Annotated in this window: 55 protein-coding genes (2 of these 55 running past the window's edge); 13 read left to right on the forward strand and 42 right to left on the reverse strand. The window is 33.0% G+C overall.

Going from position 1 to position 57,671, the window contains the following annotated elements:
- The 16 genes from IDG63_RS00575 to IDG63_RS00645 all read right to left on the reverse strand — a co-directional run.
- Positions 1–3,163, reverse strand: partial view of a nitrate reductase subunit alpha gene (locus IDG63_RS00575; protein ID WP_000514399.1) — the 5' portion only. Its footprint begins 527 nt before the window's first position; 3,163 of the gene's 3,690 nt are visible here — the first part of the coding sequence; its start codon is at positions 3,161–3,163; the stop codon falls past the left edge of the window.
- Between the two features lie 308 nt (positions 3,164–3,471).
- Positions 3,472–4,449, reverse strand: a complete 978-nt coding sequence (gene cobA, locus IDG63_RS00580; protein WP_000109875.1) for a uroporphyrinogen-III C-methyltransferase — start codon at positions 4,447–4,449, stop codon at positions 3,472–3,474.
- Positions 4,440–4,754, reverse strand: a complete 315-nt coding sequence (gene nirD / locus IDG63_RS00585; RefSeq protein WP_000448222.1) for a nitrite reductase small subunit NirD — start codon at positions 4,752–4,754, stop codon at positions 4,440–4,442. The genes cobA and nirD overlap by 10 nt, the downstream gene beginning before the upstream one ends.
- A 3-nt stretch (positions 4,755–4,757) precedes the next feature.
- The gene (gene nirB, locus IDG63_RS00590) at positions 4,758–7,163 is read right to left on the reverse strand and encodes a nitrite reductase large subunit NirB (RefSeq protein ID WP_001118725.1); all 2,406 of its coding nucleotides are present in this window, start codon (positions 7,161–7,163) and stop codon (positions 4,758–4,760) included.
- 65 nt (positions 7,164–7,228) lie between these two features.
- A complete protein-coding gene (locus IDG63_RS00595) occupies positions 7,229–7,960 on the reverse strand; it encodes a sirohydrochlorin chelatase (protein WP_001014065.1) in 732 nt (243 codons plus the stop codon).
- A 229-nt stretch (positions 7,961–8,189) separates the two neighbouring features.
- On the reverse strand, positions 8,190–8,726 hold the full coding sequence (locus tag IDG63_RS00600; RefSeq protein WP_000169317.1) for a GNAT family N-acetyltransferase: 537 nt from the start codon (positions 8,724–8,726) through the stop codon (positions 8,190–8,192).
- Between the two features lie 233 nt (positions 8,727–8,959).
- Entirely contained in the window at positions 8,960–9,784 is an 825-nt protein-coding gene (locus tag IDG63_RS00605) for a formate/nitrite transporter family protein (RefSeq protein WP_000572040.1), read from the reverse strand.
- Between the two features lie 216 nt (positions 9,785–10,000).
- Positions 10,001–10,183 (reverse strand): hypothetical protein, encoded by a 183-nt coding sequence (locus IDG63_RS00610; RefSeq protein ID WP_000079142.1) that lies wholly within the window; start codon positions 10,181–10,183, stop codon positions 10,001–10,003.
- An 86-nt stretch (positions 10,184–10,269) separates the two neighbouring features.
- Complete coding sequence (locus tag IDG63_RS00615) at positions 10,270–10,737, reverse strand: SRPBCC family protein (RefSeq protein ID WP_000153344.1); 468 nt, start codon at positions 10,735–10,737, stop codon at positions 10,270–10,272.
- 185 nt (positions 10,738–10,922) lie between these two features.
- Positions 10,923–12,473 carry a zinc ABC transporter substrate-binding lipoprotein AdcA gene (gene adcA / locus IDG63_RS00620; protein WP_000727763.1) on the reverse strand — a complete coding sequence of 517 codons (1,551 nt, stop codon included), beginning with the start codon at positions 12,471–12,473 and terminating at the stop codon, positions 10,923–10,925.
- A gap of 187 nt (positions 12,474–12,660) precedes the next feature.
- Complete coding sequence (locus IDG63_RS14640) at positions 12,661–12,732, reverse strand: hypothetical protein (protein WP_223200558.1); 72 nt, start codon at positions 12,730–12,732, stop codon at positions 12,661–12,663.
- A gap of 34 nt (positions 12,733–12,766) precedes the next feature.
- On the reverse strand, positions 12,767–13,033 hold the full coding sequence (locus IDG63_RS00625; protein WP_000113262.1) for a Txe/YoeB family addiction module toxin: 267 nt from the start codon (positions 13,031–13,033) through the stop codon (positions 12,767–12,769).
- Positions 13,033–13,284: a type II toxin-antitoxin system Phd/YefM family antitoxin gene (locus IDG63_RS00630; protein ID WP_000584499.1), complete on the reverse strand. Its 252-nt coding sequence runs from the start codon at positions 13,282–13,284 to the stop codon at positions 13,033–13,035. The genes IDG63_RS00625 and IDG63_RS00630 overlap by 1 nt, the downstream gene beginning before the upstream one ends.
- Positions 13,285–13,448: 164 nt before the next feature.
- Positions 13,449–13,529, reverse strand: a complete 81-nt coding sequence (locus IDG63_RS00635) for a hypothetical protein (RefSeq protein WP_223197974.1) — start codon at positions 13,527–13,529, stop codon at positions 13,449–13,451.
- A 27-nt stretch (positions 13,530–13,556) separates the two neighbouring features.
- Complete coding sequence (locus IDG63_RS00640) at positions 13,557–14,156, reverse strand: DsbA family protein (RefSeq protein ID WP_086095919.1); 600 nt, start codon at positions 14,154–14,156, stop codon at positions 13,557–13,559.
- Positions 14,157–14,174: 18 nt separating this feature from the next.
- The gene (locus tag IDG63_RS00645) at positions 14,175–14,537 is read right to left on the reverse strand and encodes a DUF4467 domain-containing protein (protein WP_000819843.1); all 363 of its coding nucleotides are present in this window, start codon (positions 14,535–14,537) and stop codon (positions 14,175–14,177) included.
- 254 nt (positions 14,538–14,791) lie between these two features.
- Between IDG63_RS00645 and fmhA the strand changes: the two genes are divergently transcribed.
- A complete protein-coding gene (gene fmhA / locus IDG63_RS00650; RefSeq protein WP_001012222.1) occupies positions 14,792–16,042 on the forward strand; it encodes a FemA/FemB family glycyltransferase FmhA in 1,251 nt (416 codons plus the stop codon).
- Positions 16,043–16,138: 96 nt separating this feature from the next.
- On the opposite strand, the gene IDG63_RS00655 is transcribed toward fmhA, so the two are convergent.
- The 4 genes from IDG63_RS00655 to mdeA all read right to left on the reverse strand — a co-directional run bounded on the left by IDG63_RS00655 (position 16,139) and on the right by mdeA (position 19,906).
- Entirely contained in the window at positions 16,139–16,870 is a 732-nt protein-coding gene (locus IDG63_RS00655; RefSeq protein ID WP_000615461.1) for an amino acid ABC transporter ATP-binding protein, read from the reverse strand.
- Complete coding sequence (locus IDG63_RS00660) at positions 16,867–17,586, reverse strand: amino acid ABC transporter permease (protein ID WP_000479576.1); 720 nt, start codon at positions 17,584–17,586, stop codon at positions 16,867–16,869. The genes IDG63_RS00655 and IDG63_RS00660 overlap by 4 nt, the downstream gene beginning before the upstream one ends.
- Positions 17,567–18,346 (reverse strand): transporter substrate-binding domain-containing protein, encoded by a 780-nt coding sequence (locus tag IDG63_RS00665; RefSeq protein ID WP_000825929.1) that lies wholly within the window; start codon positions 18,344–18,346, stop codon positions 17,567–17,569. The genes IDG63_RS00660 and IDG63_RS00665 overlap by 20 nt, the downstream gene beginning before the upstream one ends.
- A gap of 120 nt (positions 18,347–18,466) precedes the next feature.
- Complete coding sequence (gene mdeA, locus IDG63_RS00670) at positions 18,467–19,906, reverse strand: multidrug efflux MFS transporter MdeA (RefSeq protein WP_000038960.1); 1,440 nt, start codon at positions 19,904–19,906, stop codon at positions 18,467–18,469.
- 173 nt (positions 19,907–20,079) lie between these two features.
- On the opposite strand from mdeA, the gene IDG63_RS00675 reads away from it, so the two are divergent.
- On the forward strand, positions 20,080–20,184 hold the full coding sequence (locus IDG63_RS00675) for a putative metal homeostasis protein (RefSeq protein ID WP_000762708.1): 105 nt from the start codon (positions 20,080–20,082) through the stop codon (positions 20,182–20,184).
- 153 nt (positions 20,185–20,337) lie between these two features.
- Here IDG63_RS00675 and IDG63_RS00680 read toward each other — a convergent pair whose 3' ends face one another.
- The 3 genes from IDG63_RS00680 to IDG63_RS00690 form a co-directional block, all read right to left on the reverse strand.
- Positions 20,338–21,024, reverse strand: coding sequence for a 2,3-diphosphoglycerate-dependent phosphoglycerate mutase (locus IDG63_RS00680; protein WP_001125208.1), 687 nt, complete (start codon positions 21,022–21,024; stop codon positions 20,338–20,340).
- A 326-nt stretch (positions 21,025–21,350) separates the two neighbouring features.
- Positions 21,351–22,217 (reverse strand): cation diffusion facilitator family transporter, encoded by an 867-nt coding sequence (locus IDG63_RS00685; protein WP_000019127.1) that lies wholly within the window; start codon positions 22,215–22,217, stop codon positions 21,351–21,353.
- Positions 22,218–22,632: 415 nt separating this feature from the next.
- Positions 22,633–22,752, reverse strand: a complete 120-nt coding sequence (locus IDG63_RS00690; RefSeq protein WP_001789199.1) for a hypothetical protein — start codon at positions 22,750–22,752, stop codon at positions 22,633–22,635.
- Between the two features lie 94 nt (positions 22,753–22,846).
- Here IDG63_RS00690 and sbi point away from each other — a divergent pair, with 94 nt between their 5' ends.
- The 4 genes from sbi (at position 22,847) to hlgB (ending at position 28,118) form a co-directional block, all read left to right on the forward strand.
- Positions 22,847–24,160, forward strand: coding sequence for an immunoglobulin-binding protein Sbi (gene sbi, locus IDG63_RS00695; RefSeq protein WP_000792570.1), 1,314 nt, complete (start codon positions 22,847–22,849; stop codon positions 24,158–24,160).
- A gap of 535 nt (positions 24,161–24,695) precedes the next feature.
- Complete coding sequence (gene hlgA / locus IDG63_RS00700) at positions 24,696–25,625, forward strand: bi-component gamma-hemolysin HlgAB subunit A (RefSeq protein ID WP_000594519.1); 930 nt, start codon at positions 24,696–24,698, stop codon at positions 25,623–25,625.
- A gap of 566 nt (positions 25,626–26,191) precedes the next feature.
- Entirely contained in the window at positions 26,192–27,139 is a 948-nt protein-coding gene (gene hlgC, locus IDG63_RS00705; RefSeq protein ID WP_000916704.1) for a bi-component gamma-hemolysin HlgCB subunit C, read from the forward strand.
- A gap of 1 nt (position 27,140) precedes the next feature.
- Complete coding sequence (hlgB, locus tag IDG63_RS00710; RefSeq protein ID WP_000783428.1) at positions 27,141–28,118, forward strand: bi-component gamma-hemolysin HlgAB/HlgCB subunit B; 978 nt, start codon at positions 27,141–27,143, stop codon at positions 28,116–28,118.
- Positions 28,119–28,169: 51 nt separating this feature from the next.
- On the opposite strand, the gene IDG63_RS00715 is transcribed toward hlgB, so the two are convergent.
- From IDG63_RS00715 to gtxA, 11 genes are all read right to left on the reverse strand, one after another.
- Entirely contained in the window at positions 28,170–28,637 is a 468-nt protein-coding gene (locus IDG63_RS00715; RefSeq protein ID WP_000200945.1) for a QueT transporter family protein, read from the reverse strand.
- Between the two features lie 10 nt (positions 28,638–28,647).
- Positions 28,648–29,340, reverse strand: coding sequence for a 6-carboxyhexanoate--CoA ligase (locus IDG63_RS00720; RefSeq protein ID WP_000286876.1), 693 nt, complete (start codon positions 29,338–29,340; stop codon positions 28,648–28,650).
- Between the two features lie 10 nt (positions 29,341–29,350).
- Positions 29,351–30,466 (reverse strand): aminotransferase class I/II-fold pyridoxal phosphate-dependent enzyme, encoded by a 1,116-nt coding sequence (locus tag IDG63_RS00725; RefSeq protein ID WP_000971546.1) that lies wholly within the window; start codon positions 30,464–30,466, stop codon positions 29,351–29,353.
- Positions 30,444–31,451, reverse strand: a complete 1,008-nt coding sequence (gene bioB / locus IDG63_RS00730; RefSeq protein WP_001046645.1) for a biotin synthase BioB — start codon at positions 31,449–31,451, stop codon at positions 30,444–30,446. The genes IDG63_RS00725 and bioB overlap by 23 nt, the downstream gene beginning before the upstream one ends.
- Before the next feature lies 1 nt (position 31,452).
- Positions 31,453–32,811 carry an adenosylmethionine--8-amino-7-oxononanoate transaminase gene (bioA, locus tag IDG63_RS00735; protein WP_001110070.1) on the reverse strand — a complete coding sequence of 453 codons (1,359 nt, stop codon included), beginning with the start codon at positions 32,809–32,811 and terminating at the stop codon, positions 31,453–31,455.
- Positions 32,789–33,475: a dethiobiotin synthase gene (gene bioD / locus IDG63_RS00740; protein ID WP_001217918.1), complete on the reverse strand. Its 687-nt coding sequence runs from the start codon at positions 33,473–33,475 to the stop codon at positions 32,789–32,791. The genes bioA and bioD overlap by 23 nt, the downstream gene beginning before the upstream one ends.
- 54 nt (positions 33,476–33,529) lie before the next feature.
- Positions 33,530–33,697: a hypothetical protein gene (locus tag IDG63_RS00745; protein ID WP_001792506.1), complete on the reverse strand. Its 168-nt coding sequence runs from the start codon at positions 33,695–33,697 to the stop codon at positions 33,530–33,532.
- Between the two features lie 230 nt (positions 33,698–33,927).
- A complete protein-coding gene (locus tag IDG63_RS00750) occupies positions 33,928–35,661 on the reverse strand; it encodes an ABC transporter ATP-binding protein (protein ID WP_000486496.1) in 1,734 nt (577 codons plus the stop codon).
- Positions 35,662–35,685: 24 nt separating this feature from the next.
- On the reverse strand, positions 35,686–37,449 hold the full coding sequence (locus IDG63_RS00755) for an ABC transporter ATP-binding protein (RefSeq protein ID WP_001064836.1): 1,764 nt from the start codon (positions 37,447–37,449) through the stop codon (positions 35,686–35,688).
- 703 nt (positions 37,450–38,152) lie between these two features.
- The gene (locus tag IDG63_RS00760) at positions 38,153–38,260 is read right to left on the reverse strand and encodes a type I toxin-antitoxin system Fst family toxin (RefSeq protein ID WP_000482647.1); all 108 of its coding nucleotides are present in this window, start codon (positions 38,258–38,260) and stop codon (positions 38,153–38,155) included.
- A 133-nt stretch (positions 38,261–38,393) separates the two neighbouring features.
- Positions 38,394–38,780 carry a flippase GtxA gene (gtxA, locus tag IDG63_RS00765; RefSeq protein WP_000779360.1) on the reverse strand — a complete coding sequence of 129 codons (387 nt, stop codon included), beginning with the start codon at positions 38,778–38,780 and terminating at the stop codon, positions 38,394–38,396.
- 257 nt (positions 38,781–39,037) lie between these two features.
- On the opposite strand from gtxA, the gene IDG63_RS00770 reads away from it, so the two are divergent.
- The 3 genes from IDG63_RS00770 (at position 39,038) to IDG63_RS00780 (ending at position 42,292) form a co-directional block, all read left to right on the forward strand.
- Complete coding sequence (locus tag IDG63_RS00770; RefSeq protein ID WP_001176863.1) at positions 39,038–40,180, forward strand: glycerate kinase; 1,143 nt, start codon at positions 39,038–39,040, stop codon at positions 40,178–40,180.
- 59 nt (positions 40,181–40,239) lie between these two features.
- Complete coding sequence (locus tag IDG63_RS00775) at positions 40,240–40,899, forward strand: hypothetical protein (protein WP_000831295.1); 660 nt, start codon at positions 40,240–40,242, stop codon at positions 40,897–40,899.
- A gap of 181 nt (positions 40,900–41,080) precedes the next feature.
- Positions 41,081–42,292, forward strand: coding sequence for a putative multidrug effflux MFS transporter TcaB (locus IDG63_RS00780; protein WP_001192075.1), 1,212 nt, complete (start codon positions 41,081–41,083; stop codon positions 42,290–42,292).
- A 122-nt stretch (positions 42,293–42,414) separates the two neighbouring features.
- Here IDG63_RS00780 and IDG63_RS00785 read toward each other — a convergent pair whose 3' ends face one another.
- Positions 42,415–42,888 (reverse strand): GyrI-like domain-containing protein, encoded by a 474-nt coding sequence (locus tag IDG63_RS00785; protein ID WP_000456492.1) that lies wholly within the window; start codon positions 42,886–42,888, stop codon positions 42,415–42,417.
- A gap of 112 nt (positions 42,889–43,000) precedes the next feature.
- Here IDG63_RS00785 and IDG63_RS00790 point away from each other — a divergent pair, with 112 nt between their 5' ends.
- Positions 43,001–43,657 carry a C39 family peptidase gene (locus IDG63_RS00790; protein ID WP_001080281.1) on the forward strand — a complete coding sequence of 219 codons (657 nt, stop codon included), beginning with the start codon at positions 43,001–43,003 and terminating at the stop codon, positions 43,655–43,657.
- Positions 43,658–43,719: 62 nt separating this feature from the next.
- Here IDG63_RS00790 and IDG63_RS00795 read toward each other — a convergent pair whose 3' ends face one another.
- Positions 43,720–44,526: a metallophosphoesterase gene (locus tag IDG63_RS00795; RefSeq protein ID WP_000690193.1), complete on the reverse strand. Its 807-nt coding sequence runs from the start codon at positions 44,524–44,526 to the stop codon at positions 43,720–43,722.
- Between the two features lie 285 nt (positions 44,527–44,811).
- On the opposite strand from IDG63_RS00795, the gene IDG63_RS00800 reads away from it, so the two are divergent.
- Complete coding sequence (locus IDG63_RS00800) at positions 44,812–46,221, forward strand: amino acid permease (protein ID WP_086095918.1); 1,410 nt, start codon at positions 44,812–44,814, stop codon at positions 46,219–46,221.
- A 137-nt stretch (positions 46,222–46,358) separates the two neighbouring features.
- Positions 46,359–48,437, forward strand: a complete 2,079-nt coding sequence (locus IDG63_RS00805; RefSeq protein WP_001185692.1) for a cation:proton antiporter — start codon at positions 46,359–46,361, stop codon at positions 48,435–48,437.
- A 138-nt stretch (positions 48,438–48,575) separates the two neighbouring features.
- On the opposite strand, the gene IDG63_RS00810 is transcribed toward IDG63_RS00805, so the two are convergent.
- Positions 48,576–50,405, reverse strand: a complete 1,830-nt coding sequence (locus IDG63_RS00810) for an APC family permease (protein ID WP_000483051.1) — start codon at positions 50,403–50,405, stop codon at positions 48,576–48,578.
- Positions 50,406–50,636: 231 nt separating this feature from the next.
- Here IDG63_RS00810 and IDG63_RS00815 point away from each other — a divergent pair, with 231 nt between their 5' ends.
- On the forward strand, positions 50,637–52,133 hold the full coding sequence (locus tag IDG63_RS00815) for a serine hydrolase FLP (RefSeq protein ID WP_000208571.1): 1,497 nt from the start codon (positions 50,637–50,639) through the stop codon (positions 52,131–52,133).
- A gap of 90 nt (positions 52,134–52,223) precedes the next feature.
- On the opposite strand, the gene IDG63_RS00820 is transcribed toward IDG63_RS00815, so the two are convergent.
- The 5 genes from IDG63_RS00820 to IDG63_RS00840 form a co-directional block, all read right to left on the reverse strand.
- Positions 52,224–53,075, reverse strand: a complete 852-nt coding sequence (locus tag IDG63_RS00820) for an NAD-dependent epimerase/dehydratase family protein (RefSeq protein WP_000034516.1) — start codon at positions 53,073–53,075, stop codon at positions 52,224–52,226.
- A 321-nt stretch (positions 53,076–53,396) separates the two neighbouring features.
- Positions 53,397–54,332: a 2-dehydropantoate 2-reductase gene (locus IDG63_RS00825; RefSeq protein ID WP_100160455.1), complete on the reverse strand. Its 936-nt coding sequence runs from the start codon at positions 54,330–54,332 to the stop codon at positions 53,397–53,399.
- A gap of 225 nt (positions 54,333–54,557) precedes the next feature.
- Positions 54,558–55,958, reverse strand: a complete 1,401-nt coding sequence (locus IDG63_RS00830; RefSeq protein WP_086095917.1) for an MFS transporter — start codon at positions 55,956–55,958, stop codon at positions 54,558–54,560.
- A gap of 293 nt (positions 55,959–56,251) precedes the next feature.
- On the reverse strand, positions 56,252–56,947 hold the full coding sequence (locus tag IDG63_RS00835) for an ABC transporter permease (protein ID WP_000398941.1): 696 nt from the start codon (positions 56,945–56,947) through the stop codon (positions 56,252–56,254).
- Positions 56,947–57,671: the 3' portion of an osmoprotectant ABC transporter substrate-binding protein gene (locus IDG63_RS00840; RefSeq protein ID WP_000721550.1), read on the reverse strand. 217 nt of this gene lie beyond the right edge of the window; the window shows 725 of its 942 coding nt (coding positions 218–942); its start codon lies beyond the right edge, outside the window; the stop codon is at positions 56,947–56,949. The genes IDG63_RS00835 and IDG63_RS00840 overlap by 1 nt, the downstream gene beginning before the upstream one ends.

Here is a 57,671-nt window from a genome sequence, read left to right on the forward strand (position 1 = left end):
ATACTGGTAAGCTCTCCCCAAATTGTTGGAAAACTTCGTGATCCACATAATAACTTTGACGTCCTGTTAATGTTCTAAAAGGTACTAGACGTTCTATATTCGTTGTAAATGGTGAATATCGTCGACCTTGTTTATTTGAACCTGGGAATACTGCTGTCGGTATTACTTCTCGTGGTTGTGAAGTTATATTTAAAAACGAAATTTTCTCAGCAGCACGTTCGCTAGAAATATCTTTTAATGGCATTCCAGTTTGTTCTTCGAGATCTTCATATGATTTTTGTGATAATTTACCATTCGTAGCAGATGAAATACTTAGTATTGCATCAGCTACATTACGTGCTGTATCAATACGTGGACGATTCGCTCTCACAGAATCATCATTTGTATCACTCCACGTACCTAACATACTTTTTAATTCTTCATATTGTTCACTGACACCGAAACTTACACCATGTGCTCCAACTTTCCCTTTTTCAAGTACAGGACCAAGCGTGACATATTTGTCGTAAATTTTAGTGTAGTCGCGTTCTACAATTGCAAAGTTAGGCATTGTACGTCCAGGTACCGCTTCAATTTCACCCTTCGACCAATCTTTCACTACGCCGTATGGTGTTGAAATTTCTTGCTTTGTATCATGACTAAGCGGAGTTGTCACAACATCTTTAAACGTTCCATGTAAATAGTCTTTTGCCATTTCTGAAAATGCTTTTGCCAACGTTTTATAAATATCCCAGTCTGAACGCGATTCCCATAATGGATCAATAGCTGGATTAAAAGGATGTACATATGGATGCATATCTGTAGATGATAAATCATGCTTCTCATACCAAGTCGCTGCTGGCAATACAATGTCAGAATATAAAGGTGTTGCTGTCATTCTGAAATCTAAAGAAACGACTAAATCTAATTTCCCTGTTGTTTCCTCACGCCACGTAATTTCTTCTGGCTTTTCATCTTCATTTGGTGTAGCTAATAAACCTGATTTTGTGCCAAGTAAATGCTTCATAAAGTATTCTTGACCTTTTGCAGAACTTGAGATTAGATTTGAGCGCCATATAAACAGTGATTTCGGATGATTCTTTTTCAAATCCGGATCTTCTATCGCAAATTGCGTTTGTTTTGACTTAACTTCATCTATCGCGCGTTTTAAAATTGCCTCATTCGACTCAATGCCTTCATCTTTAGCTTCTTCTGCAAACAACAAACTATTTTTATTAAATTGTGGATAAGATGGTAACCAACCAAGTCTAGCTGCTAAAACATTATAATCAGCTGGATGTTGATGCTTTAACTCCTCTGTTTTAGCTAATGGAGATTTTAAACGATCTACATTTGACTCTTCATATTTCCATTGGTCTGTTGCAAAATAGAACCAACTTGTTCCGTTTTGCAAACGTGGTGGTCCTTGCCAGTCTTTCGCAAATGCGACAGTACTCCATCCTTCAATCGGACGACATTTTTCTTGTCCCACATAGTGAGCCCAACCGCCACCATTCACACCTTGACAGCCACATAACATAACTAAGTTTAAGATTGAACGATAAATCGTATCTGAGTTAAACCAATGGTTAATACCCGCACCCATGATAATCATTGAACGCCCTTCAGTGTCGATAGCGTTTTGCGCAAATTCTTTCGCTACTTGAATGACAACACTTTGTTTTACGCCTGAAATGGCTTCTTGCCAAGCAGGTGTATATTTTGATTCTGCATCGTCGTATCCTTTTGATTCTAATTTATGATCAAAACGACGCACGCCATATTGACTTGCCATTAAGTCAAAAATTGTAGCAATACGGACTTTGTCACCATTTGCTAAAGTGACTTGTCGAGTTGGAATTGGACGATTGAATATCCCATCTCCATCACTATCAAAGTATGGGAATTGAATTGTTTCTAATTCGTATCCACCATCTGTCATTGATAGTGTAGGGTTAATTTTAGAACCATCTTCTGTTTCTAGTTTTAAGTTCCACTTCTTACCATCTTCCCAACGTTGACCCATTGTGCCATTAGGTACTACTAAACTATCGCTGATTGCATCATGAATAACTGGCTTCCATTCGCCTTGCTCTGTTGTTTGACCTAAGTCACTCGCTCTTAAAAATCGACCCGCTTTATATCCATTTTCATCTTCATCCAGCATGATAAGAAACGGCATATCTGTATATTGTTTAGCGTAATTTATAAAGCGTTCATTAGGTTGATTAACATAATGTTCTTGTAAAATAACATGCGTCATTCCTTGTGCAATTGCAGCATCTGAACCAGGATTCGGTGCTAGCCAGTTATCTGCAAATTTCACATTTTCTGCGTAATCTGGTGCTACTGAAATGACTTTTGTACCTTTATAGCGGACTTCAGTCATAAAATGTGCATCCGGAGTACGTGTTAAAGGTACATTAGAGCCCCACATAATAATGTATGATGCGTTATACCAGTCACTTGATTCAGGCACATCTGTTTGCTCTCCCCAAATTTGTGGAGAGGCAGGTGGTAAATCTGCATACCAGTCATAAAAACTAAGCATTTCACCACCAAGCAAATTGATGAATCGAGCACCTGCTGCATAACTAATCATTGACATCGCTGGAATAGGTGTAAATCCTGCGATTCGATCTGGACCATATTTTTTTATTGTATACAGTAATTGTGCTGCGATTATCTCTGTAACGTCTTTCCAATTTGAACGCACGTGCCCTCCCATACCTCGGGCTTGCTTATATTGTTTGGCTTTGTCTTCATTTTCAACAATAGACGCCCATGCAGCAACGCGATTACCATTGTTTTCTTCTAATGCTTCAGTCCATAAATCCCAGAGTTTTCCACGAATATATGGATATTTGATTCGAAGCGGACTGTATTCATACCAAGAGAATGACGCACCTCGTGGACATCCTCTCGGTTCATATTCAGGCATATCCGGACCACAACTTGGATAGTCAGTTTGTTGATTTTCCCAGGTAATCACACCATTTTTCACAAATACTTTCCAAGAACATGAGCCTGTACAGTTAACACCATGTGTTGTTCTTACTTCTTTATCGTGGCTCCAACGTTCTCTGTACATTTTTTCCCATTCTCTACTTTTACTTTCTAGGATCGACCAATTCCCATTAAATTTTTCTGTTGGCTTAAAGAAATTCAATCCAAATTTTCCCATATTTATATCCTCCTACGTATAAAAATACGATGTGTAGATGTCGTGTTTTTAAATACTTTAAAATGCCCAAGACTATTGCTTTAATTAGATTGTACATTTTTTCACAAACATAAAATATTAGGGAATCACCTAATTACTTAAGGAATTTCCCTATCAATAACGGGATTTCATTGAAATAATACACAATCATGTATGGTCGTGCTTATTGCCAATCTAAATCGTTCAAATTTGGCACAACGACAAATAAGGCTTCAACACGAATATATTCTCTCGGTTGAAACCTTACTTATTCATTTATTTTTTATAAATTAGTGACATAACACTGTATTAGCATCTGCATGATCGGTTGAAATATATGTTACATTTTCTTGCTGCTTAATAAATACATCATAGTAATCATATTGCGACGAATGATATGTGCCATTCGATGTATCATTTGGGTTTAGCAAACAGCCATAACCTTCGTCATATAAATGTTCACAGAGCATAAGGGCGTCATGTTTAGAACCACTTACTACATAAAATTGCTTCATAGGATCATATGATTTAGGAGTGTTTTCAGTATAACCAACAACTTCCCCAATAATACATATACCTGGTTTCGCCTCAATTGAATAGTGTTGCAATTTTGAAATAATATTACTTAAACGCCCCTTAACAACAAACTCGTTAAAACACGATGCTTGAAAGACAATCGCTATCGGGTAATCAATATCTGTGTATTGTTGTATCTGTGTGATAATTTTCCCTAAACGTTTTACCCCCATATAAATTGCTAACGTGCCACCATTCACTAAGGAATTGACATCCACTTCATTTTCTTCTGAATCTTTAAAGTGACCTGTAGAAAATGTCACACTTTTAGCAACTGTACGCATTGTCAAACCTGTCTGCATAGTAGCAACTGCTGCGCTCGCTGATGTCACCCCTGGTACAATTTCAAACGCAATATGATGTTCATTTAGTGTGTCGACTTCTTCTTGCACTCGTCCAAATATTGCTGGGTCGCCACCTTTAAGCCTCACAACCTTGTTATATCGACGTGCTGCTTCCACGATACATTCATTTATTTTTTCTTGCTGAATGTGTTTTGCATACGGCTTTTTACCAACATCGATAATTTCAGTAGTCAAATTCGCATATTGTAAAATTAACGGATTCACTAATCGATCATATAGTATAACATCCGCTTCACGTATTAAACGCTCAGCCTTTTTAGTCAAATAATTCGGATTACCTGGTCCCGCACCTATCAAGTAAACCTTGCCATATTTATCTACAGACATATATATACGTTCCCGTCTGTAACTTCTACCTCATAAACATCTACACAACCTTCATCAGGTTCTTGAACAATACCTGTATTTAAATCAATTTTTTGATCGTGGAGCGGGCAAAATACATATTCCCCACTCACTGTCCCTTCAGACAATGGTCCTTGTTTGTGTGGACAGATATTGTGAATCGCATGAATTTTGCCACTTTCTGTTAAAAACAACCCTACCTCTTTGCCTTTGACAATAACCTTTTTTCCAATTAGGGGTGTTAATTCATCTATAGTTGTCACTTTAATTTTTTCTTTTGTTTCCATGTATTACACCTTCTCCACTTCAAAAATTTTACGTGCTTGCGCATTGCTAGTTATTGCTTCCCAAGGTTCAGCTTCGACTGCTTTTTTAGCATCCATAATGCGTTCAAATAGTTCATTTTGTCTTTCTGGGTCAAGTAAGACTTCTTTTACATTTTCAAATCCAAGTCTTCTTAACCATGGCGCTGTTCTTTCAGCATATATACCTGTTTCGCGATAATATTGCATCAAAGCACCACATAATTTGATTACTTCATCTTCTGTTTCTACAGTTGTTAAAAATTCAGCTTTTTCAACTTCTGTACCACCATTACCACCGATATAGATTTGGAATCCATTTTCAACTGAGATAATACCAAAATCTTTAACACCTGATTCAACACAACTTCTTGGGCAGCCTGATACACCCATTTTGAATTTATGAGGTGTATCGATGTATTCAAATGTTTTTTCTAAACGAATGCCAAGTCGTGTCGTGTATTGCGTACCAAATCGACAAAACTCTTTACCAACACAGCTTTTAACTGAGCGAGTTTTCTTACCATAAGCTGATGCTGAACGCATACCTAGGTCTTCCCATATATTTGGTAATTCTTCTTTTTTAACTCCATACAAACCAACACGTTGCGAACCTGTCACTTTAACTAGTGGCACATGATATTTCTTAGCCACTTCTCCTAGACGAATCAGTTGGTCTGCATCTGTAACACCCCCACGCATTTGAGGTATAACAGAAAATGTACCATCATTTTGAATATTCGCATGGTAACGTTCGTTAGCAAATCTTGATTCTCTTTCATCTTCATGATCATGTGGATAAACCATATTCAAATAATAGTTAATCGCAGGTCGACATTTTGGACATCCACCTTTGTTTTTAAAGTTTAAAACATGTCGAACTTCTTTAGATGTTTTTAAACCTTTCGCTCTTATTTGCGTTACAATTTGATCGCGTGTCAAATCAGTGCAACCACATATACCAGCAGGTTTTGCGGCAACAAAGTCATCTCCTAAAGTGTGCTGCAATATTTGAGCAATTTGCGGTTTACATTTACCACATGAATTCCCCGCTTTTGTTTTAGCCGTTACTTCTTCAACTGTTGTAAAGCCATTTTCCGTAATCGCATTTACTATAGTACCTTTATCAACACCATTACAACCACAAATTGTTTCATCATCAGCCATATCAGCAATTGATAGCGATGCCTCTTCTCCACCTTTAGTAAGCAATGATACAAGTGTGTAATCTTCAGTGGATTCACCTTTTTTCATCATGTTATAAAAGCGTGAACCATCATCGATATCACCATATAGTACTGCACCAACTACATTACCGTCTTTTAAAAAGATTTTTTTATAGTTATTATCAACACTATTAAATATTTCAATACCTTTAATTTCTGCATTTTCTACAATTTGACCAGCACTATACAAGTCACACCCAGAAACTTTTAATGACGTAAATGTTGTTGATCCCTTGTATCCGTTCGTTTCTTTATTTGTTAAATGATCAGCTAATACTTTACCTTGTTCATATAGTGGTGCAACGAGTCCATAAACTTTGCCGTTATGTTCTGCACATTCACCAACTGCATATACATTGCTATCACTTGTTTGCATCACATCATTGACAACAATACCTCGATTAACATCTAGACCTGATTCTTTGGCTACTTCTGTGTATGGTCGAATACCTACTGCCATAACAACTAAGTCTGCCGGAATCTCGCGTCCATCAGCCAATTTAACACCTTCAACATCATCTTCTCCTAAGATTTCAGTTGTGTTGGCTTGCATTTCAAACTTCATACCTTGCTTTTCTAGATCTGCTTTAAGCATATTTCCAGCTTTACGGTCTAGCTGCATTTCCATCAACCATTCAGCTAAATGTAACACCGTTACTTCCATACCTTGATCTAATAAACCACGTGCACACTCTAAACCTAGTAATCCTCCACCAATTACAATTGCTTTCTTTTTAGTCTTAGCAATGTTCATCATTTGTTCAGTATCATCAATCGTTCTCCAACCAATTACACTCGGTAATGTCGAACCTGGAACTGGAATGACGAATGCTTTAGAACCTGTCGCAAAAATCAATTTATCGTATGATACTTCAATACCATTTGCAGTAGTAACTGATTGATTTGCTCTATCTACTTCAATTACAGGATCATTTGTAATTAACTCGATACCATGTTCCTCATACCACTCATATGGATTCATAATTGTTTCTTCAACTGTCATTTTATTTTGTAAAATATTTGAAAGCATGATGCGATTATAGTTTGGATAAGGTTCTTTACCTATTACCGTAATATCATATAAATCGTTGGCGCGCTCTAATATTTCTTCGATTGTTCGAATGCCCGCCATACCGTTACCAATCATTACTAGTTTTTGCTTTGCCATAAAATATGCCCCTTTACTCCATAATATTTATTTCAAAAAAAGGTATTAATTTTTCGTTAGTGCTTTTATATTTTCATCGGAATCATTAAGCTTTCTAATCTATCGTTAATGATTTGCTTTAAAATTGGGTCGAAGTTAATTGAAGGTGTGATGTGTATATCTGTATTAATAACCATGTCATTCATTTGCTGCTTCACTTTGTTAACAAGCCTTCCGTCGTATAAAAATAATGGTACGACAATCAATTTTTGATACCGTTTCGAGATGCTTTCTAAATCATGTGTAAAACTAATCTCTCCATATAGCGTTCTCGCATATGTCGGCTTGCTAATTTGCAAATTTTGAGTGCATATTTGTAACTCTTCGTGTGCCTTAGTAAACTTTCCATTAATATTGCCGTGTGCAACAACCATAACTCCAACTTGTTGTTCTTCACCTGCTAATGCGTCACAAATACGTTGTTCAATTAATCGTCTCATTAAAGGATGTGTGCCAAGTGGCTCGCTTACTTCTACCTTTATGTCTGGATACCGTCGTTTCATTTCATGAACGATATTCGGTATATCCTTGAGATAATGCATTGCACTAAAGATTAGCAATGGTACAATTTTAAAATGGTCAACCCCACTTTGAATCAACGTCGTCATTACCGTCTCTAAATCCTGATGCTCACTTTCTAAAAACGCAATATCATAGTGATGTATATCATCTTTTACTAATTCAGAAATAAATGCTTCTAACGCTTGATTCTGTCGTCCGTGCCTCATGCCATGTGCAACAATGATATTCCCATTCACATTTACCAACCCTTTCACACGTATTGTATACCAAATCATTTTGTTTTTGTGAAAAGAATCACATTATAATGTAAAATCAGGGAATTCCCTGATGCCTGTAGTCATGCATATTCCTTATACATTTTCCCTTTTTGTTAAATCAAAAAAAGTGACCGATATATGAATCCCTACTCAACATTTATTTGAGCAAGCATCAATATATCGGTCGCTTGTAGTGTATATTATTATCTTAAAATGGTGGTTGGCCTAATATTGTTTCGTCAAAGCGCTCGGGTATCAATACTTTGCGCATGATCACACCTAAATCGCCATCATCATTTTCATGTTCGCTGTATATTTCATAACCTCTTTTTTCATAAATTTTAAGTAACCACGGATGCAATCTTGCAGATGTACCTAAAGTAACTGCCGCTGACTTTAACGTATCTCGCAAAAATGCTTCTTCAACATAAGTAAGTAATTGGCTACCATAGCCTTTCCCTTCATACTCAGGATTTGTCGCAAACCACCAGACAAAAGGATAGCCCGAAATACTTTTCACACTTCCCCAAGGATATCTAACCGTAATCGTAGATATAATTTCATCATCAATTGTCATGACAAATGTAGTATTTTTATCTATATTTTCTTTAACAGCATCTAAATTAGCATTAACTGAAGGCCAATCAATACCTAGTTCTCTTAGAGGCGTAAATGCTTCATGCATGAGTTGTTGCAATTTTTCTGCATCTTGTTCACTTGCGAGTCGAATCATCGTTTTTGTCATATTAATCCCCACTCTTTTTTAAATGATTTAACCATATTTTATTTTTAAAATAAATATCCATCAAAGTGTATCAATAAATTTATCACATGTCAGAAAGTATGCTTCATCTGAATACACCAATACTCTCATGAAACTTATTAAAAATTACTCTCTCAACGTAAAAAAACCATTCAAATTCATGAATGGTTTGGAAGAATGATTCATTGTTACGCTATTTAATCACTACATCTTAATTATTGTTGCTCTAAACGATTACGCTTACCATTTAAGAAAGCATAAACGAGACCTACAAAAATACCGCCACCGACAAAGTTACCTAAGAAAGCAAAAACGATATTTTTTAAAACGTGTAACCATGAAACTGCATCAAGGTTAAAGAATACCATACCTGCATATAGACCTGCATTGAACACAACGTGCTCATATCCCATGTATACAAAGACCACGACACCACAAGCTATGAAGAATGCCTTTGTTAAGCCGCCTTTGAATTGCATAGAGATGAAAATACCAATATTAATAAAGAAGTTACAGAAAATACCTTTTGTAAAAATATTCAACCATGTTGAATCAACAGTCTTTTTCTGAACTAAAGCTGTTAAAGCTTGTGTCATTTCAGGTGTCATGACATGCGCAAATTTCATTAAGAAAAATAACACAAACCCACCTAAAATATTTCCTAAGAAACAATATAATAAAATCCAAGTCATCTTCTTAACAGAAACGACTTTATAATACCAGCCTACTGTAAAGTACATGAAGTTACTTGTTAATAATTCAGAGTTAGTTAATACAACTAAAATCAAACCTAAACTAAACGCAATGGCTCCCATTAAATTGATAAGTCCATCTACGTGAGTACTCGCAAACTGCGTCTTTATTCCGAACATAAATACAGTAACGATTGAGAGTAAAAATCCGGCCATCATTGCTTTAAGCATATATCGGCCAGGTGTTTGCTGTACCATTACTTGCTTCATTTGTACTGAAGATGATATTGAATCAACAATTGCGCCTGTTGAATATGTATCTTCAACTGTTTTCTTATTTTCTATCACAGTACTTCCCCCATTTACTTTGATCAAATAAAATTTACTTTCTAATTATATTAGTAAATCAATGTAATTGATAGTTTAAATTTCAGAAAAATCTTTTTATTCTCTCAAAAATGTAGTTTTCTTTCATAAAAACAGCGAGATAAATCGCGTGATTGGCTAATATCTTTATGATTTAAGATATTACGACGCTCATTTTATCTCGCTTTATGTAAAGTATTACTTATTCTTTTTTAAATTTGAAAAGTAATGTAAACCATATGCAAATACACTGTAGCCTACGACTGTACGCAAAATAAATCTAACCACTTTATTTGGTACACATTTCGAAGTAACAGTAATTGAAGATAAAAGCGTAGTAAAAATATATAATATTAATACTTTAATGTAACGTTGTGCCATCGAATCATCCTTCATTCAATTAATAATATTACGTTATTATTATAAACTGAATGGCATATAAAATTTTTTACATATTTTCAACAACTTTATTTCAATAAAGCATCAAGTTGATCTAAAGTTTGATTCATACCTTGTTCAACACCCATGTTTATGACTTGTTGAGCGGCTTCTTTTGTTGGAAATACCGATGTTGATGTCACTGTCGTTTTCGTTGTATTGCTCTTGGAAAATGACAAAGTAATTTTCATGCTTGGCATTTTTGTATCTTTTGCACCTTGAGGTGTCGCAAATGAGTCAATATATTCAATTAAATATGGACGCTTAACCGTTTTATATTCTGCTAATGTATAGCTGGTCATTGTAGGTGTTTTAATCGCATAAAATGCATCACCGCCTGAAACAGCATTAAAGCGAAACACTTTGGTACTAGCGTCTTTTGGATGAAACCATTTTTCAAATAATGCTTTTGTCGTATAGGCATCAAACACCTTTTCAATCGGTGCTTCTATCGTTCTTGAAAAAATAATTTTATTATCTTCAACTTTAATCGTCATCTTCCCACTCCCTATCTTTTATATTTACTCATCTTAACATGCATTGAGTAACATATGTTACCAAATCATTTGTTATAAACTATAGTAATATTAATCATTCCCTCTGTTGAAATTGATAACTACGAAATAAAAAACACACTCTATTCAGCTATTAACAGTTGAGTAGAGTGTGCAAACCTGTTGAATTAATGCGCTAACATTTCTTCTTTGATTTGGTCTTTATTTAATTTTGAAGGATAATATGTTGGCCAGTTATCCATTTCTTTTAATAACGCGTCATTATCATTACCCATAAAGATATGGAAGTGTTCTGCCTTTTTAGGTGCAATGTTGTGATCGCTAAATTGGATGAATTTCGGTAAGTCTTTATCATTACCATCGACCAATTTAAACATAAATCTCACGCCACGGTTACCTTTAGGATATTTCAATGTTTTCTTACCATTGTATTCATATTTACCAGTGTGTTTCTTACCATCTTTAGTAAATGTAATTTCATTTCCTTTTATATCAATGTTAGTAATATCAGTTTTATATCCTTTGTCATAATAAGCTTTTAAATCTTTAGCAGATTTCTTAGGATCATTTTCAGCTTTATGTTCCATCACTTCATCAAGCGTACCGTCTTTTAAGTAAGGGTAAACAGATTGCCATTCACCAGCATAATCGCTTAATTCACGGTCTTTAACTTGCTCATCTTTAAAATACCCATCAGAAATTGCTTTGTCATGTTTACTTTCAGCTTTGTCGTCTTTCACTTTAACACCACTGTCTAAAGCTTTACCGATATTTTCAATATTAGATTTCATTAATGATTGATACGTAATATTATCTTTTTTCTGTTGTTCTTTATTTAAAGACTCCATGTTGTAGAATTTTAAAGGCTTCGCATCTGTTTCTTTACGAATTGTTTCAGTCACTTTATTCGCAACATTATCTTCGTAAAGAATATATTTAGCATTGCTATCTCTAATTTCTTTAACAATTTTAGTTAATTCTTTTTGTGATGGATCTTCAGCATTCATATTTTGAATACCTTTTTGAACAAAACCATAACGATCAGCTAAGTATCCAATTGATTCATGTGAAATGAATACTGCATTACCTTGCTTATCTTTTGTAACTTGCTTCATATCGTTATCAATTTTCTTAAGATCGTCGTTTAATTTTTTGTAGTTTTTCTCATAGTCATCTTTATGTTTTGGATCTTTTTTCACTAATTCATCTTTAATTTCTTTAGCGAAAGTTTGGTTAATTTTAGGATCTAACCATACGTGTGGATCATATCCACCATGATGATGATGATGTTCTTCTTTCTCATGATCATGCCCCTCATGTTCATGCTCTTCACCATGCTCGTGTTGATCAGTTAAAAGCTTTGCTTTATCTAATTTATCCTCTAAAGACAGTTTTTTATCTTTATCTTTGATAGTAGATGCAACTTTCTTAGCAACCGGATCTAAATTATCCCCTGTATACATAAACAAGTCTGACTTGCTTGCACTTAATATATCTTTTTGTGTTGGTTCATAGCTATGTAAATCTGTCCCTGCTGGATAGATTGATGATACCTTCACGTGTTTTCCACCAATTTGCTCTGCAAATGATTGCAATGGATAAACTGTCGTTTTAATTGTTACCTTGCCATCTTTATCTTTTCCATCATCATTCCCACATGCGGCTAATGATAAAGTTACGGCTGGTACAAGAAGTAACATACCTAATTTCTTTTTCATAGTCACCCTCCTAAATAGTAATCTTTACGTTTTAAAATTATATACTCATGCTACTTAAAATACAAGCACTGTTTTTATAAATAATATAAAGTCGAATCATACTTTAGGTATTTACCACTTTTCGTTTTATCTAATACATGACTATTGTACAAATATGATACAGAAAACTTTATAGTATTTACGAACGTCATAATATAAGAAAAAAGACAATCTCTATCATATTGCTAATAGAAATTGCCTTTTCATATTGTCCTAAAATAACTTACCCTATTTTTATAGTGTGACTTTTAGATTTAATAATGGTATTTACATGATGCTATTTTTATATGATTGTCATCTACTGTATAAACCAATCTATGTTCGTGATTGATACGTCTACTATAATACCCAGTCAGATTCGATTTTAACTTTTCAGGCTTACCTATACCTTCCAATGCACCATTTCTGTCAATACTTTTAAGTAACTCATTAATCTTCTTCACCATTTTTTTATCGTTCTGCTGAAAATACTTATAATCTTCAAAGGCTTGAGGCGAAAACGTAATATTTAACCTAGCCATTATACATCTATATCTTTCGTTATAGTTTTCCCACGTTCTAGATCTGCAATTGATTGAGCTAAGTGTTCAGCATTATTTGGGTTCTGTTGGAGGTAAAGTGTTTCCATCATGGAGTTATAATCTGATTCTGACATGATTACTACGTTTTTATCATCAGTAGATGTTACAGTTACCATATCACTATCATCATTTACTTTTGTCATAAGTGCCTTTAAATTCTGTCGAGCGTATGAATAATTTTTAATAATCATATTTATCGCCTCCTTTTAACACACCTCAATTGTACAAATATCTGTACAATAAAACAAGCGACACAGAAAAAAACTACTAATCAAGATTTCGCACGGGGAAGAATCAATACCTATCCTGTACTGATTCCCTACTAAACAATGTTTACATGATAATTTCTACCTATTTAGACTTCATACATTAAAAAGACAATCTCTATCATATCGCTAATAGAAATTGCCTTTTCATATTGTCCTAATAAATTGATATCACTTACTTATCTCAACAATTAAGATTATTTTATTTTATCTTTTAATAACTTCTCATAACTTTCATAATCATATGAATCTTCAACTTTCTCGCCATTAATAAATGCAGTTGGTGTCGTTTTTATATGATTATCTTTCGCTATTTTTTTATCTTTCTCTGCAGCTTTCCAAGACTTGCTATCTTTTGTCTTGTAATCTTTTATAATTTTATTTTCCGTCTCTTTATCTAAATGCAGTTGTTTAATATGTTTATCTAATAGTTCTTTTGTTAACCATTCTTTATTTTCATCTTGCTGGGCAGCAAATAATTGCTTTTGAAAATCTAAAAATGATTTAGGTGCATACATCAATACTGCATGACTCGCACGCGAACCAACAATTGAGTCTTTACCTAAGAAAGCTAAATTGACAAATTGGTATTCCACTTTGTGATTATCTATATAATTTTTACGCAACTTTGGCATGACTTTTTCATCTAATTCTTTACAATAAGGACATTTATAGTCGCCATATATGACAACTAATGGTTTGCCGTTTTTCGAGGATGTCGTTGCTGATTCTTTTTTACCGCAAGCTGTTAAAATTAACATGCTCACTATAAATAATGTTAGTAATTTTTTAGTCATAATAACTCCTGTTCATATCTAGTTCGTCATATTTTCTTCATGATAATCCGCATCATGTTGTTGATAATATCGTCTCGAATCAAAATCTTGCTTATATGATACACGTTTATCACTAAAATCATATGCATAATAATGCACTTCATCATCATTACTCAAAGGTTTATAAGCTAAAATGATAATTTTATCCTTATCATAGACATAAATATTAGCATCTTTGCGTTCAAAATGATCAACACGATCACCGTTGCCTTTTTTGGCAAGTTGTTCTTGTTTTTGATTTTGAATTTTAACTGCTTCATCTATTTCTTTCACATATTTATCATTACCACATCCTGATATAAAGACTAGTAATAATAATACCGTCGCCACAAATCGCTTCAATGCTCCCACTCCTACTATCAACTTCCAACTAACTTTCAATATAATTAATACTATACACCGTCAAACATTAATGCGCTACAACTACTACCAATGCATTTAATATAAATATCCAAAGAAATAACAGTTATGTATAGTCAAAGAAAAATATATTTCATTTTCTATGTGTATTTGTAATCAGTTTTTGATAAAATAAAAAAATAGCATTATTAATAAATTCAAAAATTACAGTTCAATTCAGAGAGGGATGGGATAAAATGAACTTTGTAACGTTGACTTCGGATGAGTTCAATGCGTTTACAACAAAGCATTTTTCACATTACACACAATCAGCTATTCATTACAATCATAGAGTTGATTTAAAAGGCGATGTGCATCTTGTAGGGGTTAAAGATGACAATGGTCAAGTGATTGCAGGATGCTTATTGACAGAAGCACGCACACTTAAATTTTTCAAATATTTTTATACACATCGCGGGCCAGTGATGGATTATACAAATCAATCATTAGTAGCATTTTTCTTTAAAGCATTAACGTCATATTTAAAGAAACACAATTGTTTATATGTCCTTGTAGATCCATATTTAATTGAAAATTTACGCAATGCAGACGGTGAAATTGTTAAATCTTATGATAACCGAGCATTTGTTAGAACAATGGATAAATTAGGTTATAAACACCAAGGTTTCCCTGTAGGTTATGATTCAATGAGCCAAATCCGTTGGCTGTCAGTGTTAGATTTAAAAGATAAGACTGAAGACCAACTTTTAAAAGAAATGGATTATCAAACGAGACGTAATATTAAAAAAACATATGATATTGGTGTCAAAACTAAAACGTTAACGATTGATGAAACGCAAACTTTTTTCGACTTATTCCATATGGCTGAGGAAAAGCATGGTTTCAAATTCCGTGAGTTACCATACTTTGAAGAAATGCAAAAGTTATACGATGACCACGCCATGTTAAAGTTGGCGTATATTGATTTAAACGAGTATTTAAAAACGTTACAATTAAAGCAACAACAATTAACAGCTGAACTCTCAGGTGTTGAAGAAGCATTGGAAGAAAGTCCTAATTCAAAGAAAAATAAAACGAAACGCACACAGCTAGAACAACAGCTAAATAGCAATAAGCGTAAAATCGACAATACAATAGAACAAATTGAACAAGATGGTGCAGTCTTAAACTTAGCTTCTGCTTTATTTATCTACAATGAGCATGAAGTTTATTACTTATCTAGTGGTTCAAACCCTAAATATAATGCTTATATGGGTGCCTACCATTTGCAGTGGGAAATGATTAAGTTTGCTAAAGCGCATCATATTGATCGCTATAATTTTTATGGTATTACCGGTGACTTTTCAGAGTCATCAGAAGACTATGGCGTCCAACAATTCAAAAAAGGTTTTAACGCACATGTAGAAGAGTATATCGGTGACTTTATTAAGCCTATCAAACCATTACTATATAAGGTACAAACGTACTTAAATCATAAACGTCGTTAAAATATCGCTCCAAGATTATGACAACATAACAAAGAACCACGCATCATGTATATGGCTTCATCGCCATACTAAAACATGATACGTGGTTCTATTTGATTATTCTTCATTTATAACATTTAAGAAACGTCTTAATTCTTCTGTTTTCGGACGATTGAACATCTCTTCTGGTGCCCCTTGTTCTCCGATCATGCCTTCATGAATAAATACAATGTTATTAGATACTTCTTTAGCAAAACGCATTTCATGTGTCACAATGACCATTGTCATGCCTTCATTAGCCAAATCTTTAATAACCTTTAAAACATCATTCACAAGTTCAGGATCAAGTGCAGATGTTGGTTCATCAAACAACATCACTTTAGGGTTCATTGCTAGTGCTCTTGCAATAGCAACACGTTGTTGTTGACCACCTGATAATGCATGTGGACGTTGATCTTTGACATGTGTTAAACCAACTTTCTCAAGTAACTCAAGTGATTTCCCACGTGCCTCATCCTTTTTCAACTTTTTAACTGTGATAAGACCTTCCATTACATTTTCTAATGCCGTCTTATGCGGAAAAAGGTTATAACTTTGAAATACCATACCAGACTGTTTACGAACTTCTATTTGTGATTTTTTATCTTTAGATGTATATGTTTTGCCGTTAACATAAACTGTACCTTCAGTTGGAATTTCTAATGCATTAATCATACGTAACAATGTTGTTTTACCTGAACCAGATCGACCGATTAAGGTTACAACCTCACCTTGTTCAACAGATAAATCAATACCTTTGATGACTTCAACATCATTAAATGATTTATGGATATTGTTCAATTGAATCATGAGCGATACCCTCTTTCAATATAAGATTCATAGATACCTTGGATAATTGAAATAATAAAGCATACCACCCAGTACATTAGCGCAACTAACACATAAATTGTTAAATATTCATATGTTGTAGACGCAACTTCTTGAGCTTTTCTAAACATTTCAGCCACTAAAATAAATCCTAATAATGATGTATCTTTGATTAAACTTAAAAATGTATTACCTAGTGCAGGAATCGACACTCGAATTGCCTGCGGTAAAATGATACGTTGTATCGTTTGACCATACGTCATACCGATGGAATATGCAGCTTCTGTTTGTCCTTTCGGTATAGAAATAATACCGCCACGAATAATTTCCGAAGCATACGCACCTACATTTAATGATAAACCAATAATAGCAGCCACTACAGGTGCCAATGTCCATTGGTTGTCAGCGTCATTTGTTAATAATCTACCTAATTCTGGAATACCATAAAATATGATAAATAGTTGTACTATCATTGGTGTTCCTCGAATAATAGATACATAGACACGTGAAATACTTCTTAAAATTTTACTCGTTGAAATTCGCATTAATGCTGTAAATAATGCAATAATCAATCCTAAAACAAATGTAACTAATGTAATAGGAATTGAATATTTGACCAAACCTTCTAGCATAGGTCCGAAAGCTTGTTTTGCAGCATCTAGCGCATGTTGTTGTTCGCTATTTAGATTTAGAAACATCTTGACCAAACCATTTCTTACCTATTTTAGCTAATTCACCGTTTTCCTCGATTTTTTTCAAGCCATCATTGAATTTTTGAACTGTTTCATCATCTGCTTTTTTAGAAAATGCAAATGCAGATCTACTTTGTTCAGCATTACCTTTGATTGCTTTGATCTTAGCATTAGGTTTTTGTTTTTTATAATCCAAGTATGACAGACTATCATTAAATGTACCATCAACACGCTTAGACAATAATAAATCCATTGATTGGTTAAAGCCATCAACTTTTGTAATATCAGCACCTTTATCCTTAGCTAATTTACCATAATTAGATGTGAATGTTTGTGCTAACTTCTTACCTTTAACATCATCAAAATCTTTAATATCTTTTTCATTTTCACGAATAACTAAAACAGCACTTGAGAATGTGTAAGGCTTAGAAAATTTATATTTCTTTTCTCTATCAGGATTAATACCTACTTGGTTCGCGATTACATCAAAACGCCCTGCGTCTAAACCTGCAAACATAGAATCCCAAGAAGTTTCATTAAATTTAAGTTTTAAACCTTCTTCTTTAGCCACTGCTTTAATAACATCAATATCGTAACCAGTTAATTTACCATCTTTATCGTGGAAACTAAATGGTGCATAAGTCCCCTCAGTCCCAACATTAATTGTCTTGCTATCTTTACTAGCTTCCTTGTCTTTCGACGAATTGTTTCCGCATGCAGCCAATATGAAAACGAAAGCTATCATCACAAATAAAAGTCTTTTCATAGAATATATCTCCTTATTCTTATTATTCTAATCGGAATAAAAATATTTTAATCTGAAATGCCGGATAAGTCAATATGTTGAACTTTTGCTAAAAAGCTTTATATAGCTAGCAACTTATATTTATTGACGAGAATCAACTTCTTTTTTCTTACCTTGTAACATAAATGAACAAAAGAAACTAACAACTGTAATCAATAATGCAAATAAAAATCCAGCGTGATAACCATGCAACATCGTATCAACTTTAATTTGATTCATCATATCAATTTTGTTCATGCCATTATAGTCTGACATAGTTGGAGAAAAGTTTTTGCTTGCATGGGATAAAATAGTAATTAATGCAGCTGTTCCGATAGAACCAGCAATTTGTTGTACTGTGTTTGTCATAGATGAACCATGTGCATTCATTTCTGGCTTTAATTGATTCATCGTATGGGTCATTACTGGAATTAATCCTAACGCGATACCAACCATTCGAATCGCATAAACTGTTGCCAACATGATTGTTGATGTTTGTTCATCCATTACAACAAAATAAGCCGTAGTAATAACAACAATCGCCATACCTACTAAAGCAAGCTTTCTAGGACCAAACTTTTCATATAAAGCACCCGAAGTCATCGACATAAATGCCATAACAATTGCTCCTGGTAATAAAGTTAATCCAGAATCTAAAGCTGAACGATGCAATAAATTTTGCACAAAGATAGGTAAAATCGTTTCCGAACCAATCATCGATACCATTGTGACACCCATAATAATGATACCAACTGTAAATTGTTTATTTTTAAATACAGCAAAATTTAATAATGGTGTTGATAGCCGATATTGACGTAATACAAATAATGCGACTAAAACAACGCCTCCAATCATAGATACTAATACGATAGGATTATCAAAACCTTTTTCTGAAATTGAACTCGTTCCATACAATAACCCGCCGAAACCTAGTACAGAAAAAATGACAGAAATAAAATCAATAGGTACTTTAATTGTAGTTCCAACATTTTTTATCGTTTTAAATCCAATTAAAAATGTAACAGCTGCAATTGGAGCGACAACATGGAAAAGCGATCTCCAGTTAAAATATTCAACAAGGTAACCTGAAAGAGTAGGTCCAATAGCTGGTGCTAAACCAATTACCAAACCAAATATCCCCATATATTTACCGCGTTCATGCGGTTGGAAAACATCCAAAATCGTTGTCATCATCAATGGCATCATAATACCTGCGCCTAACGCCTGAATAATTCTAGCAACTAATAATGTTGCAAAGTGCGGACTCAAGCCGCCGAGTAATGTACCTAAGAAAAAGATAGAAATACCCACTAAAAACACTTGTCTTGTTGTATAACGTTGTATAACAAGCGCGGACAAAGGAATAACAATCCCATTAGTCAATAAAAAAGCTGTTGTCAGCCATTGAACTTGTGTATATGAAATTTCAAAATCTTTCATAATACTTGGTAAAGCCGTCACTAATAGTGTTTCATTTAATAATCCAAAAAATCCACCCATCAGCATAGTAATAATCATCGTTAATTTTTGTTTCTTCGACATTTAAAGCTTCCCCCTCACCATCTAAAAAACGACACACATTTTTAGATATCCGGTAATTATACCCATTTTCCAAAAAATTAGCACGACTTTATTACAATTTCTTTAAAACGTAATCATTACTATTTACATATGAGTAGTTATCGGTCATAATATATTTACAAGGAGGGATAGAGATGAAATTAGATTTACAGACTGCTCGTCGAAATTTAAATAGCCCTAACATTAAAACAAGAAAGCGTGCTTTAAAGATTATTAAGCAACACAAAAGAGCGAAATAATTGTTTTAATTTGACTATATTGTATGTCTAACTATATTTTCGAGTATCCCTAGCTCGTTAATATAAACTCTATACTTAACTATTTCCTTACATTACTTCACATATTTAAGAGCTGCATATACACTCACTCCTTGTGTACATGCAGCTCTTTTTTTATAAGTAGTATTTATCTATAACTTCTAAATCATCCGTTAATTCATAAACAAGCGGTGCACCTGTTTTAATTTCATAATTAATGATATCTTCATCTGACACATCTTCAAGATATTTAATTAATGCGCGAATTGAATTTCCGTGTGCAGAAACTAATACCGTTTGACCATCTAGCAAATATTGTGAAATATGATCTGTCCAAAATGGTATCACTCGAACTAAAGTATCTTTCAGACTTTCAGAATAAGGCATCATACGTTTATCTAAATGATTATATCGACGATCAGCTAAGTAAGCTTCACGTTGTTCTTCGGTTTCAGCAGGTGGTTTCACATCATAAGAACGACGCCAAATATGTACTTGTTCTTCTCCAAATTCTTTTCTAGCATCATCTTTATTTAAGCCTTGCAATCCACCATAGTGGCGTTCATTTAAACGCCAGCTTTTATATACAGGAATCCATTGTTGTTTAGATTCAGTTAAAATATAATGCGTTGTATCTAAAGCACGTGTTAATAACGATGTAAAAGCTACATCGATGGCAATGTTATTTTCTCTTACTTTTTCACCTGCTCTAGTCGCTTCATTAATACCTTGTTCAGATAAATTAACATCTTCCCATCCAGTAAATAAGTTTTTAGCATTCCACTCGCTTTGTCCATGACGACATAAAATTAATTTTGGCATAACTTATAACCTCTTTCCTTTAATCTTTAGGACGTTATTTCAGGGATATTTTAAGATGATTTAATCTTAGTAATTTTCTTTTCAATATATTTTAAAATTCAATGATTAAATCAATTATCACTAGACATTAAATACATAAATCCTATTCCCCATTTTCATTTTTTAATTCATAAATGAATCAATAACCACCTAATAACAAATCATATTATACACCTTTGTTCGCTATTTTTCTAAGGTTTAAAAAATATTTTTAGGTGCGCCTAAAAATAAATGTAATAAAAACGCCTCCTCAGATATTTATATATCTATGAAGACGTTTAAATACATTATAGATGGTCTGGTTCTGGGTGAACGTATACTGAGGAAATACCTTTTTTGTGCAAATGATGTTCGACATTGTCACAAATTTGATGCGCTTCTACTAAGGAAAGGTTAGCATCTACAACAATTGTGACATCAATAAACACACTACTTCCATGGTAACGCCCTTTAATACTTTTAACTTCTTGTACTTCATCAACTTCTAAAATATCATTGCGATACGCTTCTAATTCAGTTTCATTGAAACCATCACTCAACATAAAAATTGCTTCTTTAAAAATACCAAAACCAGTATAAACGATTAGTAAGCCTAGTAATGTTGCTAAAATAATATCGACAATTGGGAAACCGATTTGCGTAAAAATTAATCCTATCGCTGTTCCAATGCTGACTAAACTATCTGATAAATTATCTTTGGCAGCCGAATTTAAAGAACTACTTTTCGTTCTTTTCGCTAGTCTTTGATTGACTGCAAATACAATCAACATTACAAGACCACTGATTAAGCTGACGATAATTGTTATTGCGTTAGGTACAACGTCATCTTCTTTGAACAAACGAGGTGCATTTTGAATAACTACTTGGATACCTACAAACATAATGACAAATGACACCAATAATGAAGAAATATTTTCAGACTTCAAATGGCCATAAGGATGATTTCGATCGGCAGGTTTAATTGAAATTTTCAATCCAATAATAACAGCTAAAGAAACGATAATATCTGTCATATTGTTTAATGCGTCGGCTCTTACAGCTGCAGAGTTAAAGACAAAACCCGTGACATACTTAACAATAGATAAGATTATATATACAATTAAACTCAAATAAGCACCGCGTTGCGCCAATTTAAGATTTTCATTATGAGACATGCGTTGAACCACCTTGAATTAGTATAGTAACAATATTATGAATGATTTATTTTAATTTTACAACGTTTTTAATTTTTATAAATTTTTATAAAATTAAACTAATTTATTCATTCGCAACCCCTAAAAATAATTTTTAGCCTTTCTGCGAATTTTATGAGCTAGAAAGGCTTATGCATTAGTAGCGAAGCTAACTAATGCGTTCCTTTATTTTCTGCGAATTTTATGAGCTAGAAAGGCGCCCAACTCTCCCTGTTTGTGAACTTTCGGCTCGAAAGTTTCTATGTTAGAACCCTATGCATGAGTTGCGAAGCTATCTAATGTCGTGACCTAATTATATAGAAGAAAAAGTGCATCAGTGACAAATTAAATGAGATTTCTACTCTACCAAACTCTCTTCGAAAGACAATTTTCTCCTCTATTTATTAGCAAAATATTGCATTTCTCCATATAGTACTTCCTTACTTAAAATACGCTGAATGTTCTGAATTAAACGCTTTTTTACATAGTTAACACTAGTTAATCTATTAGTTAACATTAGTTAATAATTAGTTAATTTCCATTTGTATTCTCATGTGATAAATTCTAAAAGCATACAATAAATTTAATATGTAAAAAGAAAGGGAATACACATGAAAAATAAATATATCTCGAAGTTGCTAGTTGGGGCAGCAACAATTACGTTAGCTACAATGATTTCAAATGGGGAAGCAAAAGCGAGTGAAAACACGCAACAAACTTCAACTAAGCACCAAACAACTCAAAACAACTACGTAACAGATCAACAAAAAGCTTTTTATCAAGTATTACATCTAAAAGGTATCACAGAAGAACAACGTAACCAATACATCAAAACATTACGCGAACACCCAGAACGTGCACAAGAAGTATTCTCTGAATCACTTAAAGACAGCAAGAACCCAGACCGACGTGTTGCACAACAAAACGCTTTTTACAATGTTCTTAAAAATGATAACTTAACTGAACAAGAAAAAAATAATTACATTGCACAAATTAAAGAAAACCCTGATAGAAGCCAACAAGTTTGGGTAGAATCAGTACAATCTTCTAAAGCTAAAGAACGTCAAAATATTGAAAATGCGGATAAAGCAATTAAAGATTTCCAAGATAACAAAGCACCACACGATAAATCAGCAGCATATGAAGCTAACTCAAAATTACCTAAAGATTTACGTGATAAAAATAACCGCTTTGTAGAAAAAGTTTCAATTGAAAAAGCAATCGTTCGTCATGATGAGCGTGTGAAATCAGCAAATGATGCAATCTCAAAATTAAATGTAAAAGATTCAATTGAAAACAGACGTTTAGCACAACGTGAAGTTAACAAAGCACCTATGGATGTAAAAGAGCATTTACAGAAACAATTAGACGCATTAGTAGCTCAAAAAGATGCTGAAAAGAAAGTGGCGCCAAAAGTTGAGGCTCCTCAAATTCAATCACCACAAATTGAAAAACCTAAAGCAGAATCACCAAAAGTTGAAGTCCCTCAAATCCAATCACCAAAAGTTGAGGTTCCTCAATCTAAATTATTAGGTTACTACCAATCATTAAAAGATTCATTTAACTATGGTTACAAGTATTTAACAGATACTTATAAAAGCTATAAAGAAAAATATGATACAGCAAAGTACTACTATAATAAATATTACCAATATAAAGGTTTAATTGACCAAACAGTTTTAACAACAATCGGTAGTGGTTATGGTTCATACATTAAACCTCTTGAAGTGAGCAAAGAAAGCGGGAATTTGGCTAAATCATATGCACAAGTAAGAAACTATGTAACTGAGTCAATCAACACTGGTAAAGTGTTATACGCATTTTACCAAAAACCAGAATTAGTAAAAACAGCTATTAAAGCTCAAGAAACAGCAACAACTTTCAAAAACGCTTTAACAGGCATATTCAAATCATTCTGGAAATAATCAATCAAAAATATCTTCTCTAGTTTTACATCATTTTTTAAATAATTTTCGTAATAAACCGTGATTAAAAAGAACCGTTGATTCTCAATCGAATCTACGGTTCTTTTTTCATTTTCCATCAATTAAATGTTTCTTCGCTATTTGTCAGTCCACTTTTTTACCTGCAACTTGTTAAATAATCCTTACATCGTTAACGAATAGTTCATCATTTAGTTGAATCAGCTCAACTTTATTAACTTCAAATTTTCACAAACTGTTGCGCAATCCATTCCTCTTCCACTACAAGCACCATAATTAAACAACAATCCAATAGAATAAGACTTGCAAAACATAGTTATGTAGCTATATAAACGCCTACGACCAATAAATCTTTTAAACATAACATAATGCAAAAACATCATTTAACAATGCTAAAAATGTCTCTTCAATACATGTTGATAGTAATTAACTTTTAACGAACAGTTAATTCGAAAACGCTTACAAATGGATTATTATATATATGAACTTAAAATTAAATAGAAAGAAAGTGATTTCTATGATTAAAAATAAAATATTAACAGCAACTTTAGCAGTTGGTTTAATAGCCCCTTTAGCCAATCCATTTATAGAAATTTCTAAAGCAGAAAATAAGATAGAAGATATCGGCCAAGGTGCAGAAATCATCAAAAGAACACAAGACATTACTAGCAAACGATTAGCTATAACTCAAAACATTCAATTTGATTTTGTAAAAGATAAAAAATATAACAAAGATGCCCTAGTTGTTAAGATGCAAGGCTTCATCAGCTCTAGAACAACATATTCAGACTTAAAAAAATATCCATATATTAAAAGAATGATATGGCCATTTCAATATAATATCAGTTTGAAAACGAAAGACTCTAATGTTGATTTAATCAATTATCTTCCTAAAAATAAAATTGATTCAGCAGATGTTAGTCAGAAATTAGGCTATAATATCGGCGGAAACTTCCAATCAGCGCCATCAATCGGAGGCAGTGGCTCATTCAACTACTCTAAAACAATTAGTTATAATCAAAAAAACTATGTTACTGAAGTAGAAAGTCAGAACTCTAAAGGTGTTAAATGGGGAGTGAAAGCAAATTCATTCGTTACACCGAATGGTCAAGTATCTGCATATGATCAATACTTATTTGCACAAGACCCAACTGGTCCAGCAGCAAGAGACTATTTCGTCCCAGATAATCAATTACCTCCTTTAATTCAAAGTGGCTTTAATCCATCATTTATTACAACATTGTCACACGAAAGAGGTAAAGGTGATAAAAGCGAGTTTGAAATCACTTACGGCAGAAACATGGATGCTACATATGCTTACGTGACAAGACATCGTTTAGCCGTTGATAGAAAACATGATGCTTTTAAAAACCGAAACGTTACAGTTAAATATGAAGTGAACTGGAAAACACATGAAGTAAAAATTAAAAGCATCACACCTAAGTAAACAGTTCAATCATTTTATAAAATCCTGGGACACTTCATACTTGTCTCAGGATTTTTTAACATATTGAATCAGCCTCATAACATTAAATTAATTTATCGTATATTAAATTTAATAATAACAACTGATTTTTATAAGAACAAAGTATCACACCATAGTAGATACACAAATAATACAAATGAATCCATTTAAGTTGAAAGCTTAAATAAATATTTTCAAGTTAATAAATAATTAACTTTTAGATGGATTCATCAAAAATCGTAAAAAGAACAATTTGTATTTTACAAACATTAATTAAAAATAAAAGCAAGACATTCGTGCAATCGGTTACCTTAAATTGTTTACAACTGTCAACAATACCAAGGTTTTATTAACTATATTTCTCACAAAATTAGCTTTTAGCATTCCAAACAAAAAAGGTTAAATTGAACGGAATTATGGCATTTTTAACTTAATTGTAAAAAAAGTTGATAATGGTCAATTGTTAATGAACAGTTAATTATAATAACGTCCAAAATATATTATTATTTAATTAAGTTAAATAAAATTATAGAAAGAAAGTGAAACTTATGCTTAAAAATAAAATATTAGCCACAACTTTATCTGTGAGCTTACTTGCCCCTCTTGCCAATCCGTTATTAGAAAATGCTAAAGCTGCCAACGATACTGAAGACATCGGTAAAGGAAGCGATATAGAAATTATCAAAAGGACAGAAGATAAAACAAGTAATAAATGGGGCGTGACTCAAAATATTCAATTTGATTTTGTGAAGGATAAAAAATATAACAAAGATGCTTTGATATTAAAGATGCAAGGATTCATTAGCTCTAGAACAACATATTACAACTATAAAAAAACTAATCATGTTAAAGCTATGCGATGGCCATTCCAATATAATATTGGTTTAAAAACAAATGATAAATATGTTTCTTTAATTAATTATTTACCTAAAAATAAAATTGAATCTACAAACGTGAGTCAGACATTAGGATACAATATCGGTGGTAATTTCCAATCAGCCCCATCACTCGGTGGTAATGGATCATTTAACTATTCTAAATCGATTAGCTATACACAACAAAATTATGTAAGTGAAGTAGAACAACAAAACTCAAAAAGTGTTTTATGGGGCGTCAAAGCGAATTCATTCGCCACTGAATCAGGTCAAAAATCAGCATTTGATAGCGATTTATTTGTAGGCTACAAACCTCATAGTAAAGATCCTAGAGATTATTTCGTTCCAGACAGTGAGTTACCTCCTCTTGTACAAAGTGGATTTAACCCTTCATTTATCGCCACAGTATCTCATGAAAAAGGTTCAAGCGATACAAGCGAATTTGAAATTACTTACGGAAGAAACATGGATGTCACTCATGCCATTAAAAGATCAACGCATTATGGCAACAGTTATTTAGACGGACATAGAGTCCATAATGCATTTGTAAATAGAAACTATACTGTGAAATACGAGGTCAATTGGAAGACTCATGAAATCAAGGTGAAAGGACAGAATTGATATGAAAATGAATAAATTAGTCAAATCATCCGTTGCTACATCTATGGCATTATTATTACTTTCTGGTACTGCTAATGCTGAAGGTAAAATAACACCAGTCAGCGTAAAAAAAGTCGATGACAAAGTTACTTTATACAAAACAACAGCCACAGCAGATTCTGATAAATTTAAAATTTCACAGATTTTAACATTTAATTTCATCAAAGATAAAAGTTATGATAAAGATACTTTAGTACTTAAAGCTACTGGGAATATTAACTCAGGCTTTGTGAAACCTAATCCTAATGACTATGACTTTTCAAAATTATATTGGGGAGCTAAATACAATGTATCTATAAGCTCACAATCTAATGATTCAGTAAACGTCGTTGATTATGCACCAAAAAATCAAAATGAAGAGTTTCAAGTTCAAAATACTTTAGGCTATACATTTGGTGGTGACATTAGTATCTCTAATGGTTTATCTGGTGGACTTAATGGAAATACAGCTTTTTCTGAAACAATTAATTATAAACAAGAAAGTTACAGAACAACATTAAGTCGCAACACAAATTATAAAAATGTTGGCTGGGGAGTTGAAGCACATAAAATTATGAATAATGGTTGGGGACCTTATGGACGAGATAGCTTCCACCCAACATATGGTAATGAACTCTTCTTAGCTGGCAGACAAAGCAGTGCATACGCTGGCCAAAACTTCATAGCGCAACACCAAATGCCATTATTATCTAGAAGTAACTTCAATCCAGAATTTTTAAGCGTACTATCACACAGACAAGATGGCGCTAAAAAATCTAAAATTACAGTAACTTATCAACGTGAAATGGATTTATACCAAATTCGTTGGAATGGCTTCTACTGGGCAGGCGCAAATTATAAAAACTTTAAAACTAGAACATTTAAATCAACATATGAAATTGATTGGGAAAATCACAAAGTGAAATTGTTAGATACAAAAGAAACTGAAAACAATAAATAGCTAGTAAAACACGGTCGCCAACAGTAATTGTGACGACCGTGTTTTGATTTATTATCTTAGTAAGACTGCCATTCTTTTTCTCAATGTGAGATATAAAGGAATAGCTACAATTAAAGTGAATATTACGCCTGGAATCGCGTTTAACAACACTACCCACACAGGTAAATTTAAAATAATAGATAATAGTAGCCTAGATACCAAACTGCCTAATACACTTGCTAAAACTAATGATAGTACATTTATTTTCAATAAATAAACAACTGCAATAGCTATAACTCTAAATATAATAGAAATAATCACATTAATTGGATTAAATACGCCAAATATCAGCAATAATAAGCTTGATAAAAGCCCACCTAAAAAGTACTTTTTAATTCCAAAGAAAGCTAATATTAATAATGCTGCCGGTGCAGATAATTGAAAATCTAATCCTGGTATAATGGACGGTATTTTCAAAACTGCCAAAATGGTTAAAATCGCAGCAATGACACTAATTTGAGTAATATCTTTTGATGTCATACTAAAACCCCTATACCGTTTCATAAACAACTTGCTTCGGTGTGCTTTCTAAAAATGATATGTAATGATTTAAATCAATACGATTGTCCACAAATATTATTCTGCCTCCATATCTCGTATTAACTGGTTTAATATCAAACAATCGATGGTAACCAATTTTAGCAGCGGCAAAATAACCTGTCGTATACGTTAAGTCATCGGACACGCAAAGTTCTCCTTTGACATACGGATGCGCATTGATACAACTAGCAATTGCTAAGGCATCAGTCACTCTTTCATTAAGATCACCTTTATTATTTATATCTTCAAACGAAAAATGTGTTGCCCTAATCCCCCTTTGTCCAAATGAATCTAAACGTTTACCAGATATAGCAGATAGAATAATAGCTCCTGTATAAACCGTTTCATTTTTAATATATGTCATCCCTTGATTTAGCGCTTGTTCAGTGACACCACATTCTTGTGTTAAATGTTGGAGATTTGCTTTATCATCCTCAATAATTTGTAATGCTTTTATTTGTTGAATCGGTTCCATGATTTTTTGTATTTTTATATTGAGAAAATCCGGTTGCCCATTTTCATGAAAAAAACCTTTATTATAAAACCTTTGTACCGTCTGTTCTATTTTGTCAAACTCACAAATCGTTTCAGCACCACTAATATGAACATCTTGATTGCTAGAACGCATTTTTATACTATACATGACGATCACCTCAATCTTCTTGATGCAAAATTTCAAACAACCTATCTATATCTTGTTCAGTATGAAAATACGACAATGATATTCTTAACATTGGCTTAGTCACAGTTGGATACCTTAAATAACTTGTAAACACATGATGCTTTAATAATGTTTGATGAATGTTCTCAGCCGCTTCTATGTCATCAAACTCAATAAACTTAATCGGCGAGTTTGAACTATTATAATTAACATTGAGTGCTTTTAACTTTTGGTTAAAATATTTACTCAAACTATTTAATTTAGTGCGTCTATCATCAGCATTTATTAACTTTTCAATGTTTCTTTTTATAAAATACAAATTATAAATTGGCAAACTACTTGAGTAGATGAGTGGTCTACCGTGATTAATTAACATATCCTTCACATCATTTGAACTTAAAATCACACCCCCGTATGCACCACATGCTTTAGATAAACTAGAAGTGAGTATATCTATGCCTTGATAATTCGAGTAATTCTCTATTCCAAAACTATGTGAAACATCGAGTATCAGTGTTGCGTTATATTTATGCTTTAATGAGACTAATTGACCAATATCCACAACGTCGCCATTCGTTGAAAATACACTATCAGATATGATTATTTTTTGTATATTTTGATTAGGGTATTCCGCTAACCTTTTTTCTAAATCAGCAATATCTAAATGCTTATATATCACTTTTTCTAAACCACTTAACTTAATACCGTCAATAATACTCGCATGATTTTCTTGATCTGAAAACACGACACAATTTGTATTTTTGAAAATATTAAATAACGCCAAATTAGCATCATAACCACTATTTAAGATAGTACATGCACTATATCCGAGCCAACCTGCTAACATTGTTTCAATTTCTTCATAAGCTGTCGAACTTCCACTAATTAATCTTGAACTTGATAAGTGATAACTATACTTCCGCATAAATCTTTCGAAATCATCCTTATCAAACGCTATTTGACCTAATCCTAAATAATCATTAGATGTATAGTTCGTACATCTCTTATTTTCTACTTCAATATACTGTCTATCTATATACCCTACCGATTTAAGCGACCGATATAACCCTTTCTGTTGTAATAAATCAATTTGCTCTTGAAACATCATTCTTGTTTTCCTTATTTTCACAAGTGTCATAATCAATTTCAAAGCCCAAATCATTAATCATATCGTAGTCTAATTGGTTCGGTTGCCCACCAGTAATTAGATAATCACCGACAAATATTGAATTCGCCGCTTTTAATGCTAATGGCTGTAACGAACGTAAGTTGACCTCTCTTCCTCCAGCAATACGAATTTCTTTCGTAGGATTGATTAATCGGAATAATGCTACGATTCTTAAACATTTCATTGGTGTTAAATCATCCATGCTTCCAAACTTTGTGCCTTTGATTGGATGCAAAAAATTAATCGGAATACTGTCGGCATCCATTTCTTTCAAAGCAAATGCCATATCAACAATATCTTGATTAGATTCTCCCATACCACAAATCACGCCAGAACATGGTGATATATTATTCGCTTTCATTAGTTCTATCGTATCTGTTCTATCTTTATAACTATGCGTTGTCACGACGTTATCATGGTAATTTTCACTTGTATTAATATTGTGGTTATATCTGTCTACACCAGCTGACTTAAGTTTCTTAGCTTGTTCGTCATTCGTTAATCCTAAACATGCACAGATTTTTAGTTGCGGGTGTTGAGATTTAATCGTTCTTACAGTATTACTAATATGATCAACTTCTTTATCGCTCGGTCCTCTACCACTCATAACAATACAATATGTTCCAATATGATTATCATGTGCCACCTTTGCTCCATCGATAATTTGTTCCTCTGGAATTAAAGCATATCGCTGTTTTTGTTTAATATCTCGTGATTGTCCACAGTACCCACAATTCTCAGGACATATACCACTTTTAGCATTTAAAATCATGTTTAATTTTACTTTTTTACCGAAATAATGTTTTCTTAAAATGTACGCCTCATTTAATAAATCTAAGGTATCAATATTAGTATCCTCATAAATTTTCAATACAGTCTCTTTTGTTAATTGTTCCCCTTGTAATATGCGTTTAGCCAAATTCATATTAACACTTCCTATCTAAAATGTTATGTACTGCCTTTTTAAAAATACGTACCATCGTTTTCACTTCTTTATTTGACATACTTAACACTGGCACAAACGTAATGACATTTTCTAAATTTCTAATCATTAGCCCGTTTTCTTTACATTTACGTACAATACGTTCAACTTTTTCAATTTCTAACGGCGTTTTACTATCTTTATCTGTAACTAATTCAACTCCAAACATTAAGCCTCGTCCTCTTACATCACCAACATTTCGATGACGCTTCAGCGCATGCAACTGTTTCTCAAGTGTTGATGATGTCGTTTCAATATGTGACAATAACTTACGTTTTTCATAAAGTCTTATATTTTCTAATGCAACCGTACAAACGATTTGATTCCCGGTGTATGTATGACCATGGAAAAAGGTATTCACACCATGCGAATCACTTAAAAATGCATTGTATATTTTTTGAGATGTCAATGTAGCTGCAAGTGGTAAGTAGCCACCTGTAATCGCCTTACCTAAACACATAATATCCGGTTGAACATCTTCATGATTGCATGCAAACATCTTTCCAGTTCTCCCAAAACCAACTGCTACCTCATCACAAATTAATAAGACATCGTATTTTTTGCACAATTTCTCGACTTCTTTCAAAAAGCCTTTAGGATGAACAAACAAGCCTGTCGCACCTTGAATCAACGGTTCCAATATAAACCCTGCGATTTCATCATTTCTTTCAATTAGAATTTGCTCTATATTCGTTAAAATAGCTGTCATCATTTCATTTTCAGTATCGTAATTACTGCGATAAAAAGATGGGCTTTCTACTTGAATATTCTCAAATATTAAGTCTTTAAATATTTTATGAAAGGTCTTGATACCACCAACACTTACCGCACCAATCGTATCCCCATGATAGCCGTGATTTAGCGTTATAAACTTGTTTTTCTTGGCATATTTTTCTCTATCAATATTTTTCCAATACTGATATGCCATCTTTATTGCGATTTCAACAGACGCACTGCCTGTATCAGAATAAAATACTTTTCTTAGATTACTTGGCGTGATTTCGATTAATTTTTCCGCAAGTTCTATTGACGGAATATTTGATGATCCTAGCAGCGTAGAATGGGCAATTTTATTGAGTTGCTTTTTAATTACCTTATTCAAGTATTTGTTATTATGACCATGCACATTGACCCACAACGATGCATAACCATCTAAATATTTATTGCCATTCGTATCGTAAAGGTAACTACCCTTTCCTTTTTCAATGATGATTGCTTCTTCTTTGCTATATACACCCATTTGTGTAAATGGATGCCAAACATATTCTGAGTCTTTTTGTTTAAGTTGTTGTGTGTAATTCATTTTTAACTCCTATTAATTGTTTTAAAAATGCTTCTGAGAAATTTTCATACGTGGCATGTTCTTCAAATGTATAGACTGTTTTATTTGTTAATTTTCCAATCGTAATTTGATTGTCTTTTTCAATATAGCTGTCTGTATAGCGATTCATTATTAAAAAATTACTCGCCGATACATTCTGATTAACATAATCTTGGTGAACAATGGCATCGCTAATAGCACCTAATTTTGATGGCAACACACTGATGACACAATCTGCACAATCATTGATTAGATCTTTAGTCATGTAGAAATCATACGTACCTTCATATATTGGTACGGCAATTCCCCCAGCACCCTCAATTAAGATAAAATCAAATTCCTTATCTAAAACTTTTACCTTATCTAATACACGCTGCTTATTTAGAAAAATTTGATCTGTCATTTTAAATGCAAGGTGTGGTGATACAGGTTGCTTAAAAGTATAAAGTGACGTTATGTCATAGCTTAAATCACATTCATTTTTAAATACTTCTAAATCTGGAAACGTCCCGTCTTGGCGTTCCTCAGTTTGAAATGGTTTAAAAATACAAACTCGATGACCACGTGTTTTCAAAGCATGGTATAAATGCTTTGTAACATAGGTTTTGCCTACATCAGTATTCGTACTTGTAATAAAAATCCTCATAAAAAATAAGCACCTCAATCCGAATGTAAACTTTTATAATTAATAAGTTTACATTTAAGGCGCATGTTTTTCAAGAAAACATGAATTTAAACTTCTCAGTATAACTATAAATTTTGGCAAAATTTTGACCTTGCTATTGAAATGACTAAGACTTCTTAAGGAATTCAGGCAGATATAAACAGCGATTCGATAAAATATGTCAGTTAAAATTAATAATTGCATTATTTCTTAATAAAAAGACATCCTAGCTTTACCATCTTGTGAAACAATCCATTAATTGTAATATTACGTTGAGCGCCTTGTTCATCAATGCTATAATTAGTTACATAATAAATTGAACATCTAAATACACCAAATCCCCTCACTATTGCCCTAGTGAGGGGATTTATTTTGCTGTTGATTATCTATCACCCTTTTTATTTCCAAATTCTGATTCCATATTAAACTATTATTTATAATTTCCAGCCTGCTGATTTACTTTTTATTCTTATAAAGTCTTGATACATTCCTGGTTTTCGAATTAATTCATCATGACTACCTTTTTGAATTATTTCACCTTCATTGAGCACTATAATCTGATCTGCATTTTTAATAGTTTCAAGTTTATGTGCAATTGTAATTACTGTTTTGCCTTTACTTAATTCATTAATTGCCGTTTGAATCAGCTGTTCATTTTCAGGGTCAATACTTGCAGTTGCTTCATCTAAAATAATTATTGGTGCATCTTTTAATATCGACCTAGCAATAGAAATCCTTTGCTTTTCTCCGCCAGATAAATTACTACCTTTTTCATTTAGCATTGTTTGATATCCCTCAGGTAATGACATGATGAAGTCGTGGCAACATGCTTGCTTCGCTGCACGAATAATTTCTTCTTTCGTTGCACCTGGATTGCCAAACAATATGTTATTTTCAATCGTATCATTAAATAAATACACCTTTTGAAATACTGCACTAATTTTCGACATTAACGTACTTAATGTCATATCTTTAATATCAACACCATCGATGCGAATATTTCCATCATCGATATCATAAAAGCGCAAGAGTAAGTGACATAATGTAGATTTCCCACTTCCTGAAGGTCCAATTATTGCTGTTGATGTTTGTGTAGGTATCTCAAAATTCACATTCTTTATCACTTGTTTATCATCATATGAAAAATTCACGTTTTGAAAAGCGATATTTTCATTTTTAATCGTCAAATTTTTTCCATTCTCATCCAGTTCTGGAGCATTTTTTATCTTTTCAATATCATCTATCGTCATATCTATCATTTCAAGTACGTGTGCAGCACTATTAATATTTTCAACACTATCAAATATCACAAATGAAAAAATTGAAATCATAATAAGGGTAGGTAAATCAATACTATGATTCATATATAATAAGCATGCAACTAATACAATCATTATTGAAACAACTTTTAAACTAAGTAAATGCAATAAATTGAATGGGATATATTGCATTTCTATTTTTGTATTTATACGTTTACTTTCATTGACTGCTTGGTTAAAACTTTTAAGACTCGTATTTTCTTTCGCGAATGATTTTATTACTTGAATACCACGAATAACCTCCAATACCTTTTCCACTAATTGGTTTTGTACATTATGATACGCTGGCGCATTTTGTCGACTCTTTCTTTCTAATAATTGAATCGCAAAAAATGATAGTAATACGCCAATGCATGCTAATAATGATACTTGCCACGAAACTACAAGTAGAGACAATATGAGTACTGTAATTAATATGTATCCATTAACAACAACGTCCACCATTTTCATAGCAAAGTTTTCTAAAAAGGTTAAATCTGTTGTTACTATTGTTGTTAACTCATTTGAATGATGCGAATTAAAATAACCTAACCTTACATTTTTCAATTTATCCCCTATATCTAAACGTTCTTTCGCACTCATTTCATAAGCGATGCTCTCATGACTTTTGCTTTTGAAATATGCTGTAATAAATCGTCCAATCACTAATAAAACCATGATAATTACAACATTCAATATATCTTTCATATAAATAGGTTTATGAGATAGCACATTATTAAATATTTTTGCAGCTAAAAAGATAGGTAACGCAATAAAAATAGCATTTAAAAATGACATGCTAAATCCTAAAATCATTCTTGCTTTATATGGTCTTATCCAGTTTAAAATTTTAAATGTAATTTGAAACATATTTGACCTCCTTTTTTCATTAGTTTAATTATGTCCAGTATTGATTCCCCAATCTTTTGTATGCATGTGCGTATCCCACATTTTCTTATAATTACCGTTTAATTTTAGCAATAAGTGATGTGACCCTTTTTCTAAAATTTGTTGTTTACCTAAAACAATAATTTGATCTGCATGTTGAATCGTAGATAACCGATGTGCAATAACAATCAATGTTTTATCCTGCGTCAACACATTTAATGCTTCTTGAATTTTTTGTTCGTTGTCTGGATCAACGTAAGCAGTCGCTTCATCTAATACAATGATAGGCGCATCTTTTAATATCATTCTTGCAATAGTGACTCGTTGTTTTTCACCACCAGACAATTTATCTCCCACTGTACCAACATTCGTATCATATCCATCTGGCAACTTTTCAATAAATTCATGACATTGTGCTAACTTGGCAGCTTTTTCAACTGCCTCATCCGTAGCTTCTGGATTGCCAAGTTTAATATTTTCTTTAAAAGTAAGATTTAATAAAAAGTTATCTTGTCCAACAAAACCAACTAAATCGTTAAGTTGTTTCGATTCAATATCTTTTATATTTATACCGCCAATCGTAATTTCACCTGAAGTCACATCCCAGTATCGTGATATAAGCTTGGCAATGGTTGACTTACCGCTACCAGATGCCCCGACGATAGCTGTGAAATTATTTTCTGGTACTGTAAATGATAAATGCTTAAAGACCAGATCGTCCTTATCTTTGTTATATGAAAATCCAACATTATTAAAAGCAATTTCATAATGTTGAGGCTTCTTAAATTTTGTTGACAATACTAACTCTTCTAGACTTAATATTTGATTCACTTCAGTTAATGCGTATTGTATAGACTTTAAATGATTTACATAATTAGTAAAATTCTTAATCGGTGCTACTACACCTAAAGATAATACGATGCATAGGAAAAATTCCGCATAGTTTAATTGGTTGATAGATATCAAATACATGCCGACCGGTAAAATCCCTAAAAATGTTGAAGGTAATACACTAGCTCCTAAATTCATATACCCCCATGTATTTTTAAACCAATTCAAAGTGTGAATCTTATAATTATCTACTGCATCTTTATATTTTTTATATGAACTTTGAGATTGATTAAATGTTTTAATTACCTCAATGCCTTCGATAAACTCTACAATCGCGCTATTCATATAATTATTCGATTTCATTTGTTCAGCATATGTCTCATTAAATCCAGACATAACTTTTTTAAAAGCGAAAATTGAAATTGGTATCGTTACTAATAAGGCACTAGCCATACGCCAATCAATGAGCATTATGTATAAAAAGATAGCAGCTGACAAAAGTAAGTTTCCTATAACTTCAGGAATCATATGTGCTAAAGGTAATTCTATTGTTTCAACCTTATCGACAAATATATTTTTTAATTCACCTATTTTCTTAGATTCCACTACGCCTAAAGGGAGACGCATTAATTTTTGAGCTAATTTTTTACGAATTTCAGATAAAATTTCATATGCCGTAATATGTGATAGCATCGTTGACGCTCCAAAACAACACACTTGTGAAATATAAGCGATTAAAGCAATAAAGATATAAACCATAATCGAATTAATCGTATATGTATTGTTAATCATCATTAAAATAATTTTAAATACTGCCCAATAAGGAACTAATCCAGAAAAGACACTGATGATAGACAACAAAATTGATAACATAATTTTCCATTTACTATCAGAAGCAAATCCGCTGAGTATCTTTATCCAATTTGTCTGATTGTTCATCGTATATGTAACTCCTTTCAATTAATAATCTAAATTAAGCCGCTTATATTATTTATTTCACTGGATGATATACATAATATAAATTTGTTATTTGTTAAAAATTAATACTTATTACAAGTACATCATATATTAGTTGATAACGATTATCAATGTCGCGTGGATTTGTGACACATTTCTTTTAAAAATTCACAAGGTTATGGGGCAGAAATGATAAAGAGCCACTAATGATTTATTATGTAATGATTCTTTATCCTTAGCCACAGCTAATATGTACTTAAAAATAGGAATACATGAGTAAAACTCTATGTTGGGACTCCGCCAACTTGCACATTATTGTAAGCTGACTTTCCGCCAGCTACTGTGTTGGGGCCCCGCCAACTTGCATTGTCTGTAGAAACTGTGGATCCAATTTCTCTATGTTGGGTCCCTGAGTATAGCCTTGTAGAGTCTAGTACATTGATTTGTATCCCAATGTCCCTATAATTGATTATTCGCTTTATCTAATGATCCTATGACTCAACTATTAAATCATTTTTCGAAATACTTAATTCTAATATAATTAAATTCATTTATTGTAATATTACAAAAATACATTGCACACCTTGTTCATCAATGCTATAATTAATTACATAATAAATTGAACATCTAAATACACCAAATCCCCTCACTACTGCCATAGTGAGGGGATTTATTTAGGTGTTGGTTATTTGTCACCTTTTTTATTGTTGCGCGTTCGTAACCAATGTGCAAAAAACGCAACAAGACAGCCGCTTAAAGCTGAAGTCATGATGTCAATTAATAAATTGAACATCCGTCATACACCTCCTCTCTGCGTTAAAGTAACGCCCGAGATGTTAGGCGACCATTATATTATATCATTTATTTATTATATTTCACGCAATATTAAAGTTTGAGTAAAGCGTTTTTTAGTGGTTTACGCTACTTTAATTACTATCTTTTAAAATCCATTTAGATAATACAAATGTGATGGGTATCGTAATCACTAAACCTGCAAATGGCGCAATTTCCGCTGGCAAATTTAGCCAGGATACAAAAACATATAATAAAACTGTTTGTAAGCTTACGTTGACAATCTGCGTAATTGGAAAACTAATGAATTTTCTCCAAGTAGGTTTTACCCTGTAAACAAAATAACAATTCAAATAATACGAAATCACAAAAGCGACTAGAAATCCGGTAATATGACTAATCATATATTCAATGTGTAATAATTTTAACAGCAATAAATAGACAACATAATAATTTAACGTATTAATGCCGCCAACAATGATAAATTTTAAAATTTCAGCATGCGTTTGTGTTAGTTTCATATGTGTAACTCCTCAACATCAAAATATATGCATAACTACGTTCTCGAAATTGCGTGCCAATCCTCTTCACTTCAAATATGCTTATTTCAATCTTTATACCCTTTCACAGCAAATTTAGTCTCTTTCCCCTCATCCTTATACGCCATTATAATGTAACTGATTTATCGCGTGACTCATTAGCACTATAGAGATTACTTTAGTTCACTAGTAATTTTATATACAATAAGAGCGACAACAGTAATGAGAGGATGTCTACTATGCAATTACAAAAAATTGTCATCGCTCCTGACTCATTTAAGGAAAGTATGACCGCACAGCAAGTTGGCAATATTATAAAACAGGCTTTTACTAATGTTTATGGGAATACCCTTCATTATGATATCATTCCGATGGCTGATGGTGGTGAAGGTACCACAGATGCTTTAATGCATGCAACAGGTGCCACTAAGTATACAGTCATCGTTAATGACCCTTTAATGCGACCTATTGAAGCATGTTATGCACGCGCAGACGAACAACAAATTGCAATTATTGAAATGGCGGCAGCGTCAGGTTTGGATTTATTAGAAAAAGAGGAACGTAATCCTTTATACACATCATCATATGGTACCGGTGAACTAATTAAAGATGCATTAAATCATGGTGCTAAGACCATTATTTTAGGGATTGGTGGCAGTGCAACAAATGATGGTGGTACAGGTATGCTAAGTGCACTAGGCGTAAAGTTTACTGATGTAAACGGGGACTTATTACAAATGAATGGTGCTAATCTTGCTCACATTGCACAAATCGATATAACCAATCTAGATTCGCGATTAAAAGAGGTGACCTTTAAAGTGGCCTGTGATGTTTCAAATCCTTTATTGGGTGAAAATGGTGCTACCTATATTTATGGTCCTCAAAAAGGCGCTGATGCAAAGATGATACCAAAGTTGGATTTCGCAATGTCGCATTATCATGATAAGATAAAAATGTGCACAGGAAAGTCCGTTAATCAAATACCAGGTTCTGGTGCAGCTGGCGGTATGGGCGCAGCATTATTAGCGTTTTGTGAGACAACTTTAACAAAAGGTATTGATGTCGTCTTTGACATTACAGATTTTCATCAAAGAATTAAAGATGCAGACCTCGTTATTACTGGAGAAGGACGCATGGATTATCAGACCATCTTTGGTAAAACACCCGTAGGCGTTGCGTTAGCTGCAAAACAATATCATATTCCTGTCATCGCGATTTGTGGCAGTCTAGGCGAAAATTATCAACATGTTTACGATTTCGGTATTGATAGTGCCTATTCTATAATCTCTTCACCTAGCACTTTAGAAGATGTCCTACAAAATAGCGAACAAAATTTATTAAACACTGCAACTGACATTGCTCGTATTCTGAAATTACAATAATGTCAAAGTAAATCATCAGCTTTATTATTTGCAGTTAAAACTTGAATGAGGTGAAACCCATGAAAAGAACTGATAAATACCGTGATTCATATCAATACGACAATCAAAACCAAAATCATCGTCGTCAATCTGAAGACGCATCGTATAGACAACAATATGCTAAAGGCGATCCTGAAGAACACCCGGAACGATACTATAATGGTAGAGATTATCGAAGAGAACAAATTCTTGAAGAAGAAAACGAGAAATCCCGCCGTTTAAAAAAATGGTTATATATCATTATTGCCATTCTCTTAATTATTGTCGCTATTTTTGTCACACGCGCCTTGCTTAACAATGATAGCGATAAAGTTAGTAATGACCCTAAAGTCTCTCAAAATTATAAAAAACAAGTTGAAAATCAAGACGGCCAAATTAACCAGCAAGTAGATAATGCTAAAGAAAATATTAAAAACAACCAAAAAACTGATGACATTATTAAAAATTTACAAAATCAAATCGACAACTTGAAGCAGCAAGAACAAAACAAAGCTGATTCTAAGCTAACTCAATTTTATCAAGACCAAATCAACAAATTGACAGAGGCAAATAATGCACTTAAAAACAATGCAAGCCAAGGTAAAATTGAAAGCATGTTAAATGATATTAATACAAAATTCGACAGTATTAAATCTAAATTAGAAAGCTTATTTAAAGATGACAATGGTGGCGCTAATTAATTATTACACCTGCTTTGATGATAAACATTAATTCCCTATACTTTATCTGTATCACTACGTTATTCGTGATGATGCATTAAGAGTATAGGGATTTTTTATATAAACTTGTATTCTAACTACATACAAATACACACAAAACGTATATAATTTATATAATTATATCATTTAAAGGAGTCTGATCATGCAATCAACGAAAACCAAAACGAAGCATTTTTCATTTTTATTGCTAATTACGTTAGGCGTCATGACCGCTTTTGGCCCACTAACTATAGATATGTACGTACCATCATTACCTAAAGTGCAAGGTGATTTTGGTTCTACTACATCAGAAATTCAATTAACATTATCATTCACAATGATTGGTCTTGCACTAGGCCAATTTATCTTTGGACCTTTATCCGATGCTTTTGGTCGCAAACGGATTGCTGTATCCATTTTGATCATTTTCATTTTGGTATCAGGTTTGTCTATGTTTGTTGATCAATTGCCATTATTCTTAACTTTACGATTTATTCAAGGTTTAACTGGTGGTGGCGTCATCGTGATTGCCAAAGCCTCTGCTGGTGATAAATTTAGTGGCAACGCACTCGCTAAATTTTTAGCATCTTTAATGGTAGTTAATGGCATCATCACTATTCTTGCACCATTAGCTGGTGGATTAGCTTTATCCGTAGCAACATGGCGTTCTATTTTCACAATTTTAACTATTGTGGCACTCATCATTTTAATTGGTGTCGCTTCTCAATTACCTAAAACATCTAAAGATGAATTAAAGCAGGTGAATTTTAGTAGCGTCATTAAAGACTTTGGAAGTCTATTGAAAAAACCAGCGTTTATTATTCCAATGCTATTACAAGGTTTAACTTATGTAATGCTATTTAGTTATTCATCTGCATCGCCATTTATTACTCAAAAATTGTATAATATGACACCCCAACAATTTAGTATCATGTTTGCTGTTAACGGTGTAGGTTTAATCATTGTCAGTCAAGTCGTTGCTTTATTAGTAGAAAAATTACATCGCCACATATTATTAATCATTTTAACTATTATACAAGTGGTGGGTGTTGCTTTAATTATCCTGACACTTACATTCCATTTACCACTTTGGGTCTTACTCATCGCATTCTTCTTAAATGTGTGTCCTGTGACGTCAATTGGACCACTTGGTTTCACAATGGCTATGGAAGAACGAACAGGTGGCAGTGGTAACGCATCAAGTTTACTTGGCTTATTCCAATTTATCTTAGGTGGCGCTGTTGCACCATTAGTTGGCTTAAAAGGCGAATTTAATACATCACCATATATGATTATTATCTTCATTACAGCCATTCTATTAGTCAGTCTACAAATCATTTACTTTAAAATGATTAAAAAGCAACATGTCGCATAACACTTCAACATAATTAGAACCCTAGCAAAGATATCTATCTTTGTCGGGGTTCTTCTTTATGAATTATGAAATCCAATCTTCAACTAAAATTACGACTTCATATCAAGTACATTTCTATTCAATCACCCTTTAACAGGCATCCAAATTTCTGTAATATATTTTTCACTTGTAGTATCACCATCCTGATACAACTCAAAAAATGGTGCTGATTTTACCGTATTTGCTTGATATTGATGTATGTAGTGATGAACCTCTTCCATTTTTTGTTGAACTGCTTTAGGTACTGCGCCCTGTGCTTCAAATACCATATACTTTGAACTTGCTAATGTTATGACATCATATTTTTCAATATCAGCACTATTATCTCCGGTAACTGCAATCATATATGACATCTTACCGTCTAATTCAGGTATACATAAGCCAAGTATCCCGGCTAAATCACCATTATTTTTTAACTGTAAATCCGCAATTACTCCCTCTTGATAACATCTTTGCCAAAACCCGGCTATATGTTGCTGAGCCTGTCGTCCATTTTCATACGTTTCTTTAATACCTACTAACGTTAACGACGCAAGTTGTTGTAATTGATATTCCATTTTATCACTCCATTAATTTTATTCACTCATGTAAAACATATGTTTAGGACATTTTGCATTGACGCTATATAATTATATTAAATATTTATTGAATCAATGCGAGGACTATATTATGAACCGAAAAATATTACCAGTTAAACCTATCAGTCAGCTATTTCCTATCCCTATGGTCATGGGGTGTGAAGGTGTTTCCGCAGCCATGATGTTGCAATACAATAACCAACATATCCCTGCTACAGAAATTATGAGACATTGGCCGACACATCCGAACAATCCACATAAAGGTTATGTTGGACATCACTTATTTATTAAGCTTGGCAATTATCATCAAACGATATTTCCAGAAGCATATGTACCATTTTTACAAAAATACAATCCTAATATCGTAGACGGCACTGGTAAATCCTTAGAAGATCTTAAAGGTATTATCGATCAAGGTCAACCTGTGTTAATATACCATACTAATCTTGGCTCTAAACCATTACTACGTGTTTTCCGCTTTGATAACAAGCCAGCGAAACAAGTTTCAAATATTCACGTAACGTTACTCATTGGGTACGATGATTACTATTACTATTATATCGATCCACTTTGGAGTCATATTCGTCGTGGCCTAGTTTTACCTGCCATCATTCCAAATCGCAAACAAATTATTAAAATTCGTAAAGAGAAAATGGAATACAGCTTTAATTCACCAGGAAGAAAGTGCATTTATGTGCAACCACATTCATATACAATTGAAAATCAACAACAAAATAAACACACGTAAGTAAACACATTACTCGCGTGTGTAAAACATAAAATGCGCAAACTGGGTCAGGTTTGCGCATTTTAAATTTCTATTATTTGTATCGTCTCATTTATTTCCTGGTAAATATCTTCTGAACGCCATTGTCTTGGATAGCCTAGACACGGACAGAGATAACATCTGCCATCATCTATCACACTTTTACGAAAATGAACATGGCCCATAATACTATATGGTATATCGAACATCGCATACAAAGGATTGAAATCACTTGTCCCAATAAATGCATTATAAAAATCGAATATACGATGTGGCATAGGAACAATGAAATCAGGATGCGTCACAACATGTGAGACTAAAATCACTCGTCTATTTCCTACTTCTAATATATCTTTCTTCACTTGTTCAGCCGCTATTTTAGATAAATTTTGGTCTGATATGCCCCAAGATATTCGTTCTTTATCTTGCCAAGTCGCACCATAATGTTTTCCTTTTTGTAACTCATCTAATGAAAATCGTTGTGCTGCAAAGCTATAATCATACCAACCAGTATGTCCTATGATTGCCCATTCTTCATTTACTATAAATGGTTTTCCTACCAAGCACTGTGACATCCTCTTATAATTATTCCAAATGTCTTGCGTAGTCATACTTTCAACTTCCCATAAATCATGGTTTCCAGGTACAAATTTCACAGGTATATCTAATTGTTTTGTCAATTGCGTTATAAATTGGTGCGTCAATTGATAATGATTTGAGATATCCCCCGCAATCAACAATATATCCAATTTCTTATACTTAACTATTTCAACCAATGCCTCTAAGTAATCTTCGGATGTTTTTTTATTATGACGATCAATATGTAAATCGGCGATTGTCCCTATCTTCATACCCATACCTTCTTTACTCAAATTAAAATGTTATTTATTATGCCATAGCTTATCTAATATATATAGTTAACTGCTTCATTTAGATGATTATTTTATATTTTTGCATAAAAACTTATATCTTTTCAAAAAATCGATAAGTTTTAGTTATCATATCCTTACCTATCAAATGTTTTTTCTTATATTTAAAAAAATAATTGCTTTATTAAATGGATTTCTTTAGTATTTATAATTAAGAAAACGCTTACACACAACTTTTTTATTTGCTTTATCCTGAGGAGGAAAATTATGGCAAGAAAATTGCATAGAGAGTTGAATAACAGACACATCCAATTGATAGCAATTGGGGGCGCAATTGGAACTGGGTTATTCCTAGGATCAGGTCAAACAATATCTTTAACTGGTCCATCACTGTTATTCACATACATGATTATTGGGGTTGTACTATTCGCTTTTATGCGCGCATTAGGCGAATTGTTGTTGAGCAATACAAGATTTAATTCATTTGTTGATATTGCAAATGAATATTTAGGCCCTTTTGGTGGCTTTGTCATTGGCTGGACTTACTGGTTATGTTGGATTGTATCAAGTATGTCAGACCTAACTGCGATGGGACAATACTTTGCATTTTGGTATCCACAAGTCCCAAATTGGATTACCGTGCTATTTATTGTTTTAATCTTGATTAGCTTCAACTTATTAGGTGCCAGATTATTTGGTGAACTGGAGTTTTGGTTCTCTATTATTAAAGTTGTCACAATTATTGCGATGGTTATCGTTGGTCTTGTATTAATCTTTTTCTCATTTAAAACACATTATGGACATGCATCATTCACAAACTTAATCAGTCACGGTGGCATGTTCCCTGGAGGAACATTTGGTTTCTTAATGTCATTCCAAATTGCTGTATATTCATTCATTGGTATTGAACTTATAGGTGTAACTGCTGGTGAAACGAAAGATCCTGAAAAAACCTTACCGAAAGCAATTAATAATGTACCTATCCGTATTTTATTATTCTATATCGGTGGTCTATTAGTAATTATGTCAGTCATACCTTGGAATGATATCGATCCAAATAGTAGCCCTTTCGTTAAACTCTTTACATTAATCGGCGTGCCATTTGCAGCAGGCATCGTTAACTTTGTCGTGCTAACTGCCGCGGCCTCTGCTACAAATAGTGGTATCTATTCGAATAGTCGTATCTTATTCGGACTGTCACAACAAGGGTTAGGTCCTAAAGTTTTAAATAAAACGAATAGTCATGGCGTGCCTTATTTATCAATGTTAGTTTCATCAATTGCATTACTTATAGCAGCCTTGTTAAACTACATTTTCCCTAATGCAATTCAACTATTCATATACGTTACAACGTTATCAACTGTGTTGTTTTTAGTTGTTTGGGCAATGATTATTGTCGCTTATCTAATGTATTTGAAAAAGCATCCTGAGGCACATAAAAACAGTAAATTTAAGCTGATTGGTGGTAAGCCTATTGCTTACATTATTCTAGCGTTCTTCTTCTTTGTATTCATTTTATTATTCTTTAGTGACGAAACAAGAGCAGCTATTTATATTTCGCCGTTCTGGTTTATATTTTTATTTTTCTTTTATAAAAAATACAAAACGAATGCTGAAAAACTCGCATATGAACAACGACAAAATGACAGCGGTTATTTCAGATATGACAATCAATAATTTAAACATCTCGCTCTAGTATCAGTTCAACCGATACTAGAGTTTTTTTGAAAATAACTTCATTTTATCAATATATCTATGTCATTATGCCTTAAAAGTGATAAAATATTAACTATTAAAATTTTGAGGAGTATTGTATGGCACTATTAGAAGCATTTTTAATTTTTATTTTTGCTGTGATTATTAGTTCGGTTATCAATAATCGATTCCCGCAAATTCCTACTGCCTTTATTCAAATTGCATTAGGTGTCGTTATTTTCATTATTCCAATACAAGTTGATTTCCAATTCAATTCTGAAGTATTTATGTTTGCCGTTATCGCGCCACTACTTTTTGTGGAAGGTACCCACGTCTCTCGAACAAAATTATTAGAATATCGTAAACCTATACTATTAATGTCAATGGCACTAGTGTTTGCAACTGTAGTCGGTGTTGGCTATTTTATACATTGGATTTGGCCTGCCTTACCAATGCCAGCCGCTTTTGCAATAGCAGCAATTTTATGTCCTACTGATGCAGTAGCAGTATCTGCTATTACACGCGGAAAATTATTACCTAAAGGTTCTATGACGATTTTAGAAGGTGAATCTTTACTCAATGATGCAGCAGGTATCATTTCATTTAAAATTGCTGTTACTGCATTAGTAACTGGTACCTTTTCATTATTCCAAGCTGTTGAACAATTTATCATTTCAACAATACTAGGTGTACTTATTGGTGCAATTATTGGATTCGTTGTCGTTAGAATACGTATAGACTTAACCGCTAATAAAGGTTTAAAAGATAACAATACCTTAACTTTTATTCAATTATTAACTCCTTTTGTCGTATACTTTTTAGCAGAAGAAGTTCATGCTTCAGGTATCATTGCAGTTGTAATCGCAGGTCTAATCCATGGTTTAGAACGCGACCGTTTAATTAGAGCACAAACGGAACTACAAATGAATTACCATCAAATTTGGAACACATTTAGTTATGCCTTAAATGGTTTTGTATTTGTTGTATTAGGTTTTATGATTCCTACTGTAGTCATAGATATTTTCCAAACAGAGCCGGACAACTTTTCATTTTTAATAGTGATCACTATATTAATCGCTATTGCAATTTATGCATGTCGATTTGTTTGGGTTTATTTCTGGTACAAAGATTTTTATTTCCCGAAAAATATACAATCTTATCTAGACGAGGAACATGATTCACATGAAACACCACCTTCTCGTGTGCGTTACGCATTTATTATGACCATGTGTGGTATTCACGGTACAATTTCACTTTCAATGGCACTTACATTACCATTTATCATTACAAAAGGACAAGCATTCGAATACCGTAATGATTTATTGTTTATTGCATCTTTCATGGTATTAATTAGTTTAATCTTAGCGCAAATTGTTTTACCTTTAATTACACCATCTGCCGAAGATACTACTTTTAAAGGTATGACTTATCAATCTGCCAAAATTTTCATTGTTCAAAAAGTGATCCAGCATTTTAAAAACGAAAGTAAAAAAGACAAAAACGATACAAATTATCGCCCAGTATTAAACCAATACTATGGAGAATTGTTATTTTTATTAAATTCAGAACCTGATAATCAAAATACAAAAGAACTCAAACGTTTAGAAGATATTGCAAAAGTAATCGAAACATCTACACTTGAGCGTTTAATTGATAAAGGTAAGGCAACATATCAGGATATTAATAATTACCGCAATATTGTCGAATTAACAGAGACACACCGTACTGCTTCATTTGTTGAAAAATTTGCAAACTTCTTCAAGATGTTATGGCTTAGACTTAAAGCGATGAAGCACTACAAAGCCTTAAACAAAGAATCTAAGAAGCAAGAATTTGAAAATTCATTCAAAGATGTTCAAAAAATTATGCGTATTGTGAATCACAATATTATTTTACGCTTAAAAGAAGAACAAAATAGTACAAATGTACTTGAGGTTAGCTTAGTCATTAATCATTACTATGATATGAGTCGCTCATTAAAGTGGCGTGCACAACGTCGAAAAGAACGTCAAGAAAACAGCAATCAAATCATACCGCAAGCTATGTTCCATAACCACAAATTGGAAGCATTGTACTTACAACGTCATCTTTTAGATGAATTAATTCGCAAAAATAAAATCAACAATATCGTTGCAGCTCAAATTCGAGAAAATATCAATTACAACGAAATTGTCTTGTCTTTACAGTCCAAACATTAAGTAAGACATAACAACACCCCCGTACTTATGAGACAAAGTCATTACCATCTCATATGTACGGGGTTTTTATATTCAACATCAAAAAATCGGATTGATGAAAAGTAAATAACCTTTCATCAATCCGATTGATTATAGAATCTATTTTTTAAGTTTAAATGGAATTGTACATACGTTAACATTCTTTTGATAAATTAAATACAATTTCATACGCAAACTAGTTTGATTGTGTAATAAATTATGCCAACGTTTCTTAGTAATAAATTCTGGTATCACTACTGTAATCATATAGTTTTGATCGTTGGCTTTACGATTAATCTTATCGATAAAACGTGAAATTGGTCGTATAATACTGCGATATTCCGAGTGTAAAATAACTAATCTTACATCTGGGAAATGACGCTTCCATTTCTCTTGGAATGCTTTTTCATCTTCATCTCCAAATGATACATGTACCGCAATGACATCATTATTTGCAAGCATTTGTGCGTAATAAATAGACTTATCAACTGCAGTTGTAATGCTTGTTATCGGCACAATTGCTAAATTACGATCTACTACTTCTACATTATGAACATCAATGTCAGAACGTAATTGTTCTGCGATATCTCGATAATGTTTGTTAATTTTCAAGAAGAAAATCACCACGAACGGCAAGAAAATAAGTATCGGCCATACTTGGCTAAATTTAGTTATGAGTAAAATCATAAAAACAATAAATGTCACGATACCACCAAGTAAGTTCACAGACAACTTACTTAACCAATTCTTAGGACGTTCATGAATCCATTTAATAACCATACCGAATTGTGCTAGTGTAAATGGAATAAATACACCAACCGCATACAATGGAATTAAATCTTCAGTCATACCATCAAATACAATAATTAAAATAATGGCTAATACACCTAAAATAATAATTGAGTTAGAGTAGCCTAAGCGATCACCTCTAACAGTAAACATTCTAGGCATATATTTATCTTTAGACATTGAAGCCGCTAACATCGGAAAAGCTGTAAATCCAGTGTTGGCTGCTAATACCAAAATCATCACGGTCGTTGCCTGTACAAAATAGAAGGCAGCATTATCACCAAATATTTGCATAGCTAATTGTGATAAAACTGTCGTTTCCGTTTGTGGCATAATTCCATAAACATATGCTAAACCAACGATACCAACTAATAAAAACGCTAAAATTGAACCCATAGCAATTAACGTTTTTACAGCATTATTAGCACTTGGTTCTCTAAAATTGGTTACCGCATTTGAAATAGCTTCAACACCTGTTAATGATGAAGCCCCTGATGAAAATGCTTTTAATAGCAAGAATAATGTTACTCCAGGAACCGCAGTTCCTACTGATGCATGCATATGTGGTTGAATATCTCCTGTCGCCACACGGAAAGTACCTATAAATATTAATATCACTAACCCTATAATGAAAAGATATACTGGATAGGATAATACGGTGGCAGATTCAGTTAAACCACGTAAATTTAATATTAAAATAAAAAGTACAAGTAAACATGCAATCAGTACTTTATGCCCATATAAACTTGGGAATGCAGCAACAAATGCATCAGCACCAGATGATATACTAACAGCGACAGTCAGTATGTAATCGACTAATAGTGAGCCTCCTGCAAGCAATCCCCATTTTTCTCCTAAATTGGTCTTGGACACCATATACGCGCCGCCACCTTTAGGATATGCATAAATAATTTGCCTATAAGACATAATTAAAGCAGCTAATAAGATCAGAACAGCACCTGCAATCGGTAAAGTATACCAAGTTGCAACTGCACCCACTACTGATAATGTAATCAGTATTTGTTCGGGACCGTAAGCCACTGAAGATAATGCATCCGACGAAAGAATCGCTAACCCTTTAAACTTCGATATCTTTTCGTCTTTTAGTTCTCTGTTTTTTTTAGGTTGCCCTATAATAAGTCTTTTAAATTGATTGAACATAATCTCCTATTCCTTTTTATAGTTTTTGATGGATATCACTATACGCCTATCTTTCCAAAAAGTATAGAGAGTTAATTAATATTTTTTATGTAATTATACACCTATTAACATATAAGGTGTCAAAAATAATGGTAAATATACCTCTTTAATTAATTTATTCAATGGAACTGGTATAATAAAATAAATCTCATTAGGCACTTAAGTAAATTTAACATATAAAAAGGAACGTTTATGACTACTAAAAAACTGTATTTTCTATCCATTTCTATTATCATTTTAGTCGCCATTTCAATTGCTATATATATAACATTAAATAGCAATACGAAGACACGGTTAACCAATGATTCGCAACAACAAATAGATACAATTATCGAGCATGATTTACAAAAGGGGCACATTCCTGGAGCATCAATTTTAATAGTAAAAAATGGCAAAGTTTTTTTAAATAAAGGTTATGGTTATCAAGATGTTGATAAAAAAGTCAAAGCTTCTCCCACAACAAAGTATGAAATTGCTTCTAATACGAAAGCTTTCACAGGTCTTGCAATTTTAAAATTAGCTCAAGAAGGTCGATTAAACTTAAATGATGCCGTATCCAAACATGTGCCTCATTTTAAAATGAACTATAATGGTCAAAATGAAACTATTACGATTAAGCAACTTTTGGCTCAAACAAGTGGTATACCTAGTGATATTACAAGCGAAGACGCCGTAACAAATAAAAATAATCGTTTAAATGATGTAACCCGTGCAATTATGGGTGATGAATTACATCATAAGCCCGGAGAAGAATTTGAATACTCAAATATGAACTATGATTTATTAGGTTTAATTATCCAAAACGTTACGAAGCAATCCTATACAAAATATATTACAAATTCATGGCTCAAGCCTTTGCATATGACACATACATCATTCAAACAAACAAATTACAAATCAAAACATGATGCTATTGGCTACGAATTACAAGGTTCGACACCTGTCGTCTCTAAACCTGAATTTAACCTTTGGGATACACCATCAGCATATATGATGACATCAACTGAAGATTTGGAACATTGGATAAAATTCCAACTTAATCCACCTGATAAATACAAATCATTAGTTCAACAATCACATAAAAATTTATCTTCAACAATTGGTGAACCTAATGCCAATGCATATGCTTCCGGCTGGTTTACCAATAATGATGAACATTTAGTGTTTCATTCAGGAACGCTAGATAACTTTTCATCATTTATTTTACTAAATCCAAAACAAAATTATGGAATTGTTGTACTTGCAAATCTAAATTCGGAATATGTACCCAAATTAGTTGAGCATCTTAATACACAAATTGTAAATCACAAGCGATATTCGACGGTTGCGTCTATGCTCAATCAATATAAAGATCAATTTAATATTGTTACCGTTTTGATGACAACACTTATTTTATTAGCATTTATATTCTCAGCTTATCGTGCTTGGCAAATGCGCCATGGTCAAATTCTTTTGCGTAGATCAAAACGGATTGCTGTATTGAGTTGGCTAACTTTATGTTTATGTATCGCTATAGCGCTCATATTATATGCATTACCATATCTCATTCTCGGTAGCAATAATTGGTCTTTTGTACTGACTTGGCTACCAATAGAAATTAAATTAGCACTAATCACAACATTAATTGCATTATTCAGTACATTAATTGTAATTCTGTTATTCCTTCATACAAAGATAACGAAGACATAATAAAAAGACTTGTTCGAGCCGTGCGTTTGATAATATATCATCCACGATTCGACCAAGTCTTTATTCTTTGTATATTAAACGGATAAATTATTATTTAATTGGATTCATGCCGTCTTTCCAAGTTTTATAAATCAGAGTACCACCTTGCGCTTTAAACTTCTCATTGCTTACGCCACGTTCAAATGGTTGCGCAGGTTGAATATCAATATTTGGTTCAACACCAAGTTGTTCTTTATACCATTCTGCAAATTCAGAACCTTTAACAGGTGCATCATCTGCTACATTATAGATACCATTTTCAAAATGAATAGCTTGAATAGATGTTTCAACTGCATCATCAAGATGCACAAATGATGTTACGCCATCTGAAAGTGTCACTTGACCATCCATAAATTGATTATAAATCATGCCATCTTTTCCGTACCAAGTACCTGGGCCATATAACCAGCCAAAACGTAAAACAACGTATTCATCCATACGAGCCGTTTCTTCTTCTAAACCAACCACACCATCAACCGTTACTTTTCTATCGCCAGTTGAGTTAAAATCAAGTGCCGTTTTTTCATTTGCTAATCCTTCGCCAGGTTCATACATAAAGGCAATACTTTGGGCAATTACTTTCTTAACGTCATGCTTTTTCGCCGCATCAATTAGGTTTTTAGAACCTTCAATACGTACTTTCGTATTTGCTGCCATATCAACATTTTTTAAATCCGTAATTTGATTGATAATGATTTCTGGTTTAAAATCTGCTAACGCTTGATCAATAGTATCAGCTTTTAATATATCACCAATATATGCTTTTACATTAACAGCAGCTAGCTTTTGTTGACCATTCTCAGATGTAGTAAAACCAGCAACCTCATGCCCCTCTTCTTTTAGTCTTTGAACTAATTTAATGCCAATAAGGCCCGTTGCACCAGTTACAAAAATTTTACTCATTATAAACACCTTTTCTCTATTTGTCTTTTTAATATAATTACTTGCTTGATGAGTTTACAAAATTCACGTGAGACTTCCAAATGATTTGCCTCAAAATTTTTCAAAGTGTCGTCGTAAAAACTGTCTAGTAAATACTAATAGTATGTCGTAGACCTATGACAAATCTGAATTATGACGAAGATCAATCAAGAAAAACAGCACCAAGATCATTTCAATTTGAAAGTACCTTACTGCTGTTCTTTATTTATTACATTTCAATCTTAATAATGACCGTAATATCACGTGATTGACATTTCCTTGTAATCATACCTAAAACACCAATTAATCCTGTGCGTGTCGCTGACTTTCTTTAGTATGAATTAAATCAGTAATAAAGCGATTGACTGGCGCTTCAATATGACGTTGTTTACCTAATGTTGCAATTGCGCCATTAATATAATCAATTTCAGTTTTTCTATTATTAACAATTAAATCTTGATACATGGATGGATAATGCGCACCAACTTTTTCATTTAAATCAACTAAATATTCAAATACTTCATCAACATTTAAATGAACATTATCAATCGTCGCTACATGCACTATTTCTTGCGTTAATTTATAAATCAAACACTTCGCATAACTACTTTCATTCAGCGATGCCATATTACACTCCAACACTGTGCTTAATGCATTTGCCGTACCATTAACACAAATCTTTTTCCAAATCGATTGGTATAAATCTTTACTAATGACACCATTCAATTCCGCTTCGTTAAGTAAATCAGCAACTTTTATAACATTTTCTTTACCTTCATCCACTAGTTCACCTATTTCAACTGGTCCACTACCAAGTAAATGACTGTGTCCAGGGCTTTCAAGACCTGCCGTCCAAGTCGTAACACCTCTGACAATTTGTGATTGAGCAACATACTGCGCAATGACTTCTTCATGCTTCAGACCATTCATCGTACATACGACGATCGTTTCATTATCAATATGTGGCTTCATATCTTCCATCACTTCTTTTAATTGCATAGACTTTGGAAATAGAAAGACAACATCGTAAATGCTTTCGTCCGGTTGATCATTAAAATGATACATCGGAATGTTTAACTCGAATGCCTCTCCATTAATCGTTATATTTAATCCATGTTGCTTAACCGCTTCAACATGAGATGTATATCCGTCAATAAGTGTGACATCATATCCTGCTTGAAATAGTTTGGCACCAAAGCCACTACCTAATGCACCCGATCCAGCAATTGCAATTTTCATCCTATAAACCCCTCTTCATCGTTGTTGTTCATTTTAAAAATACTACTTTCGCATATTAGCGTCAATTTGAAAATCATTCGCTTAATATGCACACAGCTTTTATCGTCTATAAAAGAACACACCTAACATTAAACGTCAATACGCAACATTAAGTGTGTATGATAAACTTACTTTCACAAAATTTCCTTTAAAATCCCTACATAATAACTTGCTTTCATTTCAGTTTTACAAATTCGTTTGATTTTTAGGAACTAATAGTAAAATGACTAAAAATGCAACAATTGCTAGCAAGGCATTAAACATCATACCTGTGAAACCACCTAAGTTCAAATTTAAATTAGCTGCTAACACAGTATAAACCGTACCAGATACTGCTACTCCAAATGCATTTCCTAATGATGACGCCATTTTATACACACCTGAAGCAACACCCGACTTATCATCTGGCGCACTAGCAACTGCTGTATCAGTTGATGGTGTAGCATATAATCCTAAACCAGTACCAAACAATAAATATCCAACTATACTAGATACGATATACCACATTTCTGGTAAAAATGTTAACGACAATAAGATTAACCCAATCACTGTAAAGCCACTTCCTACTAATAGTGGGCGCTTCGGACCATGTTGAGATAAAATCTTTTCACCTACACGAATCATTGACAACACTGCTATTAAATACGTTAATGAAATATAACCCGTTTGCGAAGAATTAAATCCTAATTGTTGTTGATAATACGTGTTAATGACGATAAGTGCACCACCTGCTACACCATTTAATAAGAAGTTTGAAATAGTTGCACCACTGTATCCTCTATTTTTAAAAATTGAAAAATCAACAAGTGGATGCTTTATTTTATTTTCGTAATATACAAAACCAACTAATGAACAGATAAACACAACAATTAAACCTAGAATTAACGGTGAAACTAAACCAAAATGAGACGTCTGTGTGATGATTACATTTAAACTTAACATCGTCACTACTAAAATGACTAAACCAATAACGTCAAACTTTTTAGCTTCTGCTTTCATACCTTTGATTGGTTCTGCTTTAGTCTCAGGTGCATGTTTGATTAAGTACATTGCTAATAATGTTAATAGAATTGAAACAACAAATATTGAACGCCAACCTATATATGTAGCCATTAAGCCACCAAACAACGTACAAATACCACTACCACCCCAAGAACCAATAGACCAATAGCTTAAGGCACGTTGTCTTCTTGTACCAATATAATATTCGTTAATAATAGCAAGTGTTGATGGCATAATACATGCTGCAGACAAACCTTGAATTATTCTACCTATAATTAAAAATGCTGGCAAAGGTGTAATGATGATGAGTAATGAACCTACAACATTTAATATCAATCCTACATAAGTAATTTTGACGCGACCAAATTTATCAGCAACATCACCAGCACCTACGATAAACAAACCAGCAAATAAGGCAGATAAGCTAACAGCGATATTTATCGTTCCAACGTCACTACTATATGTTGATTGTAATGGGACAACAAGATTAACAAGTGACTGCGCGAATAGCCAAAAGGTAATAACCCCTAAAACGATACCCAAAAGCAATCGGTTGTCACCTCTAAATTGTTTTGATGTGTCCATGAATTAGATAAGCCTCCTATGTTTAAGAAAAACAAATTTTTAATATGATATATTAAGAAACAATATCATAAATTTGCAGAAAATTATAAATAAAACATCTCATTTTTTAGCATTTTTACAATAATTAACGCTTTTTATCCAAAAACTTTCATGATAATAATTGCTATTTTAGTGTAAACGCATACAAACACAACCTATAAAAAGGCTACTCAAAGATTATTTGAGCTCCTTGAGTAGCCTCATTTTTTATAAATCATGAAACGAAATCGCTAAATTATAAACATCTTCTACTATTACATATTAATACTTTGCGGCCGATGATTAGATTGATTTTTACGATGTCGTGTTGTTGGGTCTAATCGTTTTTCTAAAAATCTTAATAGTACATCAATGACGATTGCAATGATAGCAATCGGAATCGCACCTGCTAAAATAAACGTTGTGCCATCCGTCGCATTTGTACCACGAATCACAATGTCACCAAGCGTAGGTGCTCCTATAAATGATCCAACGGCAACAACACCTATCGCAACAACCAAGGCAATACGAATGCCACCGATAATAACCGAAACAGATAACGGTAATTCAATCATTCGTAGCACTTGATTGCGTGTCATTCCCATACCTTTGCCAGCATCCTTAATATTCGCATCAACACTAGCTATACCAGTATAAGTGTTTTTTATAATTGGAAGTAACGCATATAAAAACACTGTTAAAACTACTGTTTCTGAACCTAAGCCCATGACTAACATTAAAATAGCTAACATTGCAATGACTGGAACTGTTTGAATTATATTTGCAATTGTAATTACAAATCCAGAAAGTTTTGTGTATCTTGCAAGCAAGATTCCCAATGGAATACCAATTAAAGCTGCAAACAGCACACCATAGACAGACATTAATAAGTGTTTGAAAAATAAATCCCATAGATAGCCAAAGTTCGTAACATAATAATTGAATAATTGCTGTAATAAATTACCTTCCATTACTTATGACCACCTTTCTGTTTATCAAAATAGTGGTGTTTTTTCAAAAATTCTTCTGCGACGACAGCAGGTTCTTTACCTTTACCATCCGCTTCATAATTCAAGCGCTGCATCTCTGAAGTTGAAATCTTTCCTGTCAACTTATTAATCGTCGTTTTAAGTTCTGGGTGTTGGCGTAATAATTCATTTGTTGCAACAGCACTCGCAGCATAAGGTGGGAAAAATTGTTTATCATCTTTAAGTACTTTCAAATCATACGCGGCAATTCGACCATCTGTAGAATAACCTAATGCAACGTCTAACTTCTCTGAGTTTAATGCGTCGTAGACTAGACCTATTTGCATTGGCCTCACTGTACCAAAGTCGAAACCATACTCTTTTTTAAATCCTTCATAGCCATCGCCTTTACGATTCATCCATGAACTATCCATGCCTAAACGTAAATCTTTACTATGCTTTGCTAAATCTGAAACTGTCTCTAAATGATATTTTTTAGCAGTTTCCTTCGTTACCATGAATGCATACGTATTCGCAAAACCATACGAATCAAAAAACGTTTGATCAAATTTCTTTTTAAATCCTTGTTGTGTGGCTATCATTGCTTTCTTAGGATCTTTAATTGGTGCTTCCTTCAAAGCTCCCGTTAAATCTGTGCCATTATATCTAACACCTGATATATTAGCATCCCCATTAATTAAGGCATTATGTTGAATCGTACTTGACC

Origin of the sequence: Staphylococcus sp. EG-SA-14 (assembly GCF_017151935.1) — a bacterium.
Taxonomy (GTDB): Bacteria; Bacillota; Bacilli; order Staphylococcales; family Staphylococcaceae; genus Staphylococcus; species Staphylococcus aureus.

Excerpts from the sequence above, each read along its gene's own strand:
- cobA (WP_000109875.1), bottom strand. The coding sequence starts at position 4,449 with ATGTCTGTAGATAAATATGGCAAGGTTTACTTGATAGGTGCGGGACCA.
- nirD (WP_000448222.1), bottom strand. The coding sequence starts at position 4,754 with ATGGAAACAAAAGAAAAAATTAAAGTGACAACTATAGATGAATTAACA.
- nirB (WP_001118725.1), bottom strand. The coding sequence starts at position 7,163 with ATGGCAAAGCAAAAACTAGTAATGATTGGTAACGGTATGGCGGGCATT.
- IDG63_RS00600 (WP_000169317.1), bottom strand. The coding sequence starts at position 8,726 with ATGACAAAAACGATGATTCGACTCGCAAGTGAACAAGATGCAGAAAAA.
- IDG63_RS00610 (WP_000079142.1), bottom strand. The coding sequence starts at position 10,183 with ATGGCACAACGTTACATTAAAGTATTAATATTATATATTTTTACTACG.
- IDG63_RS00615 (WP_000153344.1), bottom strand. The coding sequence starts at position 10,737 with ATGACGATTAAAGTTGAAGATAATAAAATTATTTTTTCAAGAACGATA.
- adcA (WP_000727763.1), bottom strand. The coding sequence starts at position 12,473 with ATGAAAAAGAAATTAGGTATGTTACTTCTTGTACCAGCCGTAACTTTA.
- IDG63_RS00625 (WP_000113262.1), bottom strand. The coding sequence starts at position 13,033 with ATGGCTAGGTTAAATATTACGTTTTCGCCTCAAGCCTTTGAAGATTAT.
- IDG63_RS00630 (WP_000584499.1), bottom strand. The coding sequence starts at position 13,284 with ATGATTATTAAAAATTATTCATACGCTCGACAGAATTTAAAGGCACTT.
- IDG63_RS00640 (WP_086095919.1), bottom strand. The coding sequence starts at position 14,156 with ATGACTAAAAAATTACTAACATTATTTATAGTGAGCATGTTAATTTTA.
- fmhA (WP_001012222.1), top strand. The coding sequence starts at position 14,792 with ATGAACTTTGTAACGTTGACTTCGGATGAGTTCAATGCGTTTACAACA.
- IDG63_RS00655 (WP_000615461.1), bottom strand. The coding sequence starts at position 16,870 with ATGATTCAATTGAACAATATCCATAAATCATTTAATGATGTTGAAGTC.
- IDG63_RS00660 (WP_000479576.1), bottom strand. The coding sequence starts at position 17,586 with ATGTTTCTAAATCTAAATAGCGAACAACAACATGCGCTAGATGCTGCA.
- IDG63_RS00665 (WP_000825929.1), bottom strand. The coding sequence starts at position 18,346 with ATGAAAAGACTTTTATTTGTGATGATAGCTTTCGTTTTCATATTGGCT.
- mdeA (WP_000038960.1), bottom strand. The coding sequence starts at position 19,906 with ATGTCGAAGAAACAAAAATTAACGATGATTATTACTATGCTGATGGGT.
- IDG63_RS00675 (WP_000762708.1), top strand. The coding sequence starts at position 20,080 with ATGAAATTAGATTTACAGACTGCTCGTCGAAATTTAAATAGCCCTAAC.
- IDG63_RS00680 (WP_001125208.1), bottom strand. The coding sequence starts at position 21,024 with ATGCCAAAATTAATTTTATGTCGTCATGGACAAAGCGAGTGGAATGCT.
- IDG63_RS00685 (WP_000019127.1), bottom strand. The coding sequence starts at position 22,217 with ATGTCTCATAATGAAAATCTTAAATTGGCGCAACGCGGTGCTTATTTG.
- IDG63_RS00690 (WP_001789199.1), bottom strand. The coding sequence starts at position 22,752 with ATGTTAACTAATAGATTAACTAGTGTTAACTATGTAAAAAAGCGTTTA.
- sbi (WP_000792570.1), top strand. The coding sequence starts at position 22,847 with ATGAAAAATAAATATATCTCGAAGTTGCTAGTTGGGGCAGCAACAATT.
- hlgA (WP_000594519.1), top strand. The coding sequence starts at position 24,696 with ATGATTAAAAATAAAATATTAACAGCAACTTTAGCAGTTGGTTTAATA.
- hlgC (WP_000916704.1), top strand. The coding sequence starts at position 26,192 with ATGCTTAAAAATAAAATATTAGCCACAACTTTATCTGTGAGCTTACTT.
- hlgB (WP_000783428.1), top strand. The coding sequence starts at position 27,141 with ATGAAAATGAATAAATTAGTCAAATCATCCGTTGCTACATCTATGGCA.
- IDG63_RS00715 (WP_000200945.1), bottom strand. The coding sequence starts at position 28,637 with ATGACATCAAAAGATATTACTCAAATTAGTGTCATTGCTGCGATTTTA.
- IDG63_RS00720 (WP_000286876.1), bottom strand. The coding sequence starts at position 29,340 with ATGTATAGTATAAAAATGCGTTCTAGCAATCAAGATGTTCATATTAGT.
- IDG63_RS00725 (WP_000971546.1), bottom strand. The coding sequence starts at position 30,466 with ATGATGTTTCAAGAGCAAATTGATTTATTACAACAGAAAGGGTTATAT.
- bioB (WP_001046645.1), bottom strand. The coding sequence starts at position 31,451 with ATGAATTTGGCTAAACGCATATTACAAGGGGAACAATTAACAAAAGAG.
- bioA (WP_001110070.1), bottom strand. The coding sequence starts at position 32,811 with ATGAATTACACACAACAACTTAAACAAAAAGACTCAGAATATGTTTGG.
- bioD (WP_001217918.1), bottom strand. The coding sequence starts at position 33,475 with ATGAGGATTTTTATTACAAGTACGAATACTGATGTAGGCAAAACCTAT.
- IDG63_RS00745 (WP_001792506.1), bottom strand. The coding sequence starts at position 33,697 with ATGCAATTATTAATTTTAACTGACATATTTTATCGAATCGCTGTTTAT.
- IDG63_RS00750 (WP_000486496.1), bottom strand. The coding sequence starts at position 35,661 with ATGTTTCAAATTACATTTAAAATTTTAAACTGGATAAGACCATATAAA.
- IDG63_RS00755 (WP_001064836.1), bottom strand. The coding sequence starts at position 37,449 with ATGAACAATCAGACAAATTGGATAAAGATACTCAGCGGATTTGCTTCT.
- IDG63_RS00760 (WP_000482647.1), bottom strand. The coding sequence starts at position 38,260 with ATGTTCAATTTATTAATTGACATCATGACTTCAGCTTTAAGCGGCTGT.
- gtxA (WP_000779360.1), bottom strand. The coding sequence starts at position 38,780 with ATGAAACTAACACAAACGCATGCTGAAATTTTAAAATTTATCATTGTT.
- IDG63_RS00770 (WP_001176863.1), top strand. The coding sequence starts at position 39,038 with ATGCAATTACAAAAAATTGTCATCGCTCCTGACTCATTTAAGGAAAGT.
- IDG63_RS00775 (WP_000831295.1), top strand. The coding sequence starts at position 40,240 with ATGAAAAGAACTGATAAATACCGTGATTCATATCAATACGACAATCAA.
- IDG63_RS00780 (WP_001192075.1), top strand. The coding sequence starts at position 41,081 with ATGCAATCAACGAAAACCAAAACGAAGCATTTTTCATTTTTATTGCTA.
- IDG63_RS00785 (WP_000456492.1), bottom strand. The coding sequence starts at position 42,888 with ATGGAATATCAATTACAACAACTTGCGTCGTTAACGTTAGTAGGTATT.
- IDG63_RS00790 (WP_001080281.1), top strand. The coding sequence starts at position 43,001 with ATGAACCGAAAAATATTACCAGTTAAACCTATCAGTCAGCTATTTCCT.
- IDG63_RS00795 (WP_000690193.1), bottom strand. The coding sequence starts at position 44,526 with ATGAAGATAGGGACAATCGCCGATTTACATATTGATCGTCATAATAAA.
- IDG63_RS00800 (WP_086095918.1), top strand. The coding sequence starts at position 44,812 with ATGGCAAGAAAATTGCATAGAGAGTTGAATAACAGACACATCCAATTG.
- IDG63_RS00805 (WP_001185692.1), top strand. The coding sequence starts at position 46,359 with ATGGCACTATTAGAAGCATTTTTAATTTTTATTTTTGCTGTGATTATT.
- IDG63_RS00810 (WP_000483051.1), bottom strand. The coding sequence starts at position 50,405 with ATGTTCAATCAATTTAAAAGACTTATTATAGGGCAACCTAAAAAAAAC.
- IDG63_RS00815 (WP_000208571.1), top strand. The coding sequence starts at position 50,637 with ATGACTACTAAAAAACTGTATTTTCTATCCATTTCTATTATCATTTTA.
- IDG63_RS00820 (WP_000034516.1), bottom strand. The coding sequence starts at position 53,075 with ATGAGTAAAATTTTTGTAACTGGTGCAACGGGCCTTATTGGCATTAAA.
- IDG63_RS00825 (WP_100160455.1), bottom strand. The coding sequence starts at position 54,332 with ATGAAAATTGCAATTGCTGGATCGGGTGCATTAGGTAGTGGCTTTGGT.
- IDG63_RS00830 (WP_086095917.1), bottom strand. The coding sequence starts at position 55,958 with ATGGACACATCAAAACAATTTAGAGGTGACAACCGATTGCTTTTGGGT.
- IDG63_RS00835 (WP_000398941.1), bottom strand. The coding sequence starts at position 56,947 with ATGGAAGGTAATTTATTACAGCAATTATTCAATTATTATGTTACGAAC.